General features: G+C 45.0%; 34 protein-coding genes. 13 read left to right on the top strand and 21 right to left on the bottom strand.

Annotated features, from left to right (window positions below):
- Nucleotides 1-61: 61 nt before the first annotated feature.
- Both ACRBG0_RS06200 and ACRBG0_RS06195 read right to left on the bottom strand, forming a co-directional pair.
- Complete coding sequence (locus ACRBG0_RS06200) at nt 62-1,237, bottom strand: sensor histidine kinase (RefSeq protein ID WP_431486035.1); 1,176 nt, start codon at nt 1,235-1,237, stop codon at nt 62-64.
- Between the two features lie 167 nt (nt 1,238-1,404).
- On the bottom strand, nt 1,405-2,424 hold the full coding sequence (locus tag ACRBG0_RS06195) for a DUF3089 domain-containing protein (RefSeq protein ID WP_431486034.1): 1,020 nt from the start codon (nt 2,422-2,424) through the stop codon (nt 1,405-1,407).
- A 201-nt stretch (nt 2,425-2,625) separates the two neighbouring features.
- Here ACRBG0_RS06195 and ACRBG0_RS06190 point away from each other — a divergent pair, with 201 nt between their 5' ends.
- A complete protein-coding gene (locus ACRBG0_RS06190) occupies nt 2,626-3,498 on the top strand; it encodes a nuclear transport factor 2 family protein (RefSeq protein ID WP_431486033.1) in 873 nt (290 codons plus the stop codon).
- Between the two features lie 80 nt (nt 3,499-3,578).
- Here ACRBG0_RS06190 and ACRBG0_RS06185 read toward each other — a convergent pair whose 3' ends face one another.
- From ACRBG0_RS06185 to ACRBG0_RS06150, 8 genes are all read right to left on the bottom strand, one after another.
- The gene (locus tag ACRBG0_RS06185; RefSeq protein ID WP_431486032.1) at nt 3,579-4,019 is read right to left on the bottom strand and encodes a DUF3368 domain-containing protein; all 441 of its coding nucleotides are present in this window, start codon (nt 4,017-4,019) and stop codon (nt 3,579-3,581) included.
- Between the two features lie 40 nt (nt 4,020-4,059).
- Nucleotides 4,060-4,311, bottom strand: a complete 252-nt coding sequence (locus tag ACRBG0_RS06180; RefSeq protein WP_431486031.1) for a UPF0175 family protein — start codon at nt 4,309-4,311, stop codon at nt 4,060-4,062.
- 383 nt (nt 4,312-4,694) lie between these two features.
- Nucleotides 4,695-6,419: an NACHT domain-containing protein gene (locus ACRBG0_RS06175; RefSeq protein ID WP_431486030.1), complete on the bottom strand. Its 1,725-nt coding sequence runs from the start codon at nt 6,417-6,419 to the stop codon at nt 4,695-4,697.
- A 280-nt stretch (nt 6,420-6,699) separates the two neighbouring features.
- Entirely contained in the window at nt 6,700-7,305 is a 606-nt protein-coding gene (locus ACRBG0_RS06170) for a hypothetical protein (RefSeq protein ID WP_431486029.1), read from the bottom strand.
- A gap of 273 nt (nt 7,306-7,578) precedes the next feature.
- On the bottom strand, nt 7,579-8,982 hold the full coding sequence (locus ACRBG0_RS06165) for a tetratricopeptide repeat protein (protein ID WP_431486028.1): 1,404 nt from the start codon (nt 8,980-8,982) through the stop codon (nt 7,579-7,581).
- 138 nt (nt 8,983-9,120) lie between these two features.
- Entirely contained in the window at nt 9,121-9,570 is a 450-nt protein-coding gene (locus ACRBG0_RS06160) for a hypothetical protein (RefSeq protein WP_431486027.1), read from the bottom strand.
- A 26-nt stretch (nt 9,571-9,596) separates the two neighbouring features.
- Nucleotides 9,597-10,097: a hypothetical protein gene (locus tag ACRBG0_RS06155; RefSeq protein WP_431486026.1), complete on the bottom strand. Its 501-nt coding sequence runs from the start codon at nt 10,095-10,097 to the stop codon at nt 9,597-9,599.
- Nucleotides 10,098-10,267: 170 nt separating this feature from the next.
- Complete coding sequence (locus tag ACRBG0_RS06150) at nt 10,268-10,780, bottom strand: RNA polymerase sigma factor (RefSeq protein WP_431486025.1); 513 nt, start codon at nt 10,778-10,780, stop codon at nt 10,268-10,270.
- A 243-nt stretch (nt 10,781-11,023) separates the two neighbouring features.
- Here ACRBG0_RS06150 and ACRBG0_RS06145 point away from each other — a divergent pair, with 243 nt between their 5' ends.
- Nucleotides 11,024-12,820, top strand: a complete 1,797-nt coding sequence (locus tag ACRBG0_RS06145; protein ID WP_431486024.1) for a peptidoglycan-binding domain-containing protein — start codon at nt 11,024-11,026, stop codon at nt 12,818-12,820.
- A 517-nt stretch (nt 12,821-13,337) separates the two neighbouring features.
- On the opposite strand, the gene ACRBG0_RS06140 is transcribed toward ACRBG0_RS06145, so the two are convergent.
- Nucleotides 13,338-17,492: a hypothetical protein gene (locus ACRBG0_RS06140; RefSeq protein ID WP_431486023.1), complete on the bottom strand. Its 4,155-nt coding sequence runs from the start codon at nt 17,490-17,492 to the stop codon at nt 13,338-13,340.
- A 460-nt stretch (nt 17,493-17,952) separates the two neighbouring features.
- On the opposite strand from ACRBG0_RS06140, the gene ACRBG0_RS06135 reads away from it, so the two are divergent.
- Together ACRBG0_RS06135 and ACRBG0_RS06130 are read left to right on the top strand one after the other, a co-directional pair.
- Nucleotides 17,953-19,131 carry a PorP/SprF family type IX secretion system membrane protein gene (locus tag ACRBG0_RS06135; protein WP_431486022.1) on the top strand — a complete coding sequence of 393 codons (1,179 nt, stop codon included), beginning with the start codon at nt 17,953-17,955 and terminating at the stop codon, nt 19,129-19,131.
- Nucleotides 19,132-19,155: 24 nt separating this feature from the next.
- Nucleotides 19,156-23,973, top strand: coding sequence for a PKD domain-containing protein (locus ACRBG0_RS06130; RefSeq protein WP_431486021.1), 4,818 nt, complete (start codon nt 19,156-19,158; stop codon nt 23,971-23,973).
- 196 nt (nt 23,974-24,169) lie between these two features.
- Here the strand turns inward: ACRBG0_RS06130 and ACRBG0_RS06125 are convergent, their stop codons facing one another.
- The 6 genes from ACRBG0_RS06125 to ACRBG0_RS06100 form a co-directional block, all read right to left on the bottom strand.
- Nucleotides 24,170-25,120: a DUF3078 domain-containing protein gene (locus ACRBG0_RS06125; protein ID WP_431486020.1), complete on the bottom strand. Its 951-nt coding sequence runs from the start codon at nt 25,118-25,120 to the stop codon at nt 24,170-24,172.
- Between the two features lie 35 nt (nt 25,121-25,155).
- Entirely contained in the window at nt 25,156-26,007 is an 852-nt protein-coding gene (locus tag ACRBG0_RS06120) for a mechanosensitive ion channel family protein (protein ID WP_431486019.1), read from the bottom strand.
- A gap of 39 nt (nt 26,008-26,046) precedes the next feature.
- Nucleotides 26,047-26,331 carry a hypothetical protein gene (locus tag ACRBG0_RS06115; protein WP_431486018.1) on the bottom strand — a complete coding sequence of 95 codons (285 nt, stop codon included), beginning with the start codon at nt 26,329-26,331 and terminating at the stop codon, nt 26,047-26,049.
- 11 nt (nt 26,332-26,342) lie between these two features.
- Complete coding sequence (locus ACRBG0_RS06110; protein ID WP_431486017.1) at nt 26,343-26,918, bottom strand: RNA polymerase sigma factor; 576 nt, start codon at nt 26,916-26,918, stop codon at nt 26,343-26,345.
- A gap of 350 nt (nt 26,919-27,268) precedes the next feature.
- Nucleotides 27,269-32,362, bottom strand: a complete 5,094-nt coding sequence (locus ACRBG0_RS06105) for an Ig-like domain-containing protein (protein WP_431486016.1) — start codon at nt 32,360-32,362, stop codon at nt 27,269-27,271.
- A gap of 54 nt (nt 32,363-32,416) precedes the next feature.
- Nucleotides 32,417-33,343 (bottom strand): hypothetical protein, encoded by a 927-nt coding sequence (locus ACRBG0_RS06100; RefSeq protein ID WP_431486015.1) that lies wholly within the window; start codon nt 33,341-33,343, stop codon nt 32,417-32,419.
- A gap of 272 nt (nt 33,344-33,615) precedes the next feature.
- On the opposite strand from ACRBG0_RS06100, the gene ACRBG0_RS06095 reads away from it, so the two are divergent.
- The 6 genes from ACRBG0_RS06095 to ACRBG0_RS06070 all read left to right on the top strand — a co-directional run bounded on the left by ACRBG0_RS06095 (nt 33,616) and on the right by ACRBG0_RS06070 (nt 40,736).
- Nucleotides 33,616-34,575, top strand: coding sequence for an ion channel (locus tag ACRBG0_RS06095; RefSeq protein ID WP_431486014.1), 960 nt, complete (start codon nt 33,616-33,618; stop codon nt 34,573-34,575).
- Nucleotides 34,576-34,682: 107 nt separating this feature from the next.
- Nucleotides 34,683-35,033 (top strand): iron chaperone, encoded by a 351-nt coding sequence (locus ACRBG0_RS06090; protein WP_431486013.1) that lies wholly within the window; start codon nt 34,683-34,685, stop codon nt 35,031-35,033.
- A 167-nt stretch (nt 35,034-35,200) separates the two neighbouring features.
- Entirely contained in the window at nt 35,201-38,548 is a 3,348-nt protein-coding gene (locus tag ACRBG0_RS06085) for a DUF4175 family protein (protein WP_431486012.1), read from the top strand.
- A gap of 223 nt (nt 38,549-38,771) precedes the next feature.
- On the top strand, nt 38,772-39,158 hold the full coding sequence (locus tag ACRBG0_RS06080; RefSeq protein WP_431486011.1) for an ATP-binding protein: 387 nt from the start codon (nt 38,772-38,774) through the stop codon (nt 39,156-39,158).
- An 11-nt stretch (nt 39,159-39,169) separates the two neighbouring features.
- The gene (ybeY, locus tag ACRBG0_RS06075) at nt 39,170-39,643 is read left to right on the top strand and encodes an rRNA maturation RNase YbeY (RefSeq protein WP_431486010.1); all 474 of its coding nucleotides are present in this window, start codon (nt 39,170-39,172) and stop codon (nt 39,641-39,643) included.
- A gap of 94 nt (nt 39,644-39,737) precedes the next feature.
- On the top strand, nt 39,738-40,736 hold the full coding sequence (locus tag ACRBG0_RS06070) for a hypothetical protein (RefSeq protein WP_431486009.1): 999 nt from the start codon (nt 39,738-39,740) through the stop codon (nt 40,734-40,736).
- Between the two features lie 194 nt (nt 40,737-40,930).
- On the opposite strand, the gene ACRBG0_RS06065 is transcribed toward ACRBG0_RS06070, so the two are convergent.
- On the bottom strand, nt 40,931-41,677 hold the full coding sequence (locus ACRBG0_RS06065) for a glycosyltransferase family 2 protein (protein ID WP_431486008.1): 747 nt from the start codon (nt 41,675-41,677) through the stop codon (nt 40,931-40,933).
- Nucleotides 41,678-41,766: 89 nt separating this feature from the next.
- Here ACRBG0_RS06065 and ACRBG0_RS06060 point away from each other — a divergent pair, with 89 nt between their 5' ends.
- Nucleotides 41,767-43,260 (top strand): T9SS type A sorting domain-containing protein, encoded by a 1,494-nt coding sequence (locus tag ACRBG0_RS06060; protein ID WP_431486007.1) that lies wholly within the window; start codon nt 41,767-41,769, stop codon nt 43,258-43,260.
- A 300-nt stretch (nt 43,261-43,560) separates the two neighbouring features.
- Complete coding sequence (locus tag ACRBG0_RS06055) at nt 43,561-44,334, top strand: hypothetical protein (protein WP_431486006.1); 774 nt, start codon at nt 43,561-43,563, stop codon at nt 44,332-44,334.
- 15 nt (nt 44,335-44,349) lie between these two features.
- Here ACRBG0_RS06055 and ACRBG0_RS06050 read toward each other — a convergent pair whose 3' ends face one another.
- From ACRBG0_RS06050 to ACRBG0_RS06040, 3 genes are all read right to left on the bottom strand, one after another.
- Nucleotides 44,350-45,093 (bottom strand): hypothetical protein, encoded by a 744-nt coding sequence (locus ACRBG0_RS06050; RefSeq protein ID WP_431486005.1) that lies wholly within the window; start codon nt 45,091-45,093, stop codon nt 44,350-44,352.
- Nucleotides 45,074-45,997: a bile acid:sodium symporter family protein gene (locus tag ACRBG0_RS06045; protein WP_431486004.1), complete on the bottom strand. Its 924-nt coding sequence runs from the start codon at nt 45,995-45,997 to the stop codon at nt 45,074-45,076. Before ACRBG0_RS06045 ends, ACRBG0_RS06050 begins: the two co-directional genes overlap by 20 nt.
- Before the next feature lie 70 nt (nt 45,998-46,067).
- Nucleotides 46,068-46,967 carry a bile acid:sodium symporter family protein gene (locus ACRBG0_RS06040; RefSeq protein ID WP_431486003.1) on the bottom strand — a complete coding sequence of 300 codons (900 nt, stop codon included), beginning with the start codon at nt 46,965-46,967 and terminating at the stop codon, nt 46,068-46,070.
- 102 nt (nt 46,968-47,069) lie between these two features.
- Between ACRBG0_RS06040 and ACRBG0_RS06035 the strand changes: the two genes are divergently transcribed.
- Nucleotides 47,070-47,455 (top strand): GH3 family domain-containing protein (locus ACRBG0_RS06035; RefSeq protein ID WP_431486002.1); only part of this gene is annotated, 386 nt, incomplete at its 3' end.

The raw sequence follows: 47,455 nt of genomic DNA, 5'->3' as shown, positions 1-47,455 counted from the left end.
AAATTCGGGATGACTTATGTTTCGCTTCTTTTGATGAGCAGCTACTGTGCCTGACAAGTTCTTATTTAGCGGTCTGCTTTGGAAGACTTATGGTGAATGTAGTCCCTTTGCCTTCTTCGGAACGCTTGACAAAAATTTTACCTCCGTGGTAATCTTCGATAATGCGTTTGGTTAAGCTTAGGCCCAATCCCCAGCCTCTTTTCTTGGTGGTGAACCCTGGCTGAAATACCCTTTTATGGTTACTGGCAGGAATGCCCTTGCCGGAATCAGTGATGTCTACAAAAACAAATTGACTATCTTCATAAACTTCAGCACTGATCTCTCCTTTGCTTCCCATTGCATCGAGTGCATTACGTAAGAGGTTTTCGATCACCCACTCAAATAGGGGTGGATTAATACCGACATTTTGTTGGTTCAATATCGGGTCAGGGAAATCAAATTTGACCTTACGAGAAGCCCGCCGTTGCATATAGTCTTTGCACTTTCCTAACTCTTCATAAATATTTACCTGGTCCAACTTAGGAACCGAACCGATCTTTGAGAAGCGATCAGCGATCAATTCCAAGCGCTGTACGTCGTTGCGTAGCTCTTCTACAATCTCCATGGTTTCCTCGTCTTCAGGGCGAAGAATTTTTAGGTGTTCAATCCAGGCAACGATGGCGGAAATAGGCGTGCCCAATTGGTGGGCTGTTTCTTTGGCCATACCTACCCAAACGCGGTTTTGCTCTGAGCGACGAGAAGAATTAAGGCCTATGTAGCCGAAGACAATAAAGCCGCCAATCAGTAAAAATTGGACGACTGGAAAATAGCGTAGCTGTGTTAGTATTTTGCTTTCGCCAAAATAAAGGAGGGTACCGTAGCCTTCGATGGGTTCTGCTCCGTCTTCAATAAGCTCCTGCATTTTTTTCTGCAAATAAACCTTATTGGTATCGCGTTCTTCGCTGCCCCAGTTTGCCCCCCAATCTACTCCGCCACTTTCGTTCACGATGATAACAGGGATCATCGTATTAGAAAGTAGAATCTCCGAATGTAATGTATAATCACAGTAATCCTGCGCTTCATTATCCCAAGTACTCAAGTCTTCTTGGGCAATGGCGTAAAAGCGGGTATTGTTTTGCTCTACAACGGCTAATCGTTCAGCCATATAGCTGGTGTACCAGATCGAAAAAAGGATAATCACCAAGCCTAAGATCGCGAGGTACCATTTTTGCCGTGATTTTCGCTGATAGATATCCATAGAAAAATATAAGTTAGAGTAGGAATTGGAAGAACAGTACGCAATATTAGGAACAGCACAAAAATAAGTGAACCGTCGTTTTTAAAAAAGCTGGCTAAGCGGTTCATTTTAAGCGTGTCAGCTATTTGAAAAACCTCAGAGACGGTTCACTTATTTTTTGCGCAATACTAGGACTTTTGGGCTAAATATTCAGCAACCCTTAAAGCTACGTTTTCCCTGATATTTTGGTAATAAATATTCATATCACCAACATGGTAATTTTTTGTCATCATTAACCAACTGCCAGGGAATTTGGGTTTCGAAGCCCATAATACAGGGCCGTGCACCTGGGCATCAGCTGCTTCTGGGCGTAGTTTTTCAAACGGTCGAATCACCGCACCATCGTTAAGGCTGGCTGGTGCGTAGGTGTCTTCCAGTGTCCAAGTCAAAGGATTGGTAACGACCACAGCGGGGTGGGTTTGGGTAGGTTCATAGCCTCGTTTGTAGGTGCGCCAAGCGGTATAGCAATTCAAATCGGTACTGTCTTGGCATGGCTCCAAAGTTGTAAAGGCTGTACTCAAGACAGGAATTCCTACAATGTAGGCAGCTACCAGCCGGTTGCTAAGTGGTTTGTCATCAAAAAACTCCTTCAGTAAACGAATTGCATGAGTAGTACCTTGGCTATGCGAGGCGATGATAATCGGCCGGTTTTGGTTGTGATTGGCCAGATAATAGCGAAATGCTTTGCGTACATCATCGTAGGCAAGGTCAAAAGCACGTCTGGCGCTTAGGGTATCTTCTGTGAAATAAGCATGCAAGTGTGCCTGACGGTAATAGGGCGCAAAGACCCGGCCGGAACCATTAAAGATACTAGCCTGGTATTGGATGGGGCTATCGTTGGTCCGTTCGTTGAGTTTTGCGTCTTTTACCGGGCCGTTCCACAGCTTGTCACCACGCTTGCCGGTATAAGTGGTAGGATGGAGGAAAAACACATCGACCTTGGCACTAGCTTGCTGGTTGGTGAGTCCGTCGGGTGTTTTATCGGCAGCATCTTGCCGCCAAGGCAATGCAGCCCAGTAACGATCCTGGCTATAATCAGGGGTCGTGGGTACCTGAGCTGATGAAAAGGGTTCACGCGGATGAACCTGGCAACTGGTCAAGTAAAAGAACAATAAAAAGGTACTTGAAAGAAGATAAAGGAGTTTCATTTGATTTTTTATTGCTGAACATTAGGGCATCGCAAGATGCTCAACGTTCTACATGTTGCTGTAGCCAATAGATTACCGAAGGGTACTGCAAAAAGAGGCGTAGTGATTGCAAAAATACACGCCCTCGCTGATTCTCAAAGATTAATCCTCAGAATGTTAAAGAGTAAGCTTAATTTAGAGACCAATAAAATAACGCTCACTATGAGATATCTATTACTACTATTAATTTTTACCATTACAACTTCTGCACTCTATTCACAAACAACAATGTCTGACGAAGAAGAAGTGGCACAGGTCATTAAAGCTTTGTTTGATGGTATGCGTACGGCTGACAGTACATCCGTTGCAGCCTTACTTCATCCAGATATTCGGATGCAGAGTGTCGGTTATGACAAAGAAGGGAAACCTTATATGCAACAAGGCAGCAGCCAGCGATGGTTGCAATCTATTGCTTCATATCCTGCTGGCACGCTGGATGAACGCCTATATTCTCAGGTCATAGAAGTAGATATGCCACTGGCTACGGCTTGGACGGAGTATAGTTTTTTCCTTAATGGAGAATTGTCTCATTGTGGTACCAATGCTTTTCAGATGTCCAAAACGGCGGAAGGGTGGAAAATCCACCAGGTGACTGATACCCGCCGTAAAGAAAACTGCACCGTGGAAGAACGCAGCTTGGCTGATAGTGTACACGCATTCGTAGATGCCTGGCACGTAGCTGCTGCCGAAGCCGACGAGGACACTTTTTTTGGCAGTATGTCCGCAGACGGCATCTACCTGGGTACGGATGCCAGCGAACGTTGGCCGCGAGACACCTTCCATGTATGGGCACAATTTGCCTTCGACCGCGAGTCGGCCTGGGCTTTCAAGCCGTATGATCGGGAACTTTATTTTAGCGACAACAACAAATATGTATGGTGGGAGGAAATGCTCGAAACATGGATGGGGCCATGCCGTGGCTCCGGCGTCGCTCATTTTGAGAATGGCCGTTGGCAGATCAAGCATTACGACCTCGCTGTAACCATCGACAATGATAAAATTGAAGGCTTTATAGAGTTGACTAAGGGGGAGTAGGGGCTGCACTCCGGCTACTGCGCCGTACCGCAGCTCAGGGCTGGACGTAGTAGCCGGAGTGCAGCACATTCATAATTTCCTTATCCTTCATTTACTTTAGCGAGGATATTGTCATAGAGTTTTTCACTTATCCTGAAACCCATTTTTTCTTTTAGATCCTTCATGTAAGGCTCAACCTTTGGTATTAATCCTTCTTCTTTTGCTAATACAAGAATACCTAAAAGGCCAATTATTCTAATTCCGTATGATCTTGCGATCCTTCTTCCTTTTGCCTCATCCATGACAAGAAAATCTGAATTCAGCTCAAGGGCTAATACGATCGCTTCTGATTCTCCTTTATCCAGCTTTTCTCTTAACTCCTCGTATAAATTCCGATTCTTTATCTCTACTATCTTTATCCAGTCATAGGAATCAATTACTTTTTTCTGCTTCGAAAGGGCTGCTAATTCTTTATATACTTCATTAGGGATTAATATTTCCCCATATAGCCCCTTCATTATCAGTAATAACTTTATTTTCAACAAGTTAGTTATTGCTGTTGTATCGCTCTTACTATTACCACTATTCTTTCATTTCTTTATATGCCTTAATTGAGTCAAGATCATCTAGAAAATCTTCATACTCGTACTTTATTAATACATCTCTCTTCGACATTTCCAATTGAAACGAAATCTGGTCAAGCCCCGCCATATTACGGGCTTGGCCTAAAGTTAATCTACCTATGTCATATAGGTGTACTGCGATTTCTATCAACAAATCGTCTGGCGACATCTTGGCATTCAACAACACATCTTCTCCTATTATTAATCCCATCTGCTCTATTGTTTTATATATAACAGCTCTTAGCCTACTAAAATAAGTCAATTTGAGTACTTTGTCAAATCGACTAAACAAAACAGATCCTAAGGGGCCAAAAATCAGTTGCTTGCATTAGCGTATTTTCACTAGCAGCAAGTTAAGCTAAAAAGCATTCTTTCATTAATACATCCAGTATGTTTTCTTATACCTAGGATACTATTTACCCGAAGGGTTATGCGGAATTCGGGGCTGGGCGCAGTGCCCGCCACCCCAGCAACGCAGACTAAGTAGAAAACCCTTGCTTAAGTGGCTTCCCAAATATATGCCCGAGTGGAACAAAGCTCTTGGCGGGCATTGTCGCACAGCCTAAGTTAGGCACCGTATATTACTACAACACCTTAGAATAAATCAACAATGTCATTTTCAATATTTATTTTTGTTTGGAGGGTAGTTTTCAATCTATCAATCTCTGCTTGAAATATTTTCTCACACCTAGGCATATAATCAGGTTCGATCTTTAAGTCAAAAGTCCCATCTCCATTATTCTTAACTGATTCAATATTGGAAATTGACTCTCCCCATATACTAAACAATTCTGTACCGACCTCCAATCCTCGCTCCATCCCCAACAGGTGAATCATATTTCCAATAATAAAGGTCGAGTTGACAAATGCAAATGCTCTTTCACTTTTGTCACCATCAAATTTATTCATCACTTCTTCAACAAAAAAATCTAAAAAAGGAATTACGATTTCTTCCGTAACAGCCTTTTCGTTCAATTCTCTTAACAATGACACAAAATTGAACAGTGTAAAATCCAATCTACGATCGGTATCGCTATGTACCTTGACATTTGTAAGCCTCGCAAAGACCTTCTCAAAGACCTTCTTTTTTGCTTTAGGTTCTAACTTAGAGATGAAAAGAGCAGCAAAATATTCTTGAAGTGATTTGTGTACAAACGTATATTCATAACCCTCTTTAGTCCAAATACACAGCGCTGACAATAGATCATCTATCAGTTTATCATTATCGAATTTAACTTCTTGAAGTTTACTTTTTATGAAATCAAACTTCTCATTACAATAATCACGGGTAAAGAGTATTTCTTCCTCAAAGAGTGATATGAAACAGAACATACTCATCACTTTATCAAATGTGCTCCTAGGTATGTTACTCTCTCGTTGGCGTTCATAACCTAATTTGGACAAACTATCGTGTGTATGAAATAGTACATCAATGACCTGGCTATAGAAAATGTTCTTCTCTTCAGGAATTGATGAATTACTCTGAAAGGTTAAAATGAACATCGAAAGCAGCAGTGGATTGGACAAAAACTCATTAAGTGGAGAACTTTGAACTGTTTCAATTGACTCAATAATCTTTTCGACTAACTCCTCTTCTTCAGCAGGAAGTTGTTTTTTTATATATTTCTTGATGTCTTCATTGCTAAGGCTAGAAATCTCATAATTTGCAAAAAGTGGTAATAATTCAATGTCCACAAATGGTCTGGACGTGACAATAAAACTATTTAGAGAATACTTTTGTACGAATTGATCTAACTCTGTTGTTAATCTCTGTCTCTGAGAACTAACCAATTCATCGAATCCATCTAAGAGAAAAACGAATCGGTCACTTTCCAGCATTTTTTTTATGACATTGTCGTTTACTCCAAGGTTGAATAGTTTAAAAACTCGATTGAAAACAAATGCTTCAAAGCTTTCTTGATAATTTGATAAGTGTCTCAATTTAATCAATACTGGAATCTTGTCCTGTTCCTCGATTGCCTTTACAAATATATATTTTAACATAGTACTCTTACCAGACCCCGCACTACCAAGAATGGTGATATACCTTTCCTTCTCTAATAATTCTTTAACGGTATTAAACACCCATGGATCTTTGTCAGAATTCAGAGTTTTGATTCCTTGCCTGTAATATATTTCTAAAAGGTTAACTGGCTTAACTCGGTGTAAAATAGTCTTAACAAAAAGACACCTTTCTAATGAAGAAACTTGATACTCTAAAATTCGATTACTGGCAACTTGATTAACCTGACCTCCAACCTCTGACAATAAAAGGTCGAATGGAGCTCTGAGTGTACCTACTAATTCAGTTAAGCTCATTTAGTATTTGGATTATGTTGTTTATCAAATATCGTAATTTATTAATGGTGCCTAACTCAAGCATATGCGCCGTGCCGGAGCTTGCGGAGGCATGGACGTATATGCAAAGATGGGCGCGAATTCTACCCTCTATTTCCTCTGCCCCATTCTACGCATTCTTCCTCGCATTTTCAATACCACATTGGTATTTAATCTATCCCATTAGGGGTGTATTTGAGTCACGCTTGGTTGTTCTAAATCATGCTTTCCAGAGGGAAACCACAATTACATTCTGAATATTTTATGCTTCGTCTTGTGCCTTTGCTGCCTTCATTTCATCAATTTTAGCGATCAAAGTGTTAGGAATATCATTGTCAGGATAATAATTATTGATTTGATAATCAACTTCTTTTGTAAATTCTTTTAAGTCCATGTCCAAAGAAAGATCTTTAAACATTGCCGTCAAACACGCTTCTTTTAGATTATTATTAGTTTTCCATATTTCAACTAAATCATTATTCATTAGTTCATAGTACATACTTGGTGCGGCCTCAAGAATTGCTATATACTCAATAATTAATTCTTCGATATTTTTATCAGCAGTTATTTGTTGAGTTCGAACCAGTTGTAGTCTACTAATTGTTAGACCATTTGATTGTTTCATTACGGCTTCCCAAAAGTCCAATTCTTCAGAGTGGCTCCAATTAAAGCCGTACCTGGAATCCCAATGTCCTGCGTTTATAGCCTTTCTAAGGATAATGATTGATTCTTCTTCTAGCTCTGTATATTCACTTATTAGCCTGAAGACAGATTCAAAATCATGTTTAGATAACAAGTGGTTTCTTATATTCTTTGCTTGAAGTGATAAGCTTGACTTTGAATTATATTCTCCTAATTGATAAAGCATTAATGATTCTGATTAATGAAGGGACTATTGAGTTAGCCACATTTTACGCATTCCTGTTCGCATTTTCAATATCCCAATTGGATATTTTCTCTGTCTCGTTAGGAAATAATTCGAGTCGCAGCTTGGGTGCTCTGTTAGGTATACATTCGAGCCGCACTTGGCGGTCCTTTATATATTCGCCCCGCAGGGACATCATCTCGCACAGCATTTTGTCAACATCAGGCTGGTTTTTGCTTTTCCTTGCGCCCATCTCGTTTTTATGCGCAATACTGATCAAACCTCTGGCCTATACAAACTAATGACCGCATTTACCTCTGCATCATTGCGCAGCAGTGGCTGCCAATCGAAGAGGTAAGTATGTTCTGGATAATAGTCCAGCAAGACCTCGGCTAGTTTGGCTAAAGCTTGTTGGCGTTGGCCACCGGCAAGCAAACAGGCGATATAACTGTACGCAATTTCGGCTTCGTATAAAGTCTCGTTGGCTTCTTCGAGCACCCTTAATGCATCTTGTGGCCTCAGCATTTCCAGGTAAAACCATGCGAGGTCGAGCCATAGTTGACTATTGTCTGGTGCTAGATCGAGCGCTACATCGTAGGCTTTTTCTGCTGCGTCGAAGTCATTGACAGAGAAAGCGGCTTCGGCCAATGCCTGGTAATAGTTTTCGTCTTCGCCGTTCATTCGAATAGCTTTACGAAAGAAACTCAATGCGACAGCCCATTTTTCCTGGGCAGCATAGCATTCGCCAATCTTAAAAATCACTTCATCATTGTGCGGCTCAATACGGGCGGCTTGCTCAAGGTAAGCAATAGCCGTTTCGTGCTGGTACATTTCATGGTAGCAACTGCCCATACGAAGCAGTAAGTCACCATCGGTGCCAAACCGTTCGGCCATCTCATTATAGGTCTCAAGCGCTTTATCGGGCTGATGGTTTTCGAAGGATAGCTCAGCGAAGTCGAGGTAAGCGTCTTCAAAATCAGGGTCAGCAAGGAACGCGTACTCGTAGGCTTCCAACGCGTCTTCTGATTTTCGCAAGTACGCGAGGGCTTGCCCCAGGTAATACCAGGCATAAGCATTATAGGGATCTTCGTCAATAATCTTATTGTAAAGCCCACAAGCTTCTTCATGCTTGCGGCAGAAGTCCGTGCAAAGGCTCACTCTTTCCAGGGCTCGTTCATTGGTCAAGTCGGCCTCTAGGGCTGCTTTTAGCGCGTAGAACATGTGCTCGTATTGCCCTTGTCGTTCGTAGGCTATCGATTCAACCAGTAGTATTTCACTCAGGTCTTCCGCACTTGCCTGCAATTTATAGGGAGCCAAGCGTGCTAATCCTGCCTGGTTTTTTCCGGTGCGGATAAATGCCTCTGCTAAGAGCAAATTGAGTTCAAAGTCACCAGGAGCAAAGGTAAGGGCGAGCTCTAAAATCTCGAGCGCCTGGGTATGTCGATTGGTATAGATTAAAAGCTGGGCTTGCTGTACATAAAAATCAGTAGAGAACTTGTATTGTTCACAGGCAAGACGAGCGACTGTGAGGGCTTTTTCAAACTGTTCTTCGTTCTGATAGTATTCTATTAAATCATGATAAGCTTCAACATCCAGAAAAGCAGTGGACTCGCCTGTTTCGTAGGCGGTTACCAAGTCAACAATCCTGGTGTCCCAATCATCTTTTCTTCGTCTATTCATATCTTTGTGTTGGACTGGAATCAATCTTGTAGCTTACCTCTCGGGGCTTCCTATATTATACGTAAGAAAGCAGCTAATTTGTTACAAAACAAAGCAAAAGAAATGAATCATTCCATACAAGATACAAAAGTCTGGTAGCTATCCGCCATTACTTCTGCCAGATTGTTGTCGGCGATCTCGAATTTGACGAAGTAAATCTCTTTTAAATTCAGTTTCTGCTTGGGGCAACAGCATAAGTTTACGCGCCGGAACCTTGGTCTTTGCGTCAATGTAAAACTGGCGTTTTAGCTGTAACATGGCTTCATCTAGCTCGAGTCGGCGTAAGATTAACTGCTCGGCTTCGGCCTCCGTCGTGGGCCGCGACCTTTCTGTGCGGAAAGATTTTTTGAGACTTGCTTTTTCTTCCTCATATTCATTAAACACCTGCCAAAAGTGGGCGGCTTCTGTGCTGTTTAGTTTTAGACGTTGGGTGATATAAGCCGCACGCTGCGCACGAATCTGATCATTCTCCGGCACCCAGTCACCATCTTGTGCCAGGATACTCAAAGTAAGTATTACGCAGCATAGCAGGAGCGATAGTTTTTGCATTATCATAACTTTACTGTCGTTTTTTATTAAATATTTTCATCAAAAAAATCTGAAACGTCCATCTCGTCCAACCAGTCTTCTGCTTCCAGGTATTCCTCAATGGCTTCTGTGCTGATACCATTGCCTGGAACCATTTCGTTCTCGGCCTCAATAGCAGATGCAGCTAACAGGTCTACCTCAAAATCGTCGAGGTTACTCGCTACGTAATCCTGAAGGTCTTCTGTCGAAATACCACTCCAGTCTGGTTCCACAGATGCAGCGGTCAGGGTATTTCCAGAATTTGGATACCAGGACCAGTAACCCACTGCAAGTAGGACCGCCGCCGCTACGGCTATCCGTAAAAAGCGATTCAAACGAACAACCTTACCAATTTCTGGCTTAGTGGTGGCGGCATCCAGTACCTCGCCAGTCAACTGTTCAAGATAGCCTGACGGGAGTTCCCATTGCGGTACTTTTCCTTGTTTTTCTAACAAGTATTCCGCTTTTTGTTCGCGGAGTTCTTGCCTGATATTTTTTTGCTCTTTCATCTTAGTATTGCGCGGAAAATAAACTGCGATTTAGCTTCACTGCTTCTTCGAGGTTTCTCAATGTTTTCAAAGTAGTTAAAACGCTTTAAGTGAATCGCTCATTCAACTAGTTTGAAAACAACCACGTAATAGTGGCGTAACCAAATCGCTTTTTATTTTCGTGCTGTTTCTTATTTACTTAATTGGGCTTCAATTTTCTTAACTGCATGATGGTAACTGGCTTTCAAAGCTCCCACCGAAGTGGTAAAAATGTCGGACATTTCCTGGTAGCTTTTTTCTTCAAAATACCGCAAGCTGAACACTGCTTTTTGCTTTGGCGGCAATTGGGCGATAGCTTGATCCAATCGCTCCCGCACGTAGGCGCCATCCATGTGTAACTCTGCGCGAGCTTCGGGCAATACATAATCATCATTGCCGGGGCTCACAAATAAACGCCGCTGTCTTTTTCGGCGTTCCAAAAAAGTGAGTGCTTCATTGGTAGCAATTCGGTACAACCACGTATACAACTGGCTGTTGCCCTGAAATCGCTCGATACCTCGATAGGTTTTCACCAAAGCGTTTTGCAAAACATCATTAGTATCCTCGTGGCTATGCACCATGCGGCGAATATGCTGATACAACCGATCGCCATAGGTATTCACCAACAGTCGGAAGCCTCGCTCTCGTTGGGCGGGTTCTTGCATAAGACGCAAAATTTCCTGATCAGTATCGGCTGGCAGCAATATTAACAGCTTTTGGGTTTAATAGACTTGATGTTTCTATATAGTACCAGAAACTTGGACTTCTGAGTTTCGTTTAAGTTTAAAGGTAGGCTTCGTTTTTTATCAAGCTATACGTTTTTCTATAATGTATTCGTTTATTTTGCCGAACCCTATTTAGAGCAAGTCCCAAACATGCTCTTACTCCTGGTACCAAAATAGTATAGCATGAACAAACTTCTTATTTTACTACTGCTCGGCAGTTTCTCCATCTGGCAGCCTTTGACTGGCCAAGATTATTATACCGCTTTTGTAGGCTCTTTTGTAGAAGTCCGGCCTCAGGATTTTTCTAAAATCCGTTCATTGGGCTTTCTTTACGTACAAACAGGCGAAGGCAATTTACAACAAGTTTTTCTTGGGCAGTACCCCAAAATCACCGCAGCAGAAGAGATTGTGGAAGCATTACAAGCCGAAGGTTTTACAAGTGCCCAGGCCCTTCCGGGGAAATATACGCAAGGTATAGACGTGCCTGTGATCCAGATTGCTACCCGTTATTCGAGTAAAGTGATCAACTGGCAAGATTTGAGCAGGGCCGGTTCTCTGAATGTGTTATTGGCCGATGGTGCCGTAAAAGTACTGACAGGCACCTTCCCCGATGTGGAAACAGCCAAAGCCCAACTTCCTCGTATCCGTAGCCTAGGTTTCGAAGATGCTTTTGTGAAAATGGTCAATAGTGGCCGCCTATTACCCGTAACCAATTTAGCTACAGGTATCAAAGAAGATCTTATTCCCTTGAATCTTTCGGATCAAAGTACGGTTTCTCCAACAGATACACGCGGGCCAGGAACACCTGTCCGCCCAGAAGAAATGGACGTTTCAGAGAGTGGTATTATTACCAAAAATCCACCTACTGTTCCTCGCCCCAACACTCCTGATGTTTCTGCTCCGTCCACGCCTACCAACAATCCAACAACATCTCCTATTGAGCAGCCAGTAAGTGTGGTAAGCTCAGCTGAGGAAAAGCCTGTGTCTCGCTTGCCAGAAATTAGAGGTAATGTAAAACGAAATTCCGTTATAGCATTACAGCGCGTGCTCAAGAATAGCGGTTTCTACCAAAGTAGCCTTGATGGTTATTATGGCAATGGTACCACCCAGGCCTATGAACAGATGCGCACGCAAGATTTTACGGTACGAAAGTACCAGCAGTTGATTCCTTTTTACCAAAATGTGAATACGACTAAGAAGCAAAATGCGCTGCAGCTAGCGATTCGTGAACTGCCTTATGACCCCAACGCGCCGTTAGTGATTGAAGGCGATCAAACAGCGATAGGGTTGGCTTATCAAGCTTACCTTTCCTTTACGAGCTTAGGTGCTAGTGGAGAGGTCAATCAATTGATGAATGATGCCATTAAGGCGGCTTATATGAATAGTGGCGTAAGCACCAGCGTGTTCAATTATCGGGCTACTTATGCTTACCAAGGGCTGGATCAGCTTCTACTTCACCTCTTTTACGTACACGCGGCCCCAGCGGTGAGTTACTTGCTGCCTTGCTGGGTGAATGATCGGCATCCGGCAGCTACCCAAAGTGCGTTCGAACAAATGGGGGATTATCGCCGATTGCTTCAGCAAGAAAACTGCGGCACCTTTACTGCTTGGCCCGAAGTGCAGTTGCTACAAACCATTGCGATGGACCTCAATCCTGCTGCTATCACACAAACAGAAGCATTGCAGGAAGCAGCAGGCCGCCAAAACATCCTTTATGGTCAGACAAAAGGCCTGCCCGCTACAGAAGCCACCATGCTAGAGACCTGGCAGCAAAACCTGTTCCGCAACGTTGATCGCTGGTCGGGTGCAGACCCTCTCCTTGCGCCTACAGCTCAGGCGCTAAAGATGGCTTACTTTCAGGCGCAAGTCAGAATCGAAGACCATTTTCTTGATCAAGGCGTGACGGAGGCAGTAGCCCGGCAGTTGTCTATCGCTTCGCTCCGTGCGATTGCGGGAGTGCCTTTGAAGCGGTTTGAGTAAGGGGATTCACTGTTGAATGTGGAATAAGTTCTTAGCAATGAATGCAAATCATGATTAAACCAATGACGTCACTTATGAATAAATTATTTTTCAGTCTTTAATATTAGTTTTTATTACTTCCTGTGCTTCTATTTCCCATGAATCATTGGAGAGAAAAGCTCAGTTAGAGACTGAAATTCGTGAGAAAGTGATGTTTCTATCACTCACTACGGAAGCAATGCGGGTTACCGTACAGGCATGACAATAAACCTTACGAGTGGAAATAGTTTAGTCATTTGATCCAATTCAGATAATGGAGGGGCGCTGGGCAATGAACTACTTTTATTAGCCTCACAGGTATACAACTGGCAGCACTTTAGGCAAAAAAGTGTATCTAGGAAGCAAGTAAGTCCCAGTGACTTAAAGCAATTGTCAGATGAATACAATTGGAACAATCAATTAAATCGTTCACACTCAAGGACACTGCTGTTAAATTATAATAACGGTAATGATCGCTACACGCAGTTATTGCGCGTATTTACAACCCAGAAGGGTCAAACTGACGATTCACTCCAAACCACTTCAGCGTCCGTTCTCCTAATCCGGGAGCCGATACGTGAATGAGGTAAACACCACTAGCAATTGTAACCTGGTGGAAGTTTTTCAAATCCCACTCTAGATCAGGGGAGATCTGATCGCGATCAATTGCGCGGTTTGAACCCGTAGGCACATCACCTACCTCGTTTCGCTCGTACTTTCTGATGAATTTACCACCCAGTGAATAGATGGTCACGGTGCACTTCGCCGGTAGATTAGAGATTTTTACGATATTCTCAAACGGAGAGCTCTCATAGCTAGAAAATCCATAGTAGGGGTTTGGAATAACATTGATTGCTTGCAGTGCATCAGTCAAACCGATTTCCTCTAAATCAGTGGCCTGTTTTCCTTCAAGTGTGAAGCGGTAAGTTGGATAGCCATTAAACTCGCCTGTACCTTCCTTTACCTGATAAGCATTGTCTACCCGCAGTTTTACAATCACATCCTCAGGAATCAAACCATCCGCATAGCTCAATAGCTGGCGCCTGGGGGGCAACGTAATCATACCCGTCCACTGAATAGACTTTATCGCCTGTATCTTACGCAATGCACTACCGTCCCCCAGGCGCTCACGTAGCTCCGTACAGCGGTCGTAAGGCTGGTCTGTTACGTAAATGAAATGCTGACCACCTGATATGTAGTTGAATGGAGAAATACCTGCTGTAGCCCCGCCAGTAGGGATGAAGAATTCACCGTGTGGATTAAACATCATGTCACCACCCGTGTTGGTCACTGCTGTAAGTGAGTTACAGTCAGGATCAAGTCCTAATTGTGCCAGGTTGTCGCAGTCGTAAACAGAATTCTCACCAAAAAAGATATTTAAACGCTGGCCCGTTTCTACATCAATAGCATAACCGGGGAACCAGCCCATTCCTTCTTCTTCGCCAGCAGGTGGGTTAGTATCTGGCATGGGTAAGCCATCAGCATCAGCTTCCTTACTTACAGAAGCATGATCACGCAGGTCAAACATGTTACGCTCACCAACGGCAAAGTAGCCAGCATCCTCGTAGATTGGGTTCATCGTTTCGATGACCACACAACGGCTCCAAAGGGACTTGTCGTTGGTGAAGACGATATCCACATTGTTCAGTGTTTTCAGGCTGGTTCCATCACGAACGATTTGGTTACGATTACCTGGTACTACCCAAGCCGGCGTCAAATAGGGTAAGTTATTCTCATTGTCACGCCAGTTGGTCAGATAATAAGGGACCATGAAGCCATTCCCTAACTCAGCATAAGACTGGTTTGGATCTAATTCAAAATCAATATCAGTGGCGTTGGTTGTAGCCATGAAATCATAGATTGCTACGTCAAAGACCGGGTTGCCCGTCTGGATGGGTAGGTTGTTGCGAATGCCAAAGAACCAGGGTAATGCACTCGTGTGCTGGTATTCCTCGGCATAGCCACGAGCGCCATTAGACGCTACTTCAAAAGGCAATGTTCCTGCATCTGGAACTTGTGGTACTGTTACAGTGAACCCAAACTCACGAATGATTTGCTCATTCAAATCTGAGATCGCCGCTTCAGAGGTAATCACGGGAACACTACTATTGGTCAAGCTGCGTAGCGTCCAGTTGGTTGGTGCATCTAGCGCTGCATTATTCATGTTATCATCAACGAAAGTTAACTCATACTCGCCATCTTCTACATCAAGCGGGTTGAATATTTGTACGTTGATCGGGCCAAAGCCACTTTTGTAGGTTATTTCACCGCTGAAATCTACAGCATTACCCTGACGGATTAATCCTTCGATTTCTTCGCGAGTGCCATCTGAAATATCCAGGAAGTTAGCACCACTACCTGTACCATCAATACGCGTGATAATAGGCCCTTCTCCATAATGGGACTGTAGCTTACGGTCAAGAATTATACGTGGGATGACGGTATAGAAACCATTATTCGAGTCACCGATATTGCGGTCACTTTCTCGGTAAGGGGTTTGCTGGCCTAAATCTTCGCTTTGCCGGTTTTGGTCAAAATCCAGATAGTTGTTGTGTGCGTATGCTACTGCAGCAAAGTAATACTTTCGGTGATTCACCAAACGGCGGTCACCTTCCGCAAACTGATCTTCTTTTATGCTAAAGGTGTGGCGGATACCTTGGTTTTCACCATCAACCTGCAGTTTAGGAATAAGAAATGGTTCAGCAGTTGGTGTTTCATCATCACTGGGGCTTAATGGCTCCCAGTTGAAAATTTTAGCAACATCATTGCGCTTATCTACTTGGTAAACCAAGCGTACTTTCTCAGGGTCGTCCTGATCTGCCAAAGACACATCCGGGCCAGAGAACTGGAACAACTTATACCCCTCGAAGCGATACATGCTGTCTAGGCCACTCGGGACACCCAATCCTTGCTCCTGGTACCCCTCAAATGCGTTGTTTGAAGAAAATGGATCGTTAGAGAATACCGCAATAATTTCGCGGTCAAGCTCAATCCAGTCTACATTTGGAGCATCTGGGCCGTTGGGTATTAAGATACAGCCATCAAATAAGTTCTGCGCCATATTGTCTGCTCTTTGCAGACGGGCCAAGCTGGGGCAAGGATATTCTTGATCTGGCACCCAAACCATACCGACAACCAACTCGTTTACAGCACCGGGGTATAGCGTAAATGGCCCTGAAGCCTGAACAATACGGCGGTCACCAGTCGGCAGCCCTTCGGCGCACATCGACCATCCGTCGGGATCGTTGGGTGGGTCTACAAAGGCATAAGGCGTAATTGGGCCATCCTCCATATAACCATCACCACCATAGGTAAACGGAGTGCCGTCACGCCAACGGCCGGATAGGTAGTTGTAATATTCTTGTGGCGTATTAGGGTCCGTCCTGCCGTCGGGAATTCCAATAATACCAGGATTATTGTAGTAAGTGAAAGAGGACATTCCTAATTCATTTCCCATTTCATCCAATGGTCCCCGCAGGTAGTCAATACCTAAAATGGGTATTTCATCACAGTAGGTATTTATCCCCGAGTCACAAGTACAACCGTTGGTGCCGTCCAACTCGTCAGCATTATAGATATAGGCCAAATTACGGTCTACATCACAACCTATATAATCGTCGGTGTAGCAGCCGAGGTCGGGGTCGACCCACATCCCGAAGTAGGTACTATCAAGCTGCTCAATGGCTCGGTTGATCAGCTTGTAACGCTGAAAAGTCATGTTGTTGAGGTCATCGGTGGTTTGGTAGGCAAAAGCTTGGACCTGAATTTCCATCTGCATCTTATTTGGAGAACCCGACTCGCGATGGTCGTTACCAGCGTCGTTGTATATCCAGAAGATTATTTCATCGGGGGAGGACTGTGGTTCCACATCAAGGCAGCCGCGCATTTCAACAATAGGGTAGTCTCCCTCATCAGGCTCATAAAGACCGTCGTGATCCTGGTCCCAGAAACCAGCAAGTCCCTGCATGGTTTCCGGTAAACGGAACTGGTGAATACCTGCAAAGAAACGGTTACCGCGAGCAGGCCAACCCAAGATGTCTTCCGGAATACTTTCCGGGGCAAGCGGAATATCACCTTCTGCTAGTGCCCGACGCCATGCCTTGGCGTGAGCCTCCACATTAGCACCTTTTACGACAAAGAACTTATCCCATTGTGCACAAGTATCACGACCGACTGTACCACGGCGAGGGTCAGCGAGTGGACCGCCTTCATAATTGGGGTCACCTGTGTTGAGAGGGCCGGGATAAAAATCAAAGGCCCCACTCTCGCGGCCGTACGTTTGGGCCGCTATTTTTAGGTTGCCACCGGGGTCTTTTCCTCCCAACCAAACTGCACCGGCAAAGATGGAAGAAACTTCGGGTACCCCCGGTGGTGGTTTAGGAACAATGTAATGACCACTGTTGCCATCCCACCATAGGTCTCCACCAGTAGTTAGCCGTGCACGTACATTGTTGATTTGTTGATCAATCTTTGCAACAGCATTGTCGCAGTTTTCCCGAAACGATACCTGATTTGAGGTCTCATTGCCTGGACGGTTGTGCCGATTAGGGTTGATGTGAGCTTGCAGTGACGTTGTTAACACTAATAGTATCAATATTATCCCATTTCTGAACCACCTGTTTATTAATGTAAAAAGCACTAGAGAACGTTTCATATATTTATTTTTGTGCTATTCCACTGCCAAGTAAAAGTAGATCATGATAGAAAACTTCGAGGAATACATTTTTTTTAAAATCAGGTTCCTGATCTTTATATTTTTTATCCTCCCTTAGCCTTGCATTATTACCCATCTTTTACCTATCTTTGAAAAGTATAATATGTTATCCTGAATTTAGGGTTCCCATGAACCTGTCTTGAGAAAGCTTCACAACAAAACTCACAACCCCATTTATTTCCCCGGTTAAGTGAGTTACTGACTATTTAATTTTTGCGATAGTACGTAGGTATTGTCCCGCAAGGGAAACTACCTCTTATGCGCTGTGTATTCACAGCGTTACGAGTAGCTTTATTGCTAGCGTGCAAAGCTTTTTTAGTGCTGTAGCAAGCTGAAGCGGCTAGGTCAACCGACCTTGTCGTTGAGGTAAGTTATAGTACGTCCCAAAAACAACTTCAACATGGTACCCTTCTTTCACGTGCTGCTTCGTGCAGCTACGGTAGCCACGTGTTGGCTGCTATTCCAATCTCCGAGCCTCCGGGCCCAGGATTTTATCTTTTCTCAGTTTTTCAATACCCCTTTACACCTTAATCCGGCTTATGTCGGGATCAATGGCGGCTTGACGGGCACAGCTACCTATCGGCGGCAGTGGAATCAAATTCCCAATGGCTTCAACTCCTTTTATGCCTCCGTCGAGAGTTTTGAACCCTGTCTGCCGGGCGCTATCGGCCTCAGTTTCGCTCGTGACATCGAAGGCGAAGGCCTCTTGACTACAACGGCGGCCAAACTACAACTCGGCTTTGTAGCTCGCATTGAAGGGCGGCGTTCGGTGCACAATTTCCGTCTCGGGATCAGTCCTTATTGGATGGAAAAGCGAATTGATTGGGATCGCCTCGTTTTTTCAGACCAGTTAGATCCTCGTTTTGGAAACGTCAACGCTACGGCCTTCGACCCTGGGAGCCGCGTGCCGGTGCAGTTTGCTGGTGTCGATTTTGGGTTTATCCACCGGGTGGATATTCGCAAACGCGGAAAAGAAGACCTGCAATTCGATTACGGCATTGCGCTGAATAATTTACTCAACGTCAGCTTTAACACCGGCCCTATTGAATCTTTGCAGGGGCTAGACACGCCACTTCCTTTGCGCTGGACGGCACACGGGAGTCTTTACCTGCCTTTCCTCAGTGTTGGCAATGGTCAGATCAATCGCTTTCGGCTGGTGCCTCAATTTCGACTGGAAGGACAGGGCGGTATCAACGCAACGACCCTCGGCCTAACCGGCCTTTATCAAGGAGGATCACTGGGTTTGTTTTATCACAATAGCCACCCTTTCGCGGGTTTCCAAAATACAGACGCTTTAATCGCCTACCTGGGGCTGGCTTTTGATTTGGATAAGCGGCAAGCCTTGGAAATAGGCCTTAGCTACGATATCAACATTGGTGGCTTACGTTCCGCTTCTGGTGGTGTAGTGGAAGTTAATATTCGCTACTACCTCCAAAGTGGTGGTTTGTTCTGTAGTGTGCTCAGCCCTGGCGGCGCGGGCAAGGGAAGACCCGGTGGACGAAGCCGCAAAGGAAGCGTGCAATGCCCACCTGTAGGTCGTAGTCATCACCGCCGTTGGAACAATAGCTGGTATCGTTAACTCCCCAAAAACCGTCTGAATACAATGCAACTATTAATACGTTTTTCGCTTCTGGTATTGATCGGAAGCTTAAGTTTTACTTTAAATGCTCAATGTATCACCGACGAGTGTGGTGATATTTTTGCCGACTGGGCCTTGCTCAGCGAAGAAATTACCGTTTGCGAAGGAGCCACCTTTGAAGTGATTAACCAAACGATCATGCCTGATATCGATTTCTACGTCTGGGATTGGGGCAATGGCGATCGGGATACCGTTTATGAAGTTTCTAATTACTTCTACACCTATCTTTTTGATGAAGGAACCGCCTGCTCGTCGGGTAATGACTTTGTTGTTTACAATATAAGCCTGGAAATTTACCGTTTTTGCGAGGAGGGGCAGAGTTGTCATACTCAGATTGCGCCCGTGGCGATACGTTTTAAGCCACGTGCAAATTTCAGTGCCCCTCCTATCGTTTGCGCCGGAGATTCTATCTCGCTAACCAATGGCAGTTGCCACGGCGACGAATACCTATGGTCATTTGGTGATGGGACGACCTCTACGGAACCTAACCCGGATCATGTTTTCGATACTTCGGGTGTATATGATGTAACCCTCGTAGTAACTAATCAATGTGGAACAGACAGCCTTACCCTACCTGTAGAGGTACTCGACAAACCTGTAGCCGGAAGTACAGCCAACGGAAGCGATGCAGCCATAGGTTGTGTCCCCTTGACCGTTACGTTTGGTAACAACTCTGCTTTTGCAGATGATTATCTATGGACTTTCCCTGATAGTGCAGGTGTCGTTTTTCTGGACACGTTCAATGCGCAAAGTCCAACTCCTACGGTGGAGTTTACGGTACCAGGGACTTATACCGTCAGCTTACAAGCCAACAATCTTTGTGGGAGCAATGAATGGACAACAACCGTAACGGTGCTGGCGCCTCCCCTTATCGAATTGGAAGAAATACCGACTTTTTGTGATTCTGCCAGCGTACAACTAGGCGATTATTTACTCACGGAAGGAGATATCAGTACCTACAATTGGTCGGTGAGCGGGCCTTCCATGCCTAATATTCCCAATGGAGCCAACCCATTAGTAAATTTTAACCAGATAGGTGACTACGCTATTGACCTAGTGGTCAGTAACGGGTATTGCCCGGATGCAAGTGATAATACCGTGCTTTCTATTCAGGGATCCGAGGTGGTGTTGCTGGAGTTATCACCCCTCGGTCCCATTTGCGATGCTTCCGACCCAGTTTCCTTAACTGCATCCCCCGCAGGAGGATTCTGGTCGGGGCTCGGCATCGATTCCAGCGGTGTTTTTGACCCCGCCATTACCGGCTTAGGATCGTTTAATGTGCAATACCAAATTCTGGATGGGGCTTGCGTTTATGGAGACAGCATGAGTGTTGATATTTTATTAGGTGAAAGTGTTACGATAGACGAAGATCTTGACCTATGCGAAAATGAAGCTTTAGTGCAGTTGGACTTTAACCCCACTGGCGGCACTTGGTCAGGTACGGGTATTGTAGATGAACAGCAAGGTATTTTTGACCCAGGCCTTAGTGGTGCAGGTGCCTTTGATCTTGTTTACAGTCTGCTGGATAGCAGCAATTGTTTGCTCCGAAAGGAGACCATCGTAAATGTACAAGCACTACCTACGCTGACCGCACCTGACACTTCGGCTTTTTGCATAGACGCAGGAACCTTGATCCTGGAAGATGAACTCAGTCCATCGACCATGCCTGCCGGTGGGCAATTGAGTTGGAGCGGTAATTTTATTACAGATAGTACCAATGGCACCTTTACCAGCCCTGGGGAAGGCATATATCCCGTGCAATTATCTTATGAACTCGATGTATGTACCGCTGCGACAGAAGTAATTATTACGATTATTGACCCAGAAGAAGCTGTGGTGGGCCCAGATCAAAGCGTCTGTATCAGCGAAGGTTCGATTACACTGACGGGTACTCCTGCTGGCGGGCAATGGGCTGGCCCCGGCATCGTGGACCCTTTCTCTGGCGAAGTAGATTTGGCTGCAGCTGGCAGTGGTTCTTTTGATTACACCTATACCATTGCTGAAGGCAGTAGCTGTGAAGTCAGTGATGCTTTGATGCTGGACATTCAAGGGCCGGGTAACCTAGATGCAGGCACTAATTTAGCTTTTTGCGTAGGGAGTGGTGCCCAAAACTTACCAACCCCCACTCCGGCAGGCGGCACTTGGTCGGGCACAGCTTTAGCAGACCCTGATCAAGGACTTATCAATACCGATCAGCTCTTGTTGGATACGGTATATTGGTACCAATACTCAATTACCAACGCCAGTACGGGCTGTAGTTTTGCTGATAGCGTTGGGGTCGAAATACAAGCCATTCCTGATGCTGCGTTCAGTGTGCCGGACTATGTGTGTACTGCGGCTGATATTCGTTTGGGCGCAAGCCCACAAGATGGCGTCAGCTACACTTGGTTGATTGATGGAACTCAAATGCTAAATGGAGATAGTGTAAGTTTTTCGATGACGAACACGGGAACTTTTTCAGTAGCCTTAACAGCAACTAACACTGCTGGTTGTAGTCGTTTGGCAGATGGAGAACTAGTAGTGGCAAGTTTGCCCAACGCTGCTTTTGCATTGGATACGCCAACAGGCTGTGGACCTCTGAGCGTTAATTTTGCAGATGCCAGCACTGGCGTTGATTTACAATACGACTGGACACTAGGCAACGGACAAAGTAGTACGCTCTCCAACCCTCAGGACATTGTTTATGCACCAGGGCTTTTTGACACCACCTATCAAGTAATGGTAGCCGTGAGCAATGCGTGTGGGGCTGTCGAAGCAATGGATACCGTGAGGGTCTTGTCGCGACCAGTAGCCGGATTTGGCATCCCGGTAGATGACGGCTGTGGACCTTTGGAAATCAGCTTCGCCAATACCAGCTTGGGAAATGCAGAGAGTTACTTTTGGAACTTTGGTAACGGTTTCACTTCTCAGGATTCTTTGCCCGGTATGCAGATCTTTACCACGCCAGATACCGCTGCCACAACTTATATGATTCAGCTGATTGCGAGTAACAGTTGTGGGAGTGATACTAGCTTCCAAGAACTGTTGGTTACCCCCAGTAATGTCACGCCTTTTTTCGGGGTAGATACTACGCAAGGTTGCGTGCCCTTGAGCGTAGATTTTACCAACTATTCTTCCTTTGGGTCGGCGGTGAGCTGGAATTTTGGTGACGGTACCACCTCTGACCAAGCAAACCCTGTGCATACTTTCGTGAATCCGGGATACTATACCGTCTATCAGTATGCAATTACCGCTTGTAGCGAAGATTCTACGTCCATCAATATCGAAGTTTTGCCCAGTCCGGAGGCTTTATTTAGCCACCCGCCGGTCATTTGCCCGGATCAAGACATTGTTTTCACAAATGAGTCTTCTGACTTTCAGACGGTATTTTGGGATTTTGGCGACGGCCGCAACAGTACCGCTATTAACCCTGTTCATCGCTATGATCAGCCAGGAACCTATCAAGTGACGATGATAATTAGTAACACGGCTTATTCCTGTCAATCCAATTTCACCAGTACCGTTACTGTTAGCGAAAGGCCCGAAAGCATGGTGCTCACAGAAGGCGCAAGTGGCTGTCCGCCCCTAGATGTTTGCTTCAATGCAACGGCAACAAACGCTGATTTTTATGAATGGAATTTCGGAGATCAGAACAGTTCTACGACGCTGAACCCTTGCCACACATTTACGACATCGGGCTTATATACGGTCAGTTTGAGAACGGCTGACTTACAGGGGTGCTTTTCTAGTTACGACACCGTTAGCGTGGTCGTCTTTGAAGAGCCGCAAGCGAGTTTTGCCTTACCGGAAGAAGTCTACTGCGGCGAACAGCAGGTGATTGATTTTGTCAATACCAGCACCGGAGCGACTTCCTACAGTTGGACGTTTAGCAATGGCATAAACAGTAGTCTTACGTCTCCAAGCATCACCTTTTCGGGGCAAGGGGAATACAATGCACAGTTATTGGCCAGCAACACCTTTGGCTGTCAGGATATTATTCAGCGTAATTTCCGTATTGCCCCTCAGCCATTAGCGGATTTTGCACCTGTTCTGATAGACGATTGTGCACCACAGACGGTTGTTTTTGATAACGAGACGCTTAATTCCACCGACTACTACTGGGATTTTGGCAACGGAGAAATTTCCACGGAGCCCAATCCCGTGATTGAATACAATGAAGCTGGTAGCTATGATGTAAGTCTGGTAGCTTCTTATAATAATCTTTGTTTTGATTCCTTACAGCTCAGTGGCAGTGTCAATCTATTGCCTAGGCCGGTGGCGGCTTTTAGCTGGGAGTTGCCTACAGCTATGTATCGTGGAATTGTGCTCTTCAATAACGAGAGCACCGGCGCTGATAACTATTTATGGAATTTCGGAAATGGTGCTAGTAGTACAGAAACTGACCCAGTACACGATTACGAGCAGAACGGAAGTTGGCAAACAGCACTCATTGCCAGCTCGCTGAATGGCTGCACAGACACCGCGTATGTAGATGTTAATCCCGATTTCATGTACGACATCTTCTTTCCCAATGCCCTATCACCAGAAAGTGGTAGTGGTGATGTGCGCGTCTTCAAGCCTGTGGGAATTGGCCTTGCTTCGTGGACGCTGGAAATATTTTCACCTTGGGGCCAAAGGGTTTTCGTTTCCGAAGAACTGAGTGAAGATCAACCCGCCGCAGCTTGGGATGGTCGCTACAAAGAGGAGATTCTCCCCCAAGGAGCCTATGCCTACAAGGCCAAAGTCGAATACCTCAATGGCGTGCAACGGATTTACACGGGGAGCGTAACCTTGTTGAGGTGATTTATTGGTGTAAAGGTTAGATGATAGGTCTAAGGAGGTAAAAGTTGTGAATAATAGTTTAGCTTAATTGTTGAATTCACGAATTCAATGATGACTGTTCATCCGCTTATTTCAACGTGGTTTATACAAAAAAAGATGCCGATTTACGGAAATGTAAATCGGCATGTTTTTAAACTAAAGCTACTTTTAGCTAAAATTACTTAGCAGAAATTGCGTAAGACAAGCCTAAAATCCAGTACGTCTGGAGCGGGTTGTCGGTTTTTTCAGCGGCAAGCGCTTCCTGCTTGTTGTTACGTAAGCCGATGTCTAGACCGATACCGATGCCTTTTACAGCAGTAGATAAGCCGTTGACCCAAGTCCAGTTAGACAGGTCGCTGCCTTCGTAGCTGGCAAAAGCCGAGAGGTTAGATTTCCAAGCAATGCTTTTGGTGAGCTGGCAGGTATAATCTGCGACCACTTTTGCACCAAGCGAAGATTCGAAATCGAAATCTGCATCAGAGAAAACGAAGTTGTAGTTCAATGGGTGCACTACGACCACGAGGTCTTTGATTGGCGTCCAGGTAGCTCCGACACCAAGGTCAAGATAGCCAGGGTTGTTGAAGCGACCATCTAGGATAGAGGTACGATATTCGCCCAAAGTAGAGATGGCAATCTTGTCTGACAATTTGTAGCCGTACAAAGAGGTGATATTGAAGGCATCAGCTGAAACCTGAAAATCGCCATTATCATCTGGATTGTCTTTGTTGTCAAACTTCAACCAACCAAGGGTCAGGTTAAGGTTATTACGCCAAAAGGCCTTTTCAAAATCTGCATTAGCAAAACCAGTAGAAGAGAAACCGATGTTAATCGCGCTGGTATTCGGCTGGTCACGCAAAAGCCAGTCGTTGAAAGTTGAAAAATTGAGCCCTACATTGCCCAATAGGCCCGTGTCCCAGCGTGGGTAAGGGGTCAGTTGATCCGTCAAGCCTGCCACTTCGCCTTTTAGGGCGTCTACTTTACCTGTGAGTTCAGCTAGCTCACCTTTGAGCTTTGCCAACTCAGCAGCTTTTTCATCTTTCATTGCTTGCAGCTCTTCCGTTGTTTGGGCTGCAATAGGTTGCAAAGCCATCATTAGTACGATGGCCAAAAAGGTAGATAATCCTTTCATTTCAAAATTGGTTTAATATAAGAGGTTTTGGAAGCCTAGTCTTCCAGGTCTTCATTCTCTTTAAGCGGCATGAAGCGCGCGCGTCGATGAATGATATAATGATTGTTAGATAATTTACTCAAAGGTACGATGAGCTCTCCCTCTTTCATGCGCAAAGTGAGGGTCGTCGTGTCCATATTGATCACTTCTCCTCTTTGGCCGTCTACGGTGATTTCGTCGCCTACGGCAAACCGGCCTTTGTTGTAGAAAGCGGCCAGCATATTTGACATCAGAGGACGAGAAGCCAAGCCGTAGCCAATAGAAAAAGCAAAAATCACACCACCAAGGATAATGGAAATGTTATTCTCCATGAAAGTGGTTTGCAATTCCGCTTGCTTCAGTGTAATCAAGGCTACGTTGAGGAATAAAAAGTAGAAAATTACATTAGCCAGCAACTTAGCAGAGCCAATTCCCAATGATTCACAGGCTGTCTGGACCATTTTTTTAATCAAATCACAGAAAAGTATACCAATGAGGAATACAAAAAATGCGGAAAGGGCTTTCGGAATATAGTTAATAATATCCGTCATTAAATCAGATATCGCCTCCATTCCCAATACATCCACAGCAGCCATGATAAAGACAAAAAGTATCAGGTAATAGACGATGCCGGAAATCATCGCACTGGGCTTGATGTCAATATCTGTATTGGCCACCATGTCGATATCATTTAAACGATCGGCTAGCTTGTCGACACCGCTTTTGGCTAATAGTTTACCGATTACTCTGCGTAATGTTTTAGCAAGAATTAAGCCTACTAAAAATACAACAAAGGCTGTTAATAGGCTCGGAATGACCTCTAACATGGCCATCAACTGTGTCGTAATCGTCGTGAAAATTTGATCCATAAGCAGAAAAATATGGGTAGCGGTTTTACTAAAAGTAAGTTATAGGTTTGGGTATTTTTTGTCTCGACCAGCTGTTTGGTCAGGGTCAAGCCTGCCACTAGAAGGAGTTGATTCTTCGTCGCGCTGACTGTTTGCACTAGCCATGCCCACAACGGTATCCACAAACCGTGACAAGTAAACATCAGCGATGTTTCCCAGGAATCGAACGGTACCAAGGGTGCCGTCTAAGCCGGATTTTATTTTTCTATCTGTTGATCCTTCAAAGAAATTCCGGATCTGATGATCCTCCATTTCTTCAAATGGATTACGCCCCTTTTCGTCCATTACTTTAGAATTTATGCTTCTATGGCAAAGCTTTCTTCCCGAATTTTTCTGGCTCTTTCCTTTGCCCGCTTAATTTGCATTTTAATAGCACTCTCTGATTTTCCAAACTGTTCTGCGATATCTTTGATTTGCTCACCATCCTGATACTTCATCAGGAGAATCGCGCGATCTCCAGCTTTAAGGCTGTCCATCACCTGCTCTAATTGAAGCAGGTTGAGCTCTAGCATTTCTTTGTCTGGAATATTGTCTTCGGCCATGTCTGGAGCTTTCTCCATCTCATCAGAAAAAACAGCCTTCTCTTTCTTTTTCTTCCGAATGTAATCGATGCAAAAATTGTAAGTAATCGAATACAACCAAGTAGAAAATTTAGACTTTTCGTTGAAGCGCCCCAGGTTTAAGAAGATTTTGGTAAAAATCTCCTGAGTCGCATCTTCAGCCAAAGCAGTATCTCCTAAGAGCGTCAAGCACTTAGCATATACTTTTCCAGAATATCGCTGGTACAGCAAATTAAAACAACGCGATGCCTGAGAATCCAAATAACTGTGGATTACATCAAGATCATTCATCTGTGCATTACAAGCGGACATGCATTATTAGCTTTTATCAACATCTGTAGCACAAGCGAACTTGGCTTTTAGACGCAAATTGATGCAAAAGATACAGGTAAAGGTTAATTTTTTTTAGACCTGTGCACTAAAACGTTAAGAACGACTTAAAAAGACTACTTTATTTCGCTACAAAAGTAATAACATTATTCGATTGTTTTTTTCCTCCAAACAAAATCGTGAAACAAGCTCCTAGGGACCATGCCGATCCCGACTGCATCAGTCGGGATCGGCACTAGGCTGTCGGTCGCTCCACTCCTGCCCATCCCTTGCCCTGCTCTCCCGGTGAATCGGAATCCGCCGAGCTTCAGGCGCTGCCTTGCGCACATGTTTTAGTACTCCCAATTGATTCCAATAATCAACTGAGGTACACTTCCCCAGGCTCCTTTTGCCTCTAAAGACCAGGCCTGACTTGAAGGCGGGCACCATTCAATATTCGCTTCCCATTGCCACCTCAGAGCAGGACTTGCCAGATACCCCGGGCCGGTATTCCAGCTCCAATCGCCTGTGCCATTTTGGATTTTTCTACCGTAATAAAAACTGGCATGTAAAATGGGCATCATCCGCCCAATTGTTGAATAGCGTTGTGCTTCGGTAATTTTAAGCTGGTACAAATGGCGTGCATGCGTGCGTTCCAATAGCAAAAAAGGCCGCCACTGAGGCCTCAAAACAGGGTGCGCAATATCACTGGTAGGCTCATTCTCTCTTTCTGTAAAGAAAATGTCCGATTGCTGCCAGCCAATACGAATTTGCAAGCTGCTTACCAACTCAATGGTAATCGTATTAGAGGTACAGCCATTAGCATCGGTTACAAACACGGTATATGATCCTGGGCTCAAGTTGTCGGCAGTAAAGGGCGCACCACTAGAGGCACCCGCGTCTGCACCGTTGATGTTTACTTGGTAAGGACCAGTACTAAGCTGGTCAAAAGTAATGGTAAAACTACCATCCATCGCACCAGCTCCCGATGGTTGAGTGATACTACTCAGATTAATTAGTGGAACACTCAAATCGGGAACGACAGCCATCACTTCTTCTGTACAAACGGTACCAATATTTTGATTGTAAACACTGATGGAGTAGGTGCCACTCATCATGGTCAGGTAATCGCTTAGCTGTATTAAACCCATAGGGATATTGCTGATTTCCGTGATATTGCCGTCAGGAGCAATGACTGAGATGGCATAAAGCCCTGGTGCATTGCCATCAAGCAAGAAGCCGATATTGCCATTTTGATTGCAGTTTGGAGCTGTTACCTCCAAGTCGCTGATGTAGGCAGCTGGAAGTTCTGTAATATCAAAAGTAAAAGACAGCGGGCAACCATCATTGGTGTCTGTGATTGTCAAGGAGTGCTCACCTACGGGTAAGTTCAGAACTTGGCTGGTATCCACACCATTAGACCAAGCGTAAGTATAATTATCTCCAACGGGGCTTACTGTTGCAATGACACTGCCGTCGTTATAGCCACAACTGGCTTCAGACTGGACAAAGGAAGCCGTAAAGCTGCAATTGGGTATTCCAATTTCAATGATCACCGTGCCTTCCTGCAATTCATTACAGGCGTCTGTAGCGGTGTATACAAAACTAGCCGTACCGGTTGCACCATCGCTAGGAGTGAAGATAAAATCTCCATTACTGCTCAAGTCAACGGTTCCGCCGGTTACTTCCAGCACTTCTTCAGCTTGCACTAGCAAGCCCTCGTCATTGAGTAAAACATTGTTGACGACGGGCGTTTGAAAAGGAGTAGTGTAGTTGTCATCATTAACGATGAAAGGCGGCGTGTTGTCCTCGATCTCGGCAAAAGTTTGCTCGTTACAGGAAAAGCCTACTGAAACAGGGTAAACGACCAGATCGTACACGCCACTAGGAAGGTTCACCAAGTCGCCAAGGTCAGAAAACCCGGAAGGTATGGTGACCTCGCTCGCGCCGCTGGGGCCATTAATAATGACGACCAGCTCACCGTTATCGGGGGCCGTGACATCTATGACAATAGACCCATTTCCTGCACAGTCGCCAGGGGCCGTGCTCAAGCTGTCAACAAATATAGGTTCCGCCTGCATTACCGTCGCTGCGAATTGTTGCACACAAAAGCCACCATTACTCGTAACGGTGAGGGTATAATCTCCGGCAGATAAATTGCTGACAGAAGGGCTGGTAGCGCCGGTTGACCAATTGTAGGTGTACACCCCTGGTGGATCAACACTGCTGGTGATACTCCCCGAGTTAAAATCACAGGTCGCAGGGGTGACCTCCAGAGATACATTGAACACACAGCTTGGTGCCTGTACCATAATCATCACTTCTGCCTGCGTAGTCGTACCACAACCATCCTGAATCGTGTAAATGAAACTTGCGCTCCCGGTAAAACCAATAGCTGGCGTAAAAGTAAAGGAACCATCAGTTTCGAAAACAACAGTCCCGCCAACGATTTCTTCCGTGCTGATCAGTACAGGATTTAAGCCGCTGTCGTTGTTTAGCACATTGCCGCCAACAGGTGTTTGCCACGGGGTGGTGTAACTATCATTTGCCGCAGACAAAGCCGGGGTCTCATCGGGAATCAACAAGCTGATACTTTGGCTGCAAGAAGGCCCCGCTGTTACGGGATAAAGCGTGATTGAATAACTGCCCGCGCTCAAGTTGAAAAGCTCATTAAGGTTATTAATACCACTGGAAAGACTGATTGTTTGGATAAAGTCGGGCCCATTAAGGACGCCGTTTAGCAGGCCACCGTCGGGGGCACTGAGGTCGAGCATAATATTACCGCCGCCAAGGCAAGTACCCGCTGTCGTAGTGGTAGTGGTGAAGTAATTGACCGGCAATTGGGGGACAATTATGCTGTAGCTTTGGCTACATAGGCCGCTATTACTGGTAACGGTAAGCGAGTAAAGGTCGGCAGCAATATTACTTAAGGAACTGCTGCTGCTGCCTTCTGACCAAGCATAAACATACTGTTCATCAGCGGGCTCTATTGTGGTGGTGATAGCTCCATTGTCGAATCCGCAATTGGCCGACTGTGCATTGAGACCGACAGTAAAATCACAATCGGGCGCTCCTACAACAATCATCACATTGGCAATAGCCTCTCCTCCACAGGCATCGCGTATAGTGTAAGAAAAACCACCCATACCAGTAAAGGTATCGGCAGGAGTAAAGGTAAATGCTCCGTCAGAAGTGAATGCAACAGTACCTCCCGTAGTTTCCTGAATGGAGATTACTTCGATTTGCAGACCTTGATCGTTGATCAACAGGTTACCACCAATAGCGGTCTGGAAGGGCGTGTTGTAAAAGTCATTGTTAGCCAAAATCGCAGGCGTATTGTTACCAACGGTTACACTGTTGAGCTGGCTACAAGCACTTCCCGCAATCTCAGGATATACACCAAGGGTGTAGTTGCCAGCGGGGATGTTGGTCAGCGTGTTGAGGGAAATTGTTCCTGCATCAACACTGAAGGTTTCAGTACCTGCTGCACTAGTAACAGCAAGCGTAAGTGGCCCTGCGGCCGGAGAATTTAATGTTAGCTCAATATTGCCTCCGCCTAAACAATTACCAGGTGTAGTACTCACATTGCTGATATAGTTACCAGGAATCTCGGTAACCGTTGCCGAATATTCTTCGCTACAAAGGCCGCCATTACTGGTTACGGTCAGTTGGTATTCTCCAGGGGCGAGTTGTTCAATTTGATTTTCCTCTGCGCCATTGGACCAAGCGTAAGTGTATGCTCCTTCCGGAGAAATACTGCTGCTGATACTTCCATTTGCTATTCCACAATCGGCAGGAAATGCCTCCAGAGAGAGGCTGAAATTACAATCTGGTGCACCTATCTCAATGGTTACAGTCCCGGTTAAGGTATTGCCACATATATCGGTGATAGAATAAGGGAAACTAACCATTCCGGTAAAATTAGCTGGTGGTGTATAGGTAAAGTTGCCGTTTTCGCCATAGTCCAAAACACCCTCGCCTGGATCTCCTGCTTCCGTGATGGTGATCGCCATTCCACTATCATTGTCAAGGAGGTTACCGCCCACAGCAGTCTGAAAGGGAGTGGTGTAATTGTCATTGCTCAGTGTGGGCAAAACACTACTATCAGCAATGTTCACCATCGTTTGCTGGGCACAACCATCTCCTGCATCTTGAGGATAGACAATGATGGTATAATCTCCAGGGAAAAGATTAATGGAATCACTAAGCATCGTCGTCCCAGCTGGTAAAACAAATTGCTGATCTCCTTCGGGCCCACTAATCGTGGTCACGAGTGGTACTGCTCCGGGAGCATCTAGGTTAAGCGTTATTTCTCCTTCGCCGGTACAGTCTCCGGCTGCGCTGGTAGCTGAAACGATATAAGTGAAAGGGGCTTCAATGATCGTAGTTGCAATGCTGTCGATACAAAGACCGCTGTTACTGGTAACAGTGACCTCATAATCGCCAGGCAGTAAATTTTCGAGACTCTGGCTTTCGGCACCATTTGACCAATTAAAGGTGTAGTCGTTTGCCGGGGCCACAAGGGTGCTAATAGTACCGTTGGCTAAACCACAATCGGCTGCAGCAGGAGTGAGTGTGACCGTAAAATCGCAATCGGGCGCACCTATCGTAATCGTAATCGTAGCAGAAAGTTGCTGTTCACAATCATCTTCGATAGTATAAGGAATCGTAATAGTACCCACAAAATCAGGAGATGGAACAAAGGTCAATAGTCCATTTTCTCCAAGTTCGAAAGTCCCTCCTGTTACAGGTGGGGTGAAATCAATTACCTGGATACCACTACCTTGGTCATTGTCGAGTACATTGCCTGAAATGGAGGTGTTGAAAGGAGCGCTATAGTCATCGTCTTGAATTGAAATATCAGGACGATCTACCGTAAGTGTGATGTTATTGGTTGCCGAATTACCCAAGGAGTCGCTTACACTAATCGAAAATGTAAACATCTCGGCTGGTCCAAAATCAGTAATGATTAAAGCATCTGTACCAAATAGTTCCACCGTAGCATCACCAGTAGATCCAACAGCACTGATGAAAACACCACTCCCTTCATCATTCAGTAATGGCCGGATTGTAAAAGGAGGTAAGCAAGGTAGGGTAAAAGCATCATCCCTCACCACTAGAGAGTCAGGCTCCGGTTCTGGTTCGATGATGGGTATGGTGTCCTGTGGTTCTTCTTCCTGTAAAAGAATGTAAGTGACGACACTTCCTCCGAGGATACCGCCACCTAGCGGAATCCAGAAAGGTATTTTTCTTTTGGTCTCGTTAGCCTGTGAAGACTGCAGCAACCCCGGCTTCATCCGCTGGCCGGTAAGGTCAATGCTGGTCCAAGGGTTTTGCTCATAGCCATTTATCCCGGTGGTGTCTGTCGGCTGGTCAACAGATTGGGCTGCTAACGAACTGTAGCTGAACAACACAAATAGTAAAATGAAGGTGTAGTGTATTCTCATAGGGTACGTATCAAAGGGAAAAGAAAAATGCCTGTCGGGTTCAATCCCGGTCATCTATTGCCATACTTTGGCAGCAGTGCCTGTAGCTAAAAAAGCGGTCCAGAAATTGTTGATGCCGGCCTCTAATTTTGCTTGCTGTGCTGGTGGTAAACTGTTAGCTAAAGTACCTGTGCGTTGCTGTAGTTCCTGTACAACCTTTTCAGCAAAATCTTCCTGGGTGTAGTTTGCGCCTGTCAACTGCGCCATGAATATCCACACACTTTGCTGGATGATGGCTTCGCGCTCTTTCAGCAAATCTCCCTGAAAAGGGGTCGTGTGTTCTTCTTGAATTATGGGAGTGACCGCTTCAATAGATTGCACCATGGCAACCAGTAGTGGAGCAATTTTGGCCATGTCTGTGATTTTAGAAAGACTGCCACCAATAGGTATTTCGGAACCAGGATAGGTGATACGGGGTACAGCTTCTTTCTTGGAGCGTTGAGTTTTGAACTCAGGTAGTGTTTTCAAAAAACCAATATCAGAAAGGCTAAAACCAGCCAGTGGTGCACGGGGTAAAACTGTTGTTGTGGCTGTTCCAGGACTTGGGTTTTCAGTTTCAACAGGGACCCAATCCTTGACGGGAAGCAGTGCTCGCCCCAATGGGACTGGCGGACTGTGAACATCTATACAAAAACCGGTGAGGGCTATTTCTACAGACTCTCCTGCATGGATACTTATACCTGCCGGAATTCGCCCAACATAGCTTTGGTAGGTCTGTAGAGCGGGAAGTAAAAAGGATTGAGGGGCTACGTTTACTTCAGCTGCTGTATTATTGGTCACCGTAAGCGTAGCTATATGGCCCGTAGTTTGTCCGGTCCCGAAAGCCACCATCGTGAAGCTTTCACCTCGAGAAGTATTCGTTTCAACTTCCGTTGATTGCGACGATAATGGAATAGCCCAAAACAGCATTAAGAAATAAACAAGAACGATTTCAGCTCTCATTGATAGACGATTTTACGATATTGACAAAGCCGTTTTCTATTAAAGAAAAACAGTTTTGTATGTTGTATGTTAGATTAGATTACGATGATCTAAAGAGATAGTTTCATCTCTGGCAAGTACCGTGTCGTCTGTAAAAGGACCTAAAATTACGATTCTCTGATCAATTTTGTATTTCATGCATATCAAAAGCCCTAAAGGATTCCGGTTTTGATACGCCTATCTTAGCAATAAAGTTCTCAGAGACGAAGATTACTAAACCCATCCGCAGCACCATGAATATTCCTGGATTCAACCGCAAATCTACCCCAAAGGGAAACCCTGAGCTTCAGGATCCTGGCTTTGGTACCCAGATTACGCACTCCGCAGATCGGTTGATCAATAAAGATGGGTCCTACAATATTATCAGGGAAGGGCAGCAGGTATGGACGGCTTATCAAAGTCTGGTGGAAATGAGTTGGTCGCACTTCTTTATGTATGTTGTGCTCTATTACCTTGCGGTTAATTTTCTATTTGGTATTGGCTTTCTCATAATTGGGGTAGAAAAGTTATCGGGCGTGATCGCCAGCCATTGGCTTGACGATTTGGCTGAAGCTTTTTTCTTTAGTGTGCAAACCTTTACCACCGTGGGTTACGGGGCGGTCAATCCGCAGGGGGTAGGAGCCAATCTACTGGCTTCGGCCGATGCGCTGGTAGGCCTCATCTCTACCGCACTTGCTACGGGGCTTTTCTTTGCCCGTTTTTCAAAGGCGCAATCTCAACTCATTTTTAGCAAGGATGCGCTGATTTCTCCGTATCGAGGAACCGAGCAAATGAGCTTTCAGTTCAGAATTGCCAATTTGCGAAAAAGTCGGATTATCAACCTACGCGCTAGCGTCATTCTTTCTTGGGTGGAAGAAGACGACTCGAAACACTCTACACGGCGTTTTTTTACGCTGCCCCTAGAGCGAGACCAGGTGAATTTATTGCCGTTAAACTGGACGATCGTTCATGTTATTGACAAAAAGAGCCCCATTCTAGGTTGGGAGCCGAAAGATTTTACTCGCCAGCAGGCCGAAGTAATTATCTTTATTGAAGGTTTTGACGAGTCGTTTGGACAAAGAATTCACGTCAGTAGTTCCTATACTTGCCGAGAAATTCGGTGGAATGCTCGCTACCTGCCCATGTATTATCCACGTTCCGGGAAAACGGTACTGGATCTTGATGCGATCCACGAGTTTGAATTCCTGGAGTAAGTTAGACTTTGCCAAAGCCCGTCTAGAAGTACGAGCCGCTTCGTGCCCTTTGAGTAAAGGGTACAGAGCTTAGTATCCCAAACAAACTCCAAAAATTCAATTAAATTATGAGCAGTAAAGTCGATCAGTATATCTTGAAATTTCCGCAGGAAACACAAGAAATCCTCCAAAAAGTCCAGCAACTAATCAAGGATACTGCCCCTGGTGCTATCGAAACCATCGCTTACGGCATGCCCGCATACAAAACCAATGGTAAGCCGCTCGTTTATTTTGCTGGTTACAAGACACACCTTGGTTTCTATGCTACCCCATCCGGGCACGAAGCATTTGCCGAAGACTTGGCTAAATTCAAGCAAGGCAAAGGTTCTGTACAATTTCCGCTGGATCAGAATATCCCTTTTGACCTGATCAAACGGATGGTTGCCTTTCGGGTGGAAGAAAACAAGGGACAGGACTAGTCTTGGCTCAGCAATGCCAAGGCCGCTATAGCCCGAAAACCGTCACTATTCGGTCATTCACTGCACAATACCCGGTTCTTCCCTGATTTCCGCTATGCTAAAGCAACTATTGCGTGTACTAAAGCGTATATTTGAAAGTTGTAGATATAGCGACGTGCGAACAAGTAATGCAAAAAGAAATGGCGGCCAAAGATAATTACCAGTTACTGGTAGAAAAATTAGATCAGTTTATCCGGAAGTACTACCTGAATCAATTGATTCGAGGGGCACTGTATAGCGTAGGAGCTATCTTATTGCTGTTTTTAGCGGTGAGCTTGATGGAGAATTTTTTCTATTTCGGCAAAGGCGGAAGGAAACTCTTGTTCTTTGGTTTTGTTGGCACTAGCTTACTCGCTTTGGGTATTTGGGTGGTGCGGCCTTTGATGGCTTATTTCCATCTGGGCAAAGTCATCTCTCATGAGCAGGCCGCTCAGATTATTGGCGACCATTTCAGTAATGTAAAAGACAAGTTACTCAACGTACTACAACTGCGCCACCAGGCAGATACTGCCGAGAACAAGGCCCTGATCATGGCCAGTATCAACCAGAAGACCGAAGAGATTAGTCCGGTACCTTTCCGTTCAGCTATTGATCTCAACAATAACCGCCAGTACCTCAAGTATGCCTTGCCGCCATTATTGCTACTTGTTGTCTTGTTGTTTGCCGCACCCAGCATGATCAAAGATTCTACCCGCCGCCTCATTCGCAACGGGCAAGAATTTGAACGCCCCGCACCTTTCCGCTTTAATCTACTGGCTGATGACCTATCGGTGGTACAATTTGGTGATTTCCCGCTGAGTATTGAAATAGATGGAGAGCAGTTTCCCAATGAGGCTTACATTGAAGTAGACAATTACCAGTATCGCCTGACCAAAGAGTCGATCAATAAATTTTCGCACCGCTTTAGCAATGTGCAAAAAGATACCCGCTTCCGCTTGTATGCCGGAGGCGTAAGCTCCGAAGAATTTACGTTGGAGGTTTTGAAAAAGCCTAATATCGCGAGTTTTGAAGTGCAGCTTAACTACCCTGCTTATTTGCAGCGTCGTAACGAAAAGCTCGACAATATTGGTGATCTGAACGTACCTGTGGGGACGACGATTAATTGGGTTTTTAATGCTCAACACACAGACGACTTAAGCATCGCCTTCTCCGACGACCAGGAAATCAAGGAAGCCCGCCGTTTTGATGACGACCTGTTTACGCTGGAAAAGCGCGCATTACGCGATCTTACTTACCGCCTGTATGTGTCGAATGCTTTGCTGCCTAATGCCGACTCTATCGGTTACAGCCTCAGTGTGATTCCTGACCTCTATCCAGAAATCGGGGTGGAAGCTTTTCAGGATAGCAGTTATAACAAGCTGATGTATTTCGTGGGAGAAGCGTCTGATGATTACGGATTGACCAGTTTGAATTTCCACTACACCATTAGTGATCTCGAAGGTGCGGCCAAGGAGCCCGTCAGTGTACCACTGGCAATTACCAAGGGTAAAGCACTACGCTACGATTATACTTTTGACCTACGGGAACTTGGCCTCAAGCCAGGAGACAACGTGGTTTACTACTTTGAAGTGTTGGATAATGATGGTGTAAACGGTCGTAAATCTGCCCGTACCAACCTGATGAGTTATGCCGTACCTACAGAAGATGAGATCGCTGCTCAGATTGAAGAAAACGAAGAGCAGATCAAAGAAGACCTGGAAGCAGCCTTGAAAGAATCTAAAGCTATTCAGGATAAAATGAAGGAGATGCGTGAGCAGATGCTTCAGGAAAAAGAAATGGACTGGCAGGATCGTAAGGAACTGGAAAAAATGCTAGAGCGCCAGAAAGAGTTGCAGCAACAGATCCAGGAAGCCCAGCAAAAGTTTGAAGAGAACATCCAAAAACAAGAAGAGCTTTCGCCACAGGAAGAACGCCTGCAGGAAAAGCAGGAACGCCTGCAAGAGATGTTTGAAGAATCGCTGAGTGAAGAGATGCAGGAGTTGATGAAGCAGATTGAAGAGCTGCTTCAGGAAATGGATAAAGACCAGGCTCTGGAGATGATGGAGGAGATGGAGATGAGCGATGAAGAGATGGAAATGGAACTGGACCGGATGCTGGAAATGTACAAGCAACTGGAGCTGGAACAGGATATGATGGAGACCATCGACGAACTGGAAAAACTCGCTGAGGAGCAGGAACAACTTGCTGAAGAGACCGAAAGCGGCGAAAAGTCGCAAGAGGAACTGCAAGAAAAGCAGGAAGAGATCAGCGAGAAGTTTGAAGAGATTCAGGAGAAGATGGAGGAGATGGAGAAGAAAAACGAGGAGCTGGAGAAACCCACTGAGATGGGTGACTTTGAGGAGCAGTCGGAGAGTATTGAGGAAGATATGGAAGAGAGTCAGGAGCAACTGGAAAAGCAAGAGAACAGTGGCGCCAGCGAGTCGCAAAAAAAAGCGGGCCAGAAGATGAAGAGCATGGCCAGTATGATGCAGCAGCAGATGCAAGGCGAGCAGCAAGAGCAAATGGAAGAGGATATGCAGGCTTTGCGCCAATTGCTCGAAAACCTCGTAGGCCTATCTTTTGACCAGGAAGATTTGATCGATAATTTTGAGCGCGCTGGCATCAATACCCCACGTTATGTGGAGCTGGTACAGGACCAGTTTAAGCTAAAGGATGACTTCCGCCTAATTCAGGATAGCCTGCACGCGTTGAGTAAGCGGGTTTATCAAATCGAGTCATTTGTGACGGAAAAGGTGACCGAAATCCGCAGCAACATGCGCGCGAGCGTAAAAGAACTGGAAGAGCGCCGCGTGCCACAGGCTTCTGAGCACCAGCAACGTACGATGACCAACGTCAACGACTTGGCACTGATGCTGAGTGAAGTGATGAACCAGATGCAACAACAAATGTCAGGCATGATGGCCGGCGACCAAATGTGTGACAACCCCGGCGGACAAGGCCAGGGCAAACAAGGTAATAAACCTGGCGACAAGATGAGCCCTGGTCAGCAATCCATCAACGAAGGACTACAACGTATGAAAAATGCGCTGGAGAAAGGGGAGGGGGTGTCTAGTAAAGAATATGCACAAATGGCCGCCAAGCAAGCTGCTTTACGCAATGCCTTGCGTAAGAAGCAAGCTGAACGTCAGCAACAAGGTAACGGGACAGACCAGAAACTCCAAGAGCTGATCGACGAGATGGATCGCAGCGAGGAAGACCTCGTAAATAAGCGCTTGACCAATGAAATGATGCAGCGCCAGCAAGAAATCATGTCACGGCTACTGGAACACGAAAAAGCCGAACGCCAGCAAGATCAGGACGAAAGACGTAAGTCAGATACCGCCCGCCAGCGGGAGCGGGAGCTGCCTCCTTCCCTTCAGGAATATCTGAAAAAGCGGGAAGCAGAAATAGATATGTTTAAAACGGTTTCACCTTCTCTGAAACCTTATTATAAGTACCTCGTAGACGAGTACTTCAAGAGCTTGCGGGCGAATTAAGCTAAAGCATCTTTTTGTAAAAATGACAATAAGGGGTGTACAGCTATTGACAAACTGCTTTACATCCCTTACATTTGTTATCCGATTGATGCCTTACTCTATTGTGACCCCGTACTCCAAATGACGTCTTAACAATGCTGGTCTTCGTTTATGAGGCCTTGCATTTTAGTCAATTTTTTCTTATATTAATCGATATATGACGAAGACTAGTACACAACCATTCATGCTTAGATTATCATCTGAAGCCAAGAGCATTGCAAAAGTAGAGCTATTTGTTACCAAGCTCGTAAGACGTTACCGCCTCAATGATGATCAACACGGCAATATTCTCATTAGCCTTACAGAAGCAGTCAATAATGCAATTATCCACGGAAATTGCGAAGACAGTAACAAGAAAGTTTCCATCAGTCTGAGAGAAGCTAAAGACAAATTAGCTATTCAGGTGTCCGATGAGGGTTGTGGCTTCGATTATAAACAGGTTCCAGATCCAACCAAAGAAGAAAATATATGTAAGTGTGGCGGCCGAGGCGTATTTCTCATGCAGCACTTATCCGATAAAATCGCCTACCGTAACGGCGGACGTACCGTAGAAATGCAATTCAAGCTCTAAGTACTTTTCACTTGTCAGATTCTCTTTTCCCCACTTTTCCTTCAGACGCAGCACTGGAACCGGAAATCTCTTTTCATGTAGAGGATGTTGAGCAGCCTATGCCCGACTTCACTGTGCTAACCCTATGGATAGAGCGCGTTATTCAATATCACAAGGGTGTGCTAGGGCAGCTTCAGTATATCTTTTGTAGTGATGTATACCTCCATCAACTCAATGTGGAGTACCTGGATCATGATACCCTCACAGACATTATCACCTTTCCTTACGCTGATCCCCCTGTTGTCAGTGGTGATCTTTATATTAGCACTGACCGCGTAGCAGAAAATGCTACAGAACTTGGCCTCCCATTTCTTACTGAGCTTCAGCGCGTCATCATACACGGCGTGTTACACCTTTGTGGCTTCGGAGATAAGACTGAAGAAGAAGCACAGCAAATGCGCGAACTCGAAGAGGAAGCGCTGGTGATGCTGGCCAATATGGTTTAGGAAAAGTTTAACGCTTACTATTGATAGTGACCGAGAAGAACCTTTTATCTTGAGGAGGTAACGCATTTAATATTTTTGCCTAAAACAATCTATTATGTTCTCTCCTAAGAAAACGCCCCTTTTTTCTATTCTAATCTTTTTCACGGGTATGATGCTTACCCTGAGTATTTCCTCTTGTAAAGACGACGACGAACAGCCGAGTATCAGCGAATACGATCCTTCTGTTCACGTGTATGCCACTAATTTCAGAAGTCGCGTTGGCGAATGGGAAACATTTATAGATATCACCACCGGCAACTACGATTCTATACCCGGTACTAAAGAACCTGCGGGAGCAATTAATTTCCCAAACGGTACCGCTGCCCTTACTGACTTTCCTCAAAACCGGAGAATCTACATCAACCAGGCTGATGGGCAAGAAATGATCATTCAAAATCTCACTACCCTTGAGAAAACGACCATACCTCTTGAACTTCCTGATGGAAGTTCTTTAATTACTCGACCTGAATTCTTGGCTTTCGGTGCCGACAACAATACCATTTATGCTTTCGACAATGCTGACAATGCTATTTATGTTGCTGACTTAACAGCTCAAACATTCACCATACAAGCAGACAACTTACCGCTGAATGGCAGTAGTTTTGAAGCTATGATTTATCAAAAAAGCACCAACGACCTCCTTTTTCTCGAAAGAGAAAAATATTACATTTTTGATTTAGACGCCAATGAATTGGTAAACGCCAGCGGCGTACTACCAGGTCTTTTTGGCTTTGTTCAACATCCTGATAATGACTTCGTTTACGCTCTTACCTACCCCAACGCTGATCGAGTATTCCGCTTGGTACGGTTGGCGAGAACGGACAATGAGTTTACCACCCAAACCTTATCTGGTAGCGACCTGGCTATCGATGATTTGTCTCCAAATCTCCAGACGATTCACACCGCTACCAACGCATTTGTCTGCAGAGGAGGGACTACACTTGAGAATAATATTGAAACCTACATCTATAGCATTGATTTAACAACCGGAGAGTTGCTTCGTACCGTCACCCTCAATGGGTTTGAGCTGATGACTAAACTAGAAGGGGAGTGATACTTAATAATTTGCTAGCATAGCTAGCCTTACCACTTGTGTGTTCCGGGAATCAAGAAGCCCATCCAGAGCACTTCCCTATTCGTACTAAATAGTTCTTTATATGCTTTTAGATACTGATTTCAGCCACCGCCGGGCAACCAGCGATATCTGTAACCGTGACGGTGTAATTAATGCCAGGAACAGGATGAAAATTAAGGCTTCTGGTATATCGCAGAGCCTCCCATACCCAGCTTGTGGAAAAAGTGACTAACAGAGACCCGCAGCACCCCTAGTCCATATTTAGCACTCCGCTGAAAATTGATGGAAGAGGCTTCCTCAAAATACTTGGTAGGGCAGGTCACTTCTGCAATATGAAAGCCATGGTAGATGATTTGTGACAACATTTCATTGTCAAATACAAAATCATCAGAATTGGCATTGTAATTTATGCCTTCCAATACCTCGCGCGAGAAGGCACGGTAGCCGGTATGGTACTCTGAAAGCTTATAGCGGATGAGTAAATTCTGGGTCAGGGTTAAAAAGCGATTAGCGATGTATTTGTAGAGCGGCATTCCTCCGGCGAGCGCACCTTTGCCCAAAATACGAGAGCCCAATACGACAGGGTAAAGCTCATCACCAATAATATTGACCATCGCAGGGATCAACTTGGGGGTGTATTGATAATCGGGGTGCAGCATAATCACGATATCACCACCAAGCTCCAGGGCTTTATTGTAAAGGGATTTTTGGTTGCCACCGTAACCCTTGTTCTGTTCGTGAACGATGACGTGCTGGATGCCAATCTCCTTTGCAAGCGCCGAGGTATTATCCTTACTGGCATCATCACAGAGAATCACCTCATCTACCAAGTCAAACGGGATTTCTCGATAGGTTTTTTCCAGCGTTAGCGCTGCGTTGTAAGCAGGCAGTACGGCGATGACTTTTTTCCCTTTGTACATTGATATCATTATTTTGCTCGGCAAATATACGAGTAAGTTCCGTTGGTAGAAAAAAGGCGTAAATTAGAGATTGTTAGAACCCCATTATCATGCTTCGTTACCTCTACTTCTTTTTCGCAACATTTCTCCCCATCCTCCTCTCTGCCCAGGCAGCTCATGATGCACAATGGGTACTCGGCTCACCTCGCCTATTGCCCACTGATATTTACCACGGTGGAACCCTGATAGATTTCCGCTCAGGAACACCCGAGGTTGCTTATTTTGATATTCCTATACACATGGATCCCATAGGCATGATTTGTGACAATGAAGGAAATCTGGTTTTTTATTCCAACGGGTGTAGTATCATTAATGCCACTCACCAGACGATGGAAAATGGGGATAGTATCAACGCTGGCGGCGTACACGATAGTTTTTGTTCTGATGCTTATCCTAGTTGGCAGGGGTTTCTGGCTTTGCCCAAGCCGGGGACGGAGGACCGCTACGGCCTGTTTCATGTTTACATAGACCGGGAAAGCCTGCGCAATACAGAATTCCGGTATACGGAGATAGATGCTTCTGCCAATGATGGACTGGGGCGGGTTGATGTACTGAATTCATTGGTTTATCAGGATACTGTTTACTCACAAATCTCCGCTGTTCGCCATGCCAATGGCAGAGATTGGTGGATTGTTGCGGCTAAACGAAATTCTAATCAGTATTTCATTACTTACTATGGCCCCGACGGGCCGGGAGCAACCCTTACCCAAGCTATTGGTCCGGTATGGGAAGACATGCATGCTGCCAGCCAGGTCATTTTTTCCCCGGATGGGAACCTGAATGTGCGCTTTGACCCCGTCTCTGCTACCCATCTGTTCGACTTTGACCGTTGTGCAGGTACCTTTTCTAATTACCGCAGCCTGGATTTCATGGGAGACACCGTCTCCTACGGGGGGGTGGCTATTTCTCCGAATAACCAATACTTGTATACCTCGGTAGGCAGGTATATGTACCAGTATGATTTAGCGGCAGAAGACGTGGCTGCCAGCCGTATACGGATTGCCGAATACGATGGTTATCTGGTCTTGGGCTACCCGTCTTTGCCTGCAACTTTTTACAACATGCGGCTGGCACCAGACGGAAAAATATACGGTACGGCACAGGGTTCGTCTAATGTGCTTCATGTGATCCATAACCCTGACCAGCCAGGACTGGCCTGCAATGTGGAACAACATGGTTTTGACCTGGCGACCCTGCATGCTCATGCTGCCCCCAATTACCCCTATTTTCAAACCTGGGATGTAGAAGGAAGCCCCTGTGATACCTTAGGCATCAACGGCCTTCCTCCGGTATCGGTCAATCAGGCTACCGAGGAGGATACTACCGTTCGCGTTTACCCCAACCCGGCGAGCGACTATGTCTATATTACGAGTTCGGACCAGCCCATAAAGCAAGTTCAGCTTTGGGATTCCAGAGGCCGATTATTAAAAAGCTTTTCCGGGCCAACCGAGCGCATTGATGTAAGGGGTCTGCCCCCGGGCTTTTATTATTTGCGGGTGTTTTTGCCGGATGGATATACGAGCCAAAAGGTGGTTGTGCAGTAGCAGCGCATGACTGGTTGTCAAGTAGATACATTTTGACTATTTTAGTTAACTACAATAGAGCAGACACGTTCTTCAAAATCAGTAAATCATAGATTGTTATATTAGAGCTTGTTTGGTAGGGCCTCGATTGCCTCCAAGTGGCAAATTTTATTTCATGCCGCGTTAAATTTTTCGTCGAATCGCCCGCATTCGACTGCAAAATTTGCCTTGCCTGAAATGAAATTTGCTCACTTTCGGCTAATCATGTCCTACCAAACAAGCTCTTAGAGTTAATTTGTAGGAAAAGAACTAAACACCAACATGAAAAAAGATTTCAAAGAAAAGTTCAACAAACTTTTAGCTTCGATGGAATTAGAAGACGCCAAAAGTTTTCTAGGGCAAACCTATGGCAACCATGCGGCGGCTCAGGAGCGGCTTATGAAATTACGGATGCGCCTTTTGGGGCTTATTGTTGTTTTCTACTTGGTCTCTCGTGATTTATTTAAAATCAGTAATATCCCTGGCCTTGGCGGAGAAATTACCGAAGACTCCTTTCTTTTGCTGCAATTATCGTCCCTTAATGACTTGGTACTTTGTGTTGTTCCTCTGATCTTTTCCTACACTTACTTTTTGATGATCGCGAACTTGATTTACAGGAGTCAACATCGCTACATGCATCGCCGGATTTACGAACGGTTTCATACTCAGATATTCAAAGCGAACTTCCACTTGTTTACTTACCCTCAAAAATCACCGGGCCATATCCTCAAAGTTCTTTCAAGGATTGGACAAAAGGATTTGGAAACAGAAGAGGAGATCGCTGCCAATCAAGAAGTTAATACCGCGACCTGGAAAGAAACAACCCCGGTAGGTACTTTACGGATGTTGGGCATTTGGTTAGAGCGTCTTTCTCACTGGGTCATGATTGGTTGGTTTCTTTCCGTAGTTTGGACAAGGTGTTATTCCCAAAACGAATGGATCGTGCTACTGTTGATCCTATCTTGTTTGATTATTTTCGGATATGCTTTGTACTTAATTATTCATTATAATAATTACTTCCAAAAGCCCAAGACTGACACAGCCGAAGCTGTTTAAAATCAAAACGCATACTTAACGAAAAGGCTTGCATACCTCCGGATGACTATTGATGTCTTTTGTTATCTCTTCAGGATTCAGATAGTTACTTTTTTTAAACGCTTTATAGTCCTCGGTTGCTTTAGAATCAAACATTGCATACTGTGCCCAGTCGAGCAATTGCCAGCCTAAGCCTTTGTAAATGGTAAGTAGGTCAATACTTTTTTCATATTTTCCTCGGCTGTTTCCATTTAGAAACTTAAGGCCTGTTCCAATGATTTGGAAGCTATTCTTGTATTTATAATCCAGGATATGCGCAAGCTCATGGGCCACTAACCCTACTTGTGCATTGTAGGGAATATCCTTGAAAAGGATACCCTCAAAGTCGAGATTAGAATTAATGAAAATCCGATAACTTCGGGTAGCTTTTCTCTTGAAGAGAAAATTTGCGGCTGGCTGTACTTGCAATGTCGTACCTATCGGCTTGGAGATTACTTCAATCGAACTCCCTGACAATTCAGGATAATGGTATAGTGCCAAATAAAACACATCCTCAAACTGTTCTGGTAAGCCCTTGATATCAGGAAATAATTCTTTTCCTCGCTGGATTAAATCTGGGTTTTTACCTACAATAAAATCTACCGGTGGACACTGATACTGACTATAATCAATATGCATTCGTATTTTTTCCACTTGCTGTTCACTGCGTGGCGTAACAAGTAACGATACTAAAACCACTGCTGACAGTAAGACCAAAATGCTAATTCCAGCTTTTTTCATAGTATCTGTTCTTAACTAAGTAGGCAAAAAACATTGCCGTCCAAAAAGAGAACATCGCATAAATAAGCGAAGGTTTTACCAATTCCTCATTTCCAATAAAAACGCCTCCCACCAAAATCGCTAAACCAGCATTTTGCAAGCCCATTTCAATACCAATGGTCATACTGTCTTGGTAACTGAGTCGGCGCCAACGACAAACACTATAGCCTGCTACCATAAGCAGCGCATTGATCAATACTAAAACAGGTGTCAGTAGCAACAAGTCTGGCCATCTCAATTCTGTACCACCAGCAGAGGCCGGCGCAAGAAATTTGATTAAAAAAACGACGGCCAGTAAGCTTACCGATAAGGGTTTAATGACCTTTTCAATCCGTTTTGCCACAACCGAAAACTGCTCGTTAGTCCACAAACCTAACAACGCAGGTAAAATGATGATCAAGACAACACTCATTACCGTCTCGAATATCGGCAGGCTAAAATCAGTGCCTGCCCCGAAATAAATGATGCTCATCAAATTCACTAATACAGGAATTAAGAATACTGCTAACAAACTGGATATCGTCGTCAGAAACACCGTAAGCGCACTAGTCCCTTTATACCAATAGGTGATTACATTGGAGGTGGTGCCCCCAGCAGAAAAGAGCAAAATCATAATGCCAAATTTATAGACACTATCCAACGTCGTCAAAGACAAAAGCACAAAGCCAAGAAAAGGCATAAGGATCACCTTAAGTGCTAAGCCGAGCAACAACAGCTGTTTATTATCCACAACATACCTGAAATCCTGCACCTGCAAGGACAGGCCTACGCTGTACATTATTATCGCCAAGACAATTTTGAGTAATAAATTGACATCAACAAGGGAAAATATTTCCATTTGAAATGGTATTTGGCGAGTGACCACCAAGTTTGTGTTAAAAGTAAAACTATTCTGATTACGACCGATAAGTATGCGAGACTAGTTGTCTATCATGCTAATGACTCCTTTTATGATTCGCCCACCAGGCAAAAGCCGCCGTTGTCCAAAAAGAAAACATCGCGTAGAGCAAGGCGGGTTTGCTAATTTCATGATTGCCTAATAATACATCACCGATCAAAATGGCCAGGCCCGCATTTTGTAGGCCCATTTCAATACCTATAGTCATCGCATCTTTGGCTGCTACCTTTTGCCGGAGAGCATAAAAATAAGCAAGTAACATTCCTCCGATATTAATCACCAACAAAGGAATGATTAAAACGCTAATATCAGTGAGGGAAATGGCACTGCCTCCATCAATGGGTGGCGCGAAAAATTTGACCAGGAAAACAGCACCAAGCAAAACTGTCGCTACTGTCTTCAGGTTTTTTTCCACCCATTTGGCGAACACAGGATAGCCCCTGCGTAGCCATAATCCAAGAAAAGCAGGAAAAATAATGATCAAAAATATTTTTGAAACGACGTCCAGAAAAGGTAAGCTGAACGAAGTTCCTGTAGCAAAATAAAACGGCGCGATCGCCTTGACAAACAAAGGCAGCGTCAGGAGGGTAATGAAACCAGAAAGTACTGTCAGGAAAATGGTAAGCGCACTGGTACCTCCCGCCCAGTAAGTAATCACATTAGAGGTTGTGCCACCTGGACAAAAGAGCAGGAGTAGGATGCCAAACTGCCAAAGTGGGGGCAAGCCACTAATTGCCAGGATGCCGAAGGATACCAATGGGATCACTAAAATCTTCAGAAGCAATCCCAGGCTCAGCAACTGGCGGTTTCGCAAAACATAAACGAAGTCTTTCATCTGTAGCGATAGGCCTACACTTAGCATAATCATTGCCAATACCCATTGGAGCAGTTCGTCAATGTGTAACACCTTCGCCAAAAAAGCAAATATCTCTGTCACGTATTCTTGTTAGTTCTTGTTGAGAAATTTCATGAAGCAAGCCTCAAATTTGAAAGGGCAAAAAATAGTTTATAATATTGAGGCACTAATCTTCTGCTATCTATGGGTGTAATCAACTGGATCAACAACTTGTTCAAGATCCATATTAAAAAATACGAAGCCGAACTCGCCGAGCATTATTCTCATCCAGAGAAATTGCAGGCCGACACCCTGCAACAAATTCTGCGCGAGAATGCCGGTACAGCTATATTTCGAGAACACAACCTGCGTCCGGGGATTTCTGCTGCGGCTTATGCCGAACGTATGCCTGTACGCACCTATGAGGAGACGCTCCCTTATATAGAACGCATACTAGCTGGCGAAAGCCAAGTATTGACCCGGCAAAGGGTTCGCGCATTGGCCAAGACGGCAGCGACCACCCAGAAAACAAGCAAATACCTTCCCGTCACCAGGGAGCACATTCTCAGTTGCCAAAAAGGAAGCTGGTT

It is taken from the genome of Lewinella sp. (assembly GCF_050633125.1).
Taxonomy (GTDB): Bacteria; Bacteroidota; Bacteroidia; order Chitinophagales; family Saprospiraceae; genus Lewinella.
The sequence above is the reverse complement of the archived record's forward strand: the minus strand, read 5'-3'. Positions and strand labels throughout refer to the sequence as shown.

Coding starts and splice junctions, on each gene's coding strand:
- ACRBG0_RS06050 (WP_431486005.1), bottom strand. CDS start 45,093: ATGAAAAAAGCTGGAATTAGCATTTTGGTCTTACTGTCAGCAGTGGTT.
- ACRBG0_RS06110 (WP_431486017.1), bottom strand. CDS start 26,918: ATGTCCGCTTGTAATGCACAGATGAATGATCTTGATGTAATCCACAGT.
- ACRBG0_RS06175 (WP_431486030.1), bottom strand. CDS start 6,419: ATGAGCTTAACTGAATTAGTAGGTACACTCAGAGCTCCATTCGACCTT.
- ACRBG0_RS06145 (WP_431486024.1), top strand. CDS start 11,024: ATGAACAAACTTCTTATTTTACTACTGCTCGGCAGTTTCTCCATCTGG.
- ACRBG0_RS06165 (WP_431486028.1), bottom strand. CDS start 8,982: ATGAATAGACGAAGAAAAGATGATTGGGACACCAGGATTGTTGACTTG.
- ACRBG0_RS06195 (WP_431486034.1), bottom strand. CDS start 2,424: ATGAAACTCCTTTATCTTCTTTCAAGTACCTTTTTATTGTTCTTTTAC.
- ACRBG0_RS06090 (WP_431486013.1), top strand. CDS start 34,683: ATGAGCAGTAAAGTCGATCAGTATATCTTGAAATTTCCGCAGGAAACA.
- ACRBG0_RS06095 (WP_431486014.1), top strand. CDS start 33,616: ATGAATATTCCTGGATTCAACCGCAAATCTACCCCAAAGGGAAACCCT.
- ACRBG0_RS06155 (WP_431486026.1), bottom strand. CDS start 10,097: ATGAAAGAGCAAAAAAATATCAGGCAAGAACTCCGCGAACAAAAAGCG.
- ACRBG0_RS06080 (WP_431486011.1), top strand. CDS start 38,772: ATGCTTAGATTATCATCTGAAGCCAAGAGCATTGCAAAAGTAGAGCTA.
- ACRBG0_RS06160 (WP_431486027.1), bottom strand. CDS start 9,570: ATGCAAAAACTATCGCTCCTGCTATGCTGCGTAATACTTACTTTGAGT.
- ACRBG0_RS06060 (WP_431486007.1), top strand. CDS start 41,767: ATGCTTCGTTACCTCTACTTCTTTTTCGCAACATTTCTCCCCATCCTC.
- ACRBG0_RS06070 (WP_431486009.1), top strand. CDS start 39,738: ATGTTCTCTCCTAAGAAAACGCCCCTTTTTTCTATTCTAATCTTTTTC.
- ACRBG0_RS06105 (WP_431486016.1), bottom strand. CDS start 32,362: ATGAGAATACACTACACCTTCATTTTACTATTTGTGTTGTTCAGCTAC.
- ACRBG0_RS06170 (WP_431486029.1), bottom strand. CDS start 7,305: ATGCTTTATCAATTAGGAGAATATAATTCAAAGTCAAGCTTATCACTT.
- ACRBG0_RS06140 (WP_431486023.1), bottom strand. CDS start 17,492: ATGAAACGTTCTCTAGTGCTTTTTACATTAATAAACAGGTGGTTCAGA.
- ACRBG0_RS06115 (WP_431486018.1), bottom strand. CDS start 26,331: ATGGACGAAAAGGGGCGTAATCCATTTGAAGAAATGGAGGATCATCAG.
- ACRBG0_RS06085 (WP_431486012.1), top strand. CDS start 35,201: ATGCAAAAAGAAATGGCGGCCAAAGATAATTACCAGTTACTGGTAGAA.
- ACRBG0_RS06150 (WP_431486025.1), bottom strand. CDS start 10,780: ATGCAAGAACCCGCCCAACGAGAGCGAGGCTTCCGACTGTTGGTGAAT.
- ACRBG0_RS06055 (WP_431486006.1), top strand. CDS start 43,561: ATGAAAAAAGATTTCAAAGAAAAGTTCAACAAACTTTTAGCTTCGATG.
- ACRBG0_RS06065 (WP_431486008.1), bottom strand. CDS start 41,677: ATGTACAAAGGGAAAAAAGTCATCGCCGTACTGCCTGCTTACAACGCA.
- ACRBG0_RS06100 (WP_431486015.1), bottom strand. CDS start 33,343: ATGAGAGCTGAAATCGTTCTTGTTTATTTCTTAATGCTGTTTTGGGCT.
- ACRBG0_RS06200 (WP_431486035.1), bottom strand. CDS start 1,237: ATGGATATCTATCAGCGAAAATCACGGCAAAAATGGTACCTCGCGATC.
- ACRBG0_RS06190 (WP_431486033.1), top strand. CDS start 2,626: ATGAGATATCTATTACTACTATTAATTTTTACCATTACAACTTCTGCA.
- ACRBG0_RS06135 (WP_431486022.1), top strand. CDS start 17,953: ATGGTACCCTTCTTTCACGTGCTGCTTCGTGCAGCTACGGTAGCCACG.
- ACRBG0_RS06180 (WP_431486031.1), bottom strand. CDS start 4,311: ATGGGATTAATAATAGGAGAAGATGTGTTGTTGAATGCCAAGATGTCG.
- ACRBG0_RS06120 (WP_431486019.1), bottom strand. CDS start 26,007: ATGGATCAAATTTTCACGACGATTACGACACAGTTGATGGCCATGTTA.
- ACRBG0_RS06125 (WP_431486020.1), bottom strand. CDS start 25,120: ATGAAAGGATTATCTACCTTTTTGGCCATCGTACTAATGATGGCTTTG.
- ACRBG0_RS06130 (WP_431486021.1), top strand. CDS start 19,156: ATGCAACTATTAATACGTTTTTCGCTTCTGGTATTGATCGGAAGCTTA.